Genomic DNA, 56045 nt, shown 5'->3' on the forward strand with positions numbered 1-56045 from the left:
CACGGCTCCCACGGACACCGTCCCGATGGCCCCGGCCTGCACCGCCGATCCGGTCTCCTTGAGCACCAGCAGCGGAAGGGCGAGGGCACTCATCTGCCCGCCCAGGACCGCGAAGAGGCCGCTCAGCCAGAGCAGCCGGAAATCCCTGTTGCCGCGCAGCGGCGTGGTCATCGTGAACTCCCGGGGACGGTCTGGGTCATGACGAGGGGTGCGGGCCCGTCCGGGCCGCGGAAGCGACGGCGGGGCGGCTCCGTCATGACGGAACCGCCCCACATCACCGGCCGGCCGGGCGCCACGGCGGGAGGTCCTGCCCCGTCCTCCGTGGCGCCGCCCCGGTGTACCCGGTCAGTCCGCGAGGACGACGCTGATCACGCTGACGCAGCTGCCGCCCGGGGCCTCGATCTCCTTGTTGGCCGTCTCCTGGAGGTCCAGTACGGAGTGCGCCTCGACCTCGGGGGTCTCCTCGTTGTTGTCGTCGGCGGCGGGCTTGGTGTTCTCGGCCATGATGGTCTCCGTCCACTCGTGACTGCACTGGTTCCGGGGGCCCTGAGGTGCCGGGTTCCGGTGCGGCGGGCCGTTGCCTGCCGTTGCCGAGAAAGTTAGGAGGGGCCGCCTGGCGAACGCTTCGGCAGCGGTATGGCTCCGGTATCGGCCCAGTTCAGGACGGCTTCCCGTGCCGTCCCCGGGCCGTGCGGCGCGTGCGGGACCCCTCCTGAGCTGCGCCCATACCGCTCCTGAAGCATCCGTGGAGCGTCGTCGAACCGCGGGCCCGCACCCTGGGTGCACTTCCGCGCACGCCGGTGGGTCCACGGGAAACGGTCCCCCGGTGCGCGCGCTCCGGCCCCGCGAAGGAGGCGGCCCCGCATGGAACTCGGCGAACTCGTCGGACGGCGGCCCTTCCCCGCCGCCGGCCTGCTGCTCGGCCTCACCCGGCGCTGCCCGCTGAGCTGCGCCCACTGCTCGACCGGATCGTCCCTGACCGCGCGGGAGGAACCGGACGCGGGCGCCTTGGTGCGCTTCGTCGGCTCGTTCACCCGGGAGAACCGTCCCGACGTGGTGATGCTGACCGGTGGCGAACCGCTGCTGGTGCCGGCGCTCGTCGAGGAGCTGAGCGCGCGGGCCCGCGCGGCGGGATCGCGTACGGCGCTGCTCAGCGGCATGTTCTTCGCCCGCTCCCGGGAGATCCCGCCGCCGGTCCTGCGCGCGGTCAGGGGCGTGGACCACTTCTCCGCCAGCCTGGACGCCCACCACGAGCGGGAGATCCCCCGGGCCGACGTGTTCCGCGCGGTGCACCGCATCCGGGAGACGGGTGTGGCCGTGAGCTTCCACCTGACCGGTACGGGGGCGGACGACCCCTACCTCGCGGACGTCACCCGCGCCATCGACACGGAGTTCGGCGGCCAGGTCCCCTCACTGGTCAACGAGGTGCGTCCGTTCGGCCGGGCGGCCTCCTGGGCCGCGCCCGCCCGTACCGCCCCCGAGCCCGGCACGGTGTCCCCGTGCGCCATGGCCGCCTGGCCGGTGGTGGCCTTCGACGGGGCGGTCCTCGCCTGCTGCAACCAGGACACCGTGGACCTGCGGCCCGCACCGGCCCATCTGTACCTCGGGCACATCGGCACCGACGACTGGACGGCCGTGCGCGGCCGGGCCCTGGAGTCACCGGTGCTGCGGATGATCCGCACGGTCGGCCCCGCCCATCTGGCGGCGCGTGCGGGGGTGTCGCGGGAGGGCGCCTCGTACTGTGACGGCTGCCGGGCCCTGGGCTCCGGGGACGGGGTCGCGGACGAGGCCCGTTCGGTGGCGTCGGGGGCCGCCGGGGCGCTGCTGGACCTGGTCGCGGCGCGGCGGGGGGCGGCGGAGGGCGCGGTGGGTGTCGTACGGCACCACGGCTGCGCCGCGTACGCGCCCCTGGTCCTGGCCCGCGTATCCGCCGGGGACGGTGCCGGATGAGCACGCACGGGCCGAGCTCCTCGGCGCGGCTGCGGATCATGCTGCGGCTGCTGGACGCGGAACTGCTGGGCGCGATGGAGCACATGTGGCGCGCGGAGGAGCTGCTGCCGCGCTACCGGCGCTATCTGTGCGCCATGCACGCCGTGGTGCGGGCCTCCGTCCCGCTGATGGAACGCGCCCTGGAGCGGGCCACGCTGCTGGACATGAGGGGTGACCCGCTGGGCGGCCCGCTCGCGGCGTACCTGCGCGAGCACATCCAGGAGGAGAAGGACCACGACGCCTGGCTGCTGGAGGACGCCGAGGCGGCGGGCTCCCCGCCCGGGGACGCGCTCGGCCCGATGCCGTCGCCCGCCGTCGCCGCGCTCGCGGGCTCCCAGTACTACTGGGTCGAGCACCACCACCCGGTGGCGCTGCTGGGCTACATAGCGGTGCTGGAGGGGTACGCGCCCGCCCCGGACCTGACCTCGCGCATCGCGCGCGCGACCGGTCTGCCGGACGCGGCCCTGCGGACCGTACGGGAACACGCGGCGCTGGACACGGGTCACCTGGACGAGCTGTACGCGCTGCTGGACCGGCTGCCGCTGACCCGTGGCCAGGAGTCGGACGTCACGGTCAGCGCCATGCACTCCCTCGACGCCCTCACCACGCTGTTCGTCCGGCTCGGGCGCTCCGCGGCGGCACCGCCGCCCCGGGGGGCCGGACCTTCCTCACCGACGGGAGTCACCCCATGACCCGACCATCCGAAGGCGACGGCACCCCGAGGGCGCCCGGGGACGGTGAACAGCCTTCGCTGCCCGCCGCGTTGTACGAGGCGGGGCTGCCGGTCGACCTGCTCACCGACGAACAGCGCCTCGTGCTCAGCGAGCTCACGGAGGAGGAGCTCGCCGTGCTGCTCGACATCAAGAGCCGGCTGGACGCGGTGGAACCCGAGGTCCAGGCACACGGCGAGATCGCCGGCGGCGCCCTGTTCTGAGCGGTTCCCGGGCGGGGGCGGTGCCGGAGCGCCGGCCGCGCCCCCGCCCGGCGGCGCGGCCCCTGCCCGGCGGCGCGGCCCCATCCCCGGAGAGAAGGGAACGTCATGACCTGCACCACGTGCCGCCAGGACCTGCCGGAGAACGCCAGGTTCTGCTCGTCCTGCGGGACTCCCTGCGCCGCCGCCGCCACGCCCGGGGAGGACGAACGCAAGCCGGTGACGGTGCTGTTCTGCGATCTCGTCGGTTCCACCGCCCTGTCGGGCGTGCTCGACCCGGAGACCCTGCGCACGGTCACCCTGCGGTACTTCGAGGCGATGAGCGCGCAGATCGTGGCCCGGGGCGGCACTCCGGAGAAGTTCATCGGTGACGCCGTGATGGCCGTGTTCGGTGTGCCGGTGGTGCGGGAGGACGACGCCCGGCGGGCGCTGGCCGCCGCCCTCGGCATGCGGGAGGCGCTGGCCGCGCTCAACGAGGAGCTGGACGCCACCCTCGGCATCACGCTCGCCACCCGGGTCGGTGTCAACACCGGCCAGGTGGTGGCGGGCGGAGACGCGACGGCGCGTCAGGCGCTGGTGTCGGGCGAGACCGTGAACATCGCGGCGCGCCTGGAACAGCACGCCGGGGCCGGCGAGATCCTCATCGGCCCCGACACTCTGCTCGCGGCCGGGCCGACGGTCTCCGCCGAGCCCACCGGGCCGCTCCGGCTGAAGGGCAAGCAGGACACCGTGGAGGCCTACCGGCTGCTGGCCCTCGGGGCGGACGATCCGGAGCTGCTGCGCCGCTTCGACGTGCCGTTCGTCGGACGCCACGCCGAGCAGGCCGCCCTGGACGCGGCCCTGTCGGACGCCGTGCGCGGGGGGCGGGCGGGACTGCTGCGCGTCCTCGGCGAGCCGGGCATCGGCAAGACCCGGCTCGTACGGGAATGGCTGACCCGGCGGTCCGCATCCGGAGAGCTCTCCTACGGCGCCGGCCGGTGCCGCGGGCACGGCGGGCAGGGCACGCTCACCCCTCTCGCCGACGCCCTGCGCGCACTGCCGGCCCTCTCCGCAACCCAGGAGGTTCCGCCTTCGTCCGGCCCGGCGGACGACGACGCGATGACCCTGCTGTCCGCCGGTCTGCTGCGCGACGGCACGCCGAACGCCCCGTTCGAGGACATGTGCACCGCGCTGGCGACGGTGCTGGGCCGGGCGGCCCGGAAGCGGCCCCTGGTGCTCGTACTGGACGACACGCATGAGGCCGCGCCCCTGTTGCAGCGCACCCTGGAACGGCTCGCGGACGGTTCGGGGCCCGCGGGTGTACTGATCGTCTGTGTGGGCCGCCCGGACGGCACGGCCGACTCCGCGGACTGTCTCCAGGTCGCGGGGCTCACCCGCGAGGAGAGTGTGCGGCTGGGGGGCCTGCTGGCCCGGCTGGACGGTGGCGCGGGAGCGGTGGACGAGCGGCTCCTCACCCGCGCGGAGGGCAATCCTCTCTACCTGGAACAGCTCCTGGTCGGCGGCCGGATGGAGGGTTCCGGACTGCCACCCACCCTCCAGGCCCTGCTGGGCGCCAGGATCGGGGCGCTCGCCAGGGCCGAGCGGACCATGGTCGGCTTCGCCGCCGTGATCGGCCGCGAGTTCACGTCGTCCGAACTCCTGCTGCTGGAGACGTCGGCGCGGCTGGCCGAACTGCGGGGACCGGCGGCGGTGGACTTCCCCTCGCCGGACCGGGCGCACGCGCTGAGGCGCATCGAGGAGGTGCTGGTCGCCCTGACCGGGCGGCGGCTGGTGGAGGCGGGGCCGGGTCAGGTGCCGTCCGCCTACCGCTTCAGCAGCGGACTGGTGCACGAGGTGACGTACGCGTCGTTGTCCAAGCGCGCCAAGGCGGACCGGCACGCCTGGGCGGCCGAGCTGCCCGGGGTGCTGCGGGCCGGCGACGGCGCCGTGGGCGGCCACCTCGAACGGGCCTGCCGCTACCGGACGGAGCTCGGGCTGCTCGACGACCTGACCGCGCGGCTGCGCGGCCGTGCCGCCGCCGCGCTGGGCCGGGCCGGGGCCCTGGCGGCTGCACGGTCCGACCTGGCCCGGTCGGGCGACCTGCTGGAGCGGGCCGTCGAGCTGGACCCGGACGACGCGGGCTCGGTCCGCAGGCTCGGCGAGGTCCGGGTGGCGCTCGGGCAGACCGAGAGCGGGGCCAGGCTCCTGCGCCAGGTACGCGAACTGGACTCGGCTTCCGTGGAGTCCGCGCATGCCAGGCTGGCGCTCGCGGTGCTGGACCCTTCGGGCCCAGGCCCCGGGGTGACGGCGACGGCGCGTGCGGTGCTGCCGGTCTTCGAGGCCGCGGGCGACGCGGTCGGCCGGGCCAGGTCCCATCTGCGGCTCGCCCAGCACCTCCAGCGGGCCGGCCGGCACGAGGAGGCGGAACGCGACCAGGCGCGGGCCCTGGAACAGGCCGTCCTGGCCGAGGCCGAGCCGGAACGGGCCGGAGCTCTCGGCGCCATCGGCATCTCCCTGTGGCGAGGGCCTGTGCCCGCGCCCGAGGCGGTCGCCCGCTGCCGCGCCCTGCTGGCGGCGCACGGGGAGGGCCGGCCCACGGTCAGGCTCACCCTCAACTGCCCTCTGGCGGTGCTGTACGCGCTCCAGGACCGGCCCCGCGAGGCGTACGCCTGCCTCTCCGAGGCCCAGCGGCTGGCCGGGAAGCTGCGGTTCGCCGAGGCCGAGGTGTTCCTGCCCGTCTTCCGGGCCTCCGTGGAGGCGCTGCTCGGCAACGGCGGCGCGGCCCTGGAGCTGCTGGCCACGGCGGACGAGGCCGCCCGGCGCGCCGACGCGGCGGGGCTGCGGACGGCCGTGGCGCTGGACGCGGCCCGGATCGAGCTCGACGAGGGCCGGCCCGGGCGGGCGGCGTCCTGGATCGCGGGCATCGGGGAGCCCTCCGAGCTGAGCCCCGCCGACGCCGTCGACCTCGACGGGCTCCGGGGCCGGCTGGCCGCCGCGGACGGGCGTCCGGCGGAGGCGGCCGGCCACGCGGACCGGGCCGTGCGGGCGTCGCTGCTCACGGACTCCCCGCTGGTCCGGGCGACGGCCGAACTGGACCGGGCCCGCACGCTGTTCGCGCTGGGGCGGCCCGCTCCTGCGCTGGCCTCGGCGCGCATGGCGCGGGAGCACTTCGTGAGCAAGGGGCATCTGCCGGGGGCCCGCCGGGCCGCCGGCTGTGTGCCGGACGAGGCCATGGTCACCACGACGGAGAGGAGCTGACCGATGGGAACCGTCGGAACAGGCACGGTACCGGGGCAGGGACTCACCTGGAGTCTGCGCGGGCGGGGCCCCGAGGACGTCCCGGTCCCCGCCGACGAGGGGCCGCCCGGTGGACGGCCCGCGCGGCAGGCGACCGGGCGCGGGGTGCGGGTGTGCGTGGTGGACTCCGGTGTGGAGCTCGACCATCCGCTGGTCGGTCCGGTGGAGAGTTCGTGGGTGGCGGTCAAGGATCCCGGGAGCGGGGCGATCACGGTCGAGCCGACCACCACCGGCGACACCTGCGGACACGGCACGGCGTGCGCCGGGATCATCCGCCGCACGGCACCCGACTGCGAGATCCACAGCGTCCGGGTCCTGGGCGAGCGGTTCTCCGGCACCGGTGAGGTCCTGATGGCAGGGCTCCGCTGGGCCGTGGACCAGCGCTTCGACGTGGTGAACCTCAGCCTCTCGACCACCCGCACCCGCTTCGCCCAGGAGCTGCACGGCCTCGCCGACCGTGCCTACTTCGGCCGTACGGTGATCGTCGCCTCGGCGCACAACACACCGGTGGAGAGCTTCCCGTGGCGGTTCGCCTCGGTGATCTCCGTGGGCAGCCACCAGGAGGACGACGAGCTGCACCTCTACAACCCGGAGCCCCCGGTGGAGTTCTTCGGACCGGGCCAGAACGTGTCCGTGCCGTGGCTGGGCGGCCGGACGATCCGCACCACCGGGAACAGCTTCGCCACCCCGTACGTCGCGGGGCTCTGCGCCCGCGTCCTGTCCGGGCATCCCAGGATGACGGCTTTCCAGCTCAAGAACGCCCTCTACCTCTCCGCGGCCAACGTGCACGCGGACCCGCGTCCTTCCACAGCGGCAGGAGACACCCGTGACGACTCCGAGAACTGACGCCATGCTTCCCTCCCCGTCCTTCCGCGCCCCGGGCGACGCCGCCCGGCACGAGCTGCTCCAGTCGGTCGTCGACGTGGCGCGGGCGATCTTCGGGGCGGCGGCCAGCTCCGTCTGCCTGCTGGACGAGGAGGCGGACGAGCTGGTCTTCCAGGCGGTCTCCGGCGAGGGGGAGGCGTTCCTGGTGGGGCGCAGGTTCCCCGCGGGACGCGGCATCGCCGGCTGGGTGGCGACCTCGGGTGAGCCGATGGTGGTGGACGACCTGAGCCTGAACACCTCGTTCGACCGCTCACTGGCGGAGTCCACCGAGTACGTCCCGGACGCCCTGATGGCCGCCCCGCTGATCAGCGAGGCCCGGGTCCTCGGAGTGCTGGAGGTGCTGGACCCGTCCCCGCAGGCCCGGTCGGGCGTCCGCGAACTGGACCTGCTGGCGATGTTCGCCCGGCAGGCCGCGGCGGCGCTCCGGGTGCTCGCCCCGCATGCGCCGGAGCCGGGCGGGTGGGCGCTGGAGGGCGAACGCCGGGAGGACGCGCTCCAGTTGCTCGGCAGCCTGGAGCGGCTGCTGCGGGGCACGGGCTGACAGGGCCGTACGCTGGGCGCCGCGCGGGAGTGACGGCCGGTTCCGCAGGGCAGGAGCCGGGTGAGCGCCGGGGCCGGTCCCGCGCCGGCCCCCAGTGGAAGGACACAGATCGTGAAGCTCGCTTTCTCGACCCTCGGAGTGCCGGGGATGCCCGTCGCGGACGTGGTGCGGCTCGCCGCCGGGCACGGTTACCAGGGGGTCGAACTGCGCGCCCACCCGGAGGAGCCGGTGCACCCCGGCCTCGGACCGCTGGAACGGGCCGCCGTGGTGGAGGAGTTCAAGCGGGGCGGGGTCGAGATCCTCACCGTCGCCGGGTACGTGAAGGTCGCCGCCGCGGGCGAGGACGAGCCGGTGCTGGCGGAGCTCGCCGGGCTGGTGGAGCTGGCCCGCGACCTGGGCGCCCGGTACGTCCGGGTGTTCCCCGGGGGCGGCGACCAGGACCCGGCGGAGGCCGACGCGATCGCCGCGCGCCGTCTGGGGGCCGCCGCTCCGCACGCGGCGGACCTGGGCGTACGGATCCTCCTGGAGACCCATGACTCGCACCGGGCCGGGGCCGACGTCGCGCGGGTGGTGGGCACCGTCGGGCACGGGCAGATCGGCGCGATCTGGGACGTCATGCACACCTGGCTGGCCGGCGAGGAAACCGCTGCCACCCACGCGGTGCTGGCGCCGCACCTCGGATACGTACAGGTGAAGGACATCGCCTCCGCCGAGGACACCACACCGCTGGCGCTCGGCGCGGGGGTGCTGCCGCTGAAGGCGTGCCTGGACACGCTGGACCAGGACGGCTGGGTGTGCTGGGAGTACGAGAAGCGGTGGTATCCGCAGGCCGCCGGACTCCCGGAGCTGCTGGCGGCGGGCCGGGAGCACATCCTGCGGCTGGGCGCGCCGAAGCAGTAGGTCAGGCCCGCGCCTCCTGGACCTCCGGCAGCGGCGCGACGGCCGCGCGGGGCCTGGCCAGGGAGGTCAGCGCCACCCCGCCGACCAGCAGCGCCGCCGCGCACCAGCGCAGGGGGCTGATCGGCTCGCCGAGGAAGAGCGCCGCCGAGGACATCCCGAAGACGGGCACGAGCAGGGTGAACGGCGCGACGGACGAGGCGGGGTGGTTGCGGAGGAGGAAGCCCCAGGCCCCGAAGCCGAAGACCGTGGTGATCCACGCCACGTAGACGATGATGCCCACCCCGCTCCAGTCCAGCGCCGCCAGGGCCTCCGCGTCACGGTCCCAGCCCTCGAGGAGCAGGGACAGGCCGAGGAGCGGGAGTACGGGCACCGTCGACACCCAGACCATGAAGTTCAGGGAGTCGCGTGGCGCGGCCCTGCGCGTGAGGACGTTCGACACCCCCCAGCAGGCCGCCGCCGCGACGACGAGGACGAACGCGAGCACGGGCCCGCCCGCCCCCTCGTCGACGGCGGCGACACCGATGCCGGCGAGGGCGACGCCCATCCCCAGCACCCGCGTCCGGCCCGGCCGTTCGCCGAGTGCGGCCGCCGCGAACAGCGCCGTGAAGACGGCCTGGACCTGGAGGACGAGGGAGGAGAGCCCGGCGGGCATCCCCCGGTCCATCCCGATGAAGAGCAGCCCGAACTTGGCGACCCCCAGGACCAGGCCCACCGCGATGATCCACTTCCACGCGACGGCGGGCCGCCCCACGAGGAACACTGCGGGGAGCGCGGCGACGAGGAAGCGCAGGGCGGAGAAGAGGAGCGGCGGGAAGTGGGCGAGACCGAGCTCGATGACGACGAAGTTCACGCCCCAGACGGCGGCGACCAGCGCGGCCAGGGCGATGTGGAGGGGACGCATGTCCCGAGCATCCGACGACGGGACCATGTAGCACCAGCGCGGATTTCTTCATGGTTGGATTGAGCGTTGCTAATCCTTCCCCTCCCCCCGCGCCCCGCCCTTCGTCCACCGGCTCACCGCCGCCGTCCGCCGTCCGCCATCCGTCCGGAGGTCCCCGGTGCTCGACCTGTCCCGGCTGCGCGCCCTGCACGCCGTCTCCGTCCACGGCTCCGTCGCGGGGGCCGCCTCCGCACTCGGCTACACGGCCTCGGCCGTCTCCCAGCAGATCACCAAGCTGGAGCGCGAGACCCGTACGACGCTTCTCGAACGGCGTGGGCGCGGGGTCGCGCTCACCGAGGAGGCCCTGCACCTCGCGGCGACCGCGCAGCAGCTGCTGGCGATCGTGGAGCAGGCCGAGACGACGCTCGAACAGCGCCGGGGAGTGCCGACGGGCCGGCTGTCGATCGCCGCGTTCGCCTCGGCGGCGCGCGGGCTGCTGCCGGGGGTGCTGGCGGAACTGGGGCGGGAGTACCCGACGCTGGACGCACGGCTGACGGAGGTCGATCCGCACCTCTCGGTCGATCTGGTGGCGAAGGGTGTGGTCGATCTCGCGGTCGCCCACGACTGGGACATCTCGCCGCTGCCCGCGCCGGAGGGTGTGTCCCAGGCGGTGCTCGGCGACGATCTCTGCGATCTGCTGGTGGCGGAGGGACACCCGCTCGCCGGCCGGGACGCGGTGCGGCGGGAGGAGCTGGCCAAGGAGCGATGGGTGTGCCAGCCGCCCGGCACGGTGTGCCACGACTGGCTCGTACGGACCCTGCGGGCGGCGGGATACGAGCCGGACATCCGGCACCAGGCCGAGGAGAACCACACCCAGCTGGCCCTGGTCGCCGCCGGTCTCGGCGTGGCCATGATTCCCCGGCTGGGCCGGGGGCCGCTGCCGCCCGGGGTGGTCGCGGTGCACCTGGATCCCGTACCGGTGCGACGGCTGTACGCCCTGTGGCGCGAGGAGGCGGCGCGGCGGCCCGCGATCATCGCGGCGGTGTCCGTACTGCGCGGACGGGGCACGGCGGCGGGCCTCTCCTGAGCCGGCCGCCTCGCGCGGGTGCGGGTACCTGCGGGCGCGCGTGAGTTCGGGCGCGTGTGCGTGCCTGCGTGCGTGGACCGCGCGTGAGTTCGGTCGTGTGTGCGTGCCTGCGCGTGGACGGATGCCACCCGCCGGCCGTGCGTGTCACGCGATTCTCGTACCATCCTCTTGACTGGTAGTTACTTTCCATATATCCGTACCTTCTTGGAAGTTTCTTTCAGCACCGGAAGGGGCTCACGTGCACCACCGCACCTCCAGACGCACCCTCCTCACCGCCACCGCAGCGACCGCCGCAGCCGCGGCGACCGGCGCCGTCGCCCTTCCCGGGGCCGCACGGGCAGCGGAGTCCAGCACCTCCTCCGACAGCGGTCTCAAGCGGCTCATCGCCCGGATGAGCCTGGAGGAGAAGGTCGGCCAGCTCTTCGTGATGCGGGTGTACGGCCACTCCGCCACCGCGCCCGACCAGGCGGACATCGACGCCAACCTGGCCGAGATCGGGGTCCGTGACGCCGCAGAACTGATCTCCACGTACCACGTCGGCGGCATCATCTACTTCGCCTGGGCGCACAACACCCGGGACCCGCACCAGATCGCCGACCTCTCCAACGGCATCCAGCGGGCCGGGCTCGCCGGGCCCACCCCGCTGCCGCTCATCATCTCCACGGACCAGGAGCACGGGATCGTGTGCCGCGTCGGGGAGCCGGCGACCCTGCTGCCGGGCGCGATGGCGCTGGGCGCGGGCGGATCCCGCTCCGACGCGCGCACGGCGGGCCGGATCGCCGGGGCGGAGCTGGCGGCCCTCGGGATCAGGCAGAACTACGCGCCGGACGCGGACGTCAACGTCAACCCGGCCAACCCGGTCATCGGCGTACGCTCCTTCGGCTCCGACCCGGAGTCCGTGGCCGGTCTGGTCGCCGCGCAGGTGAAGGGCTATCAGAGCTCCGGGGTCGCCGCCACGGCCAAGCACTTCCCCGGCCACGGCGACACCAGCACCGACAGCCACACCGGCCTGCCCGTCATCCACCACACCCGGGAACAGTGGTCCGAGCTGGACGCACCGCCGTTCCGGGCGGCCGTCGCCGCCGGCATCGACTCGATCATGACGGCGCACATCGTGGTACCGGCCCTGGACCCGGCCGAGGACCCGGCCACCCTGTCCCACCCGATCCTCACCGGCATCCTGCGCGAGCAGCTCGGCTACGACGGTGTCGTGGTCACCGACTCACTGGGCATGGAGGGCGTCCGCACGAAGTACGGCGACGACCGCGTCCCCGTCCTCGCGCTGCTGGCCGGCGTGGACCAGTTGCTGAACCCACCGGATCTGAAGGTCGCCTGGACCGCCGTGCTGAACGCGGTGAAGAGCGGCGAGCTCAGTGAGGCCCGCATCGAGGAATCGATCCTGCGCATCCTGCGCCTGAAGGCGAAGCTCGGCCTGTTCCGCGATCCGTACGTCACCCACCGGGGTGTCGACCGCACCGTCGGCATCGCGGCGCACCTCGCCGCCGCCGACCGGATCGCCGAGCGGACGACCACCCTGCTCGCCAACACCGGTTCCCTGTTGCCCCTCTCCCGCCGTTCCCACCGCGACCTCCTGGTGGTCGGCGCCGATCCGGCCTCGCCCTCCGGCACGACCGGGCCCCCGACGAGCACGCTCGCCGGGGCGTTCGAGGAGCTCGGATACACCGCGACCGCCCTGTCCACCGGCACGGCCCCCTCCCAGGCGAAGATCGCCGAGGCGGTGGCGGCGGCACAGGGCAAGGACGCGGTGGTCGTGGGCACGTACAACGTCTCGGCGACCAGCACCCAGCGCACGCTGGTCAGCGCGCTCGTGGCGACCGGCGTACCGGTGATCACGCTCGCGATCCGCAACCCGTACGACATCGCCCAGCTGGCCGGAACCGGCTACGCGGCCGCTCTCGCCGCGTACTCCTGGACGGACGTCGAACTCCGGGCGGCCGCACGGGTGATCGCGGGACGGGCCGAACCGGAGGGCAGGCTGCCGGTGCCGGTGCAGCGGGCGGACGCTCCCGCACAGGCGCTGTACCCCGTCGGATACGGGCTGTCGTACCGGAGGCAGGCCTCACCCGCCCGATGACCACCCGATGAGCTGAAAACCCCCCGTTCGCCTGGCGTGTGCCCGCTCCGGCGGGTCACGCTGGGCGCACGTCCGCAGGGACGCACAGGGGGGTTCGTCCATGGAGAAGCGCCGTGCCGCGCGGGTGTGGCGCGCCCTGCTGCCCGTCGTGGCGGCGCTGTCGCTGGCCGCCTGCCGGCCCTCGGTGGGCACCCCGGCGAGCGGGCCCGGCGGCAGTCCCGCGCCCTCCGGTCACGGGACGCAGTTCCTTGGGCCCGCCGACTGCAGTACGCGCGGTGAAATGTTCCGTGAGGTCTCGTGCGGGAGCGAGAAGGCGGCGGCGCGGGTGCTCGCCCGCCACACCGGCGCTCCGCCGGACGGCCCGGCGTGCCCGTCCACGACCGACTTCGTCCTGCACATCTCCGGGGGTGGCCCTGCCGCTCCCCGGGGATACGCCTGCATGCGCAACCTGGAGCCCCCGCACCCGGGCGATCCGGGGCAGGGCGGCGGTCCGCTGACGGTCGTCGGGGACTGCGTCCACGGCTTCCGCGAGGGCGAGGTCAGGGAGACCGCCTGCGACGGATCGGGAGAAGGGCCGGCGGAGTTCGAGATCGGTTCGGCGGTGGCACGGCGCGCGCTCTGTCCCGGCACGACGGATCTGTATGTGCGCCTCGGCGGGGACAGACCGGTGGGCTGTGCCCACCGGATGTGAACACCCGGCGGACCCAGCCCACTTCGGTACGTGCGGTGAAGGACTACGGCCGCAGTGTGCCCTGGTCCCGCTGGAGTTCGGCGTCACGCTTGTCCAGCCGCGCGTCGAACTTCGCGAGCGGCTTCGCCTGCGAGGGATCGGCGACGACGGCCGCGGGCGCGACCCCGGCCCAGCGCAGGATGGCCGCCGTGGCGGTGGCCTTCTCGTCGGCGACGAGTCCGGCGACCTTGGAACCGTGGTTGCCGCCCGGCACGGTGTAGACGTAGCTGTCACGCGCGCCCCGGCCGAGGCGGAAGGGCTCGGCGCCCCACGGGTCGTTCTCGCCGTAGACGTACAGCATGCGTGTGGCGTTGTGCCTGACCCAGTTGTCCACGTCCCGCATCGCCGACGGCTGGAACTTCATCGGGATGGAGCGCGGCACGAAGGTGCGCGGCGGCTGGTAGCCGTAGCGGCTCAGGTCGCCGAGCCAGGGCTGCTCGATGTCGGGCGATCCGAGCTGGGTGCCGGCCTGGTAGTAGTACGGCGTGTAGGTCCCCAGGCCCTGGTCGGCGTAGGCGGAGAAGCCCGAGATGCCGTCGACGGAGTCCCAGATCTCCTGGTCGGTGGCGTTCGGGGCGTCGGCCGGGATCGAGTCGCAGTCGGCGAGCAGGCTGTACTGCCAGTACGCCCAGACGTAGTCCATGACGACGGCTTCGTACGCCTTGTCCAGTGTGCCGACCGTGTTGAAGGTGAGGCCGTTCTCGGCGGCGTACGCCTCGTACTTCTTCTCCAGCGGTTCCCGGCGGACGAGGGCCTCGCGCTGGACGCCGTTCAGCCGGTCGCGGCACTCCTTCGTCCCGACGTTCTCGAAGAACCGGTCGTACGCCGAGTCCTCGTTGTTGTTGACGTCGTTGGGCGCGACATAGGCGACGACGCCGTCCATGTCCTTCGGGTAGAAGCGCTCGAAGTAGGTGGCCGTCATGCCGCCCTTGGAGCCGCCGGTGCTGAGCCAGTTCTCGGTGTAGATCTTCTTCAGCGCGGTGAAGACGCGGTGCTGGTCGCTCGCGGCCTGCCAGATGTCCAGCTTCGACCAGTCGGCGGGAGCCGGGCGGGACGGGGTGAAGAAACGGTACTCCAGGGAGACCTGGTTGCCGTCGACGATCTGGGTCGGCTCGCTGCGGCTGGGGTTGGTGGAGACGTTGTAGCCGCTGGTGAAGAAGACCGTCGGCCGGGTCGTGTCCTTGTGCAGCAGGGTGATGCGCTGCTGGAAGGTGCCCTTGGACGGGTGCCGGTGATCCACCGGCTGTGTGTAGTTGAGGACGAAGTAGCGGTAGCCGGGGTACGGCTTCTCCTCGATCAGACTCATCCCCGGGATGGCCAGGATGCGGTCCTTGATGTCCTCGCTGCTGCTCTCACTGCTGCCGGCAGAGCCGCTGTTCTGCTTCGCGGCCGGTTCTGCGGCGGTGGCCGCTCCGGCCGAGGCTCCGGTCGCACTCACTGTGCCGATGAGCACCGCGAGCGACAGAATGCCCCTGAGCGCCTTGCGCATGCACCCTCCCCTTGATTCACGACAGACGCCGTGAACCTAGCGGGGGTAACACCTGCCACGCCAGACCCGGTTGCACCTCAGCACAGGATCCACCCCGTGGAGGCGGAGGAGCCGGCGACGGAACCGGAGGCGCGGACACAGCGGTTGAGCGCGTGCACCTTCACGGGGCCCGCCAGCTTGGTGAACTTGCCGCTGTCGACGACCGCCCGGCCTCCTCGCGGCTGGAGCGACACCCTCATCGAACGGCGCGCGCCCGGCTTCTTGGCGACCGCGACGGCGCACGCGTAGGAGCGTGTCTCGTAGACGCGCAGCGTGCCGGTGGCGAACTTCACCGTCTTGGCGAGCCGCCCGGAGCAGCCGGACGCGGCCTGGGCGGGGGCTGCCCCGGTGGGCCCCAGGACGAGACCGAGAGACCCCAGCAGCGGCAGGACGAGGAGCGTCACCGCCACACGCCGTCCGGCTCCCCGGAATGCCGGCCGATCCGGCCGCTCCGGCCGTCCCGATGACCTCATCGGTCTCGCCACCTCGTCCACCCCACCCGTCCCATCGAACGTTCTGACCCCCGACCGACACATGTACGCATGGGTGTACGACGCGCGAAGGGGGCCATCAGGTTGCGGACGGACTCATACTCCTGCCGGAGCGTTCCCTATGCCCTCGTCCATGTCCTCCCCTATGAAGGTCCGCCACAGCCGCGCGTACGCGCCTCCCCTGGCCAGCAGCTCGTCGTGGGTGCCGTCCTCGGCCACCCTCCCCCGGTCCATCACCACGACCCGGTCCGCGCGGGCCGCCGTCGTGAGCCGGTGGGCGACCACGAGCGTGGTGCGCCGCCCCGCGAGACGGTCGGTGGCCTGGTTGACCTGGGCCTCGCTGGCCAGGTCGAGCGAGGCGGTCGCCTCGTCGAGCAGCAGGACGTCCGGGTCGACCAGCTCCGCGCGGGCGAGCGCGATCAGCTGGCGCTGGCCGGCCGAGAGGTTGCGGCCCCGCTCGGCGACCTCGTGCAGATAACCGCCCTCCAGCGTGGCGATCATGTCGTGCGCACCGACCGCCCTCGCCGCCGCCTCCACCTGGGCGTCGGTGGCGTCAGGAAGTCCGTACGCGATGGCGTCACGCACCGTCCCCTCGAAGAGGTAGGCCTCCTGGGGCACGACACCGAGCCGGTGGCGGTAGGCGGTCCTGTCGAGGCGGCGCAGATCGGTGCCGTCCGCCGTGACCCGGCCGCTCGTCGGGTCGTAGAAGCGGGCGACGAGCTTGACCAGCGTGGACTTGCCGGCTCCGGTCTCGCCGACGAAGGCCACCGTCTGGCCCGCCGGGATCCGCAGATCGATGCCGGTGAGGGCCTCGTCCTCGCCGGAGTAGGCGAAGGACACGTCCTCGAAGGCGATCTCGCCGCGCAGCGAGGTCACCTCCAGCGGCTCGTCGTGATCGGCCGTGGAGGTCGGCTCCCGCAGCAGTTCCTGGATGCGGCCGAGCGAGACGCTGGCCTGCTGGTAGCCGTCGAAGACCTGGGAGAGCTGCTGCACGGGCGCGAAGAACAGGTCGATGTAGAGGAGGTAGGCGACGAGTGCGCCCGTGGTCAGCGTGCCGTTGTCGACGCGGCCCGCGCCGACGATCAGCACGGCGGCGGCCGCGACCGAGGCGAGCAGCTGCACGAAGGGGAAGTAGACGGAGATCAGCCACTGCCCGCGCACCCTGGCCTGGCGGTAGTGGTCGCTGCGCTCCGCGAAGCGCTCGGCGCCGTCGTGCTCGCGGCGGAAGGCCTGCACGATCCGCAGCCCGGCGACGGACTCCTGGAGGTCGGCGTTGACGACACTGATGCGCTCACGGGCGAGCTCGTACGCCTTGACGCTCTTGCGGCGGAAGAAGAAGGTGCCGACGATCAGCAGCGGCAGCGTCGCGAAGACGACCAGGGCCAGCTGGATGTCGAGGACGAGCAGTACGACGGTGATGCCGAAGAAGGTGACGAGGGAGACGAAGGCCGTCACGAGACCGGTCTGAAGGAACGTCGAGAGGGCGTCGACGTCCGTCGTCATCCTCGTCATGATCCGGCCGGTCAGCTCGCGCTCGTAGTAGTCGAGGCCGAGCCGCTGGAGCTGCGCGAAGATCTTGAGGCGCAGGGAGTACAGCACGCGTTCGCCGGTGCGGCCCGTCATCCGGGTCTCGCCGATCTGGGCCGCCCACTGCACGAGGACGGCGAGCAGGCCGAGGCCGGCCGCCGCCCAGACCGCGCCGAGCGCCATCTTCGTGACGCCGTCGTCGATGCCGTGCCGGATCAGCACGGGCAGCAGCAGGCCCATGCCCGCGTCGACGGCGACCAGCCCGAGGCTCACCATCAGCGCGGCCCCGAAGCCGTGCAGCAGCCTGCGCAGGCCGTAGGACTGTTCCGGGCGTACGGCGCTCGCCTCGTCGATGCCGGGGGTGTCGGTGGCGGGCGGCAGCGCGTCCACCTGGGCGAGGAGCTCGGGGGTGGCGGGCATCCCCGCGGCGGCCGTGTCGCGCTGCTCCTCCTTGCGGATCCACAGCCCGGGGGTGACCCCGCGCTCGGCGTCGAACTCCGCGTCGAGCTCCTCCAGGAGCGCGCGGTCGTCCTCCGGCTCCGCCGCGGCTGTCTGCGGCCGGTGGCCGGGAGAGGTGCCCCGCATCTCGTCCGGGTCGGTGAGCAGCCTGCGGTAGAGCGCCGAGCGGCGCTCCAGCTCGGCGTGGGTGCCGATGTCGGCGAGCCGCCCCTGGTCGAGGACGGCGATGCGGTCGGCGAGGCCGAGGGTGGAGCGGCGGTGCGCTATCAGCAGGGTGGTGCGGCCCTCCATGACCTGCGCCAGCACCTCGTGGATCTCGTGCTCGACCCGGGCGTCCACGGCGGAGGTCGCGTCGTCCAGGAGCAGCAGGCGGGGGTCGGTGAGGATGGCCCGGGCGAGCGCGACGCGCTGGCGCTGGCCACCGGAGAGGGTGAGGCCGTGCTCGCCGACCTTGGTGTCGTAGCCCTCGGGCAGCTCGGAGATGAAGCCGTGGGCCTGGGCGGCGCGCGCGGCGCGCTCGATCTGCTCCTGGGTGGCGCCGGGGTACCCGTACGCGATGTTGGCGCCGACGGACTCGGAGAAGAGGAAGCTGTCCTCGGGCACGAGCCCGATGGCGGCCCGCAGCGACTCCTGGGTCAGCTCGCGGACGTCGTGGTCGCCGACCAGGACGGCTCCGTGCGAGACGTCGTAGAAGCGGGGCAGCAGGAGCGAGACCGTGGACTTGCCGCTGCCGGAGGCACCGACCACGGCGACGGTCTCACCCGGTTCGATGGTGAGGGAGAAGCCGTCGAGGACCGGGCGCTCGTCCTCGTAGCCGAACCGTACGTCGTCGAACTCGACGCGCGCGGGGGCGTCGGCGGGCAGCTCCTTCGTGCCGTCCTTCATGGACGGCTCGGTGTCGATGAGCTCCAGGACGCGCTCCACACCGGCGCGGGCCTGCTGGCCGACGGTGAGGACCATGGCGAGCATCCGGACCGGGCCGACGAGCTGGGCGAGATAGGTGGAGAAGGCGACGAACGTACCGAGGGTGATCTCGCCCCGGGTGGCGAGCCAGCCGCCGAGGGCCAGCATCGCGACCTGGCCGAGCGCGGGCACGGCCTGGAGCGCCGGGGTGTAACGGGAGTTCAGCCGGATCGTGCGCAGCCGGCCCGCGAAGAGCTTGCGGCTGACCTCGCGGAGCTTGCCGGTCTCCTGCTCCTCCTGTCCGAAGCCCTTGACGACCCGGACGCCGGAGACGGCCCCGTCGACGACTCCGGCGACGGCGGCGGCCTGGCTCTGGGCGTACCAGGTGGCGGGGAAGAGCCGGGCCTTGGAGCGGCGGGCGATGAACCAGAGCGCGGGGGCCACGGCGAGGGCGACGAGCGTCAGGGGCAGCGAGAGCCACGCCATGATCACCAGGGAGATGAGGAAGAGCAGGATGTTCCCGATGGTCATCGGGAGCATGAACAGGAGCCCCTGGATCAGCTGGAGGTCGCTGGTGGCACGGCCGACGACCTGACCGGTGGAGAGCTCGTCCTGCCGCTTCCCGTCGAGCCGGGTGAGGGTGCCGTACATCTCGGTCCGGAGATCGTGCTGTACGTCGAGAGCGAGCCGGCCGCCGTAGTAGCGGCGGACGAACGTGGCGGCGTAGACGAGGACGGCCGCCCCGATGAGCAGGCCCGTCCACACGCCCAGGGAGCGGGTGTGGCTGCCGACGACGTCGTCGATGATCACCTTGGTGATGAGCGGGACGAGGGCCATCACGGCCATGCCGGCCAGCGACGAGCCGAGGGCGAGCACGACGTTGCGCCGGTAGCGCCACGCGTACCCGGTCAGCCTCCGGCCCCACCCCGGCTGCTCCGCGCCCCGCTGCCCCGCGCCGCCGTCCTTCGCGGTGGCTCCGTGCTCGGCGGGACCCTGCTCGGCCGGGCCGTGTTCCGCCACGCCCTGTTTCTCCGCGCCCGCCACCCGTGCCTCCTGAATTTCGCCCCGTTGCCCCACCTGACCTACCGCATGTCCCCAACGCGGCCGGCAGCGGATTTCATCCTTCCGCAACAATTCTCGGCCGATGGGCCCAGGGGTGCCCGGGGTGGTCCTAGGACCAGCGGGGTATGGATGTCCGCGCTCACAGGGCTCACAGGAACGGGGAAGGCGATGACGAACGACCCGAAGGCGGAGGCGTACCTCTGCGGTCGGCTGTACGCGGCACTGGCGGAACTGGAGAGACTCGGCGAGGGCGATCACCATTCGCTCGGCCGGGCGGACGTCGTGCGGAAACTGGCCCTGGAGCCGTCCAAGCACCTGACCAAGCACCTCCACGCGGCCGGGAAGTACCTGCTGGCGGCCAGGAACAGAGGGCAGGCGAGGCCGGCGGCCGTGGTGTTCAGGTCCCTGCCCGATCTGCTGCCCTCCGGGAGGGGCCTGCCCGGCTCCCTGCGTGACAGCGCCCTCCAGGAGCGCTTCCACGAGGGCCGCGCCGCGCAGGAGGCGGCGATCGGTAAAGCCGTGTGAGCGGATCGGCGGCCGGTCCCCGGGGCTGCTCCGTCCCGGGGACCGGCCGCCCTCCCCCTGAACGCGCGCCGGCGTGAGGGTGCCTCGGCCTGGAGGTGCCTCGGCCCGGAGGTGCCTCGGCCCGGAGGTGCCTCGGCCTAGAGGTGCCTCGGCCTGGAGGTGCCTCGGCCTAGAGGTGCGTCGGCTCGAACATCTTCAGCAGTGCGGGGAGCACCACGACCGACGGGCCAGGCGCGGCGAGGGCCTTGCCGAGGTCGGCGGCCAGGGTCTCCGGGCTGGTGAGGACCGCGGGCACGCCGAAGGACTCGGCCAGGGCGACGAAGTCCGGGCGGGAGAGCTCGGTGGCCGTGGCCTCGCCGAAGGCACCCGTCATGTACTCGCGCAGGATGCCGTAGCCCCCGTCGTCGACGATCAGCCAGGTGACGGGCAGGTCGTACTGCCGCACGGTGGCGAGTTCGGCGATGGAGTACATCGCGCCGCCGTCACCGGAGACCGCGAGCACCGGCTTCGTCGGATCGGCGGCGGCCGCGCCGATGGCGGCCGGGAAGCCGTAGCCGAGACCGCCCGCGCCCTGCGCCGAGTGCATCGTGTTCGGGTGGCGGGCGTCGAAGGCGGACCAGGCCCAGTAGGCGAGGATCGTCATGTCCCAGAAGCTGGGCGAGCTGTCGGGCAACGCCTCACGTACGGAGGCGAGCACCTGCTGCTCCAGCGTGAGGTCCTGGGCCGAGATCCGCTCGTGGACCCGGTCCAGCAGCGACCGTACGCGCTCGGCGGCGGTGTCGTCCTCGCGGGGCTCCACCGCCTCCAGGAGGTCGGCCAGGGCCTCGCGGGCGTCGGAGTGGATACCGAGGGCGGGGTGGTTGGACTCCAGCTTCCCGGCGTCGGCCTCGATCTGGATGACCCGGCCTCGCGGCGCGAAGGTGTGGTAGTTCGAGGAGAGCTCGCCGAGCCCCGACCCGACGACCAGCAGCACGTCCGCCGACTCCAGGAAGTCGGTGGTGTACCGGTCCTCCAGCCAGGACCTGAGCGAGAGCGGGTGCTCCCAGGGGAAGGCGCCCTTGCCGCCGAAGGTCGTGACGACCGGGGCGTCGATCTTCTCCGCGAGCGCGCGCAGCTTGCCGGCGGCGTCGGAGCGTACGACCCCGCCGCCCGCGATGATCACCGGACGCTCGGCGTTCGACAGCAGGTGGGCCGCCGCGAGGGTCAGCTCCGGTCGCGGGTACAGCTCGCGCGGGGTGGCGTCGAGCGCGCTGACCACGGGCAGGACCGTCCCGGCGAGCAGCACGTCCTGCGGGATCTCCACCCAGACCGGCCCGTGCGGGGCCGTGAGCGCGGACTCCCAGGCGGCGGCGATCGCGGAGGGGATCTGTGACGCCGTGCGGACGGTGTGCACGGACTTCACGATGTCCCGGAAGGACGCCTTCTGGTCGCGGAGCTCGTGCAGATAGCCGTGGCGCCCACCGCCGAGTCCTGCGGTGGGGATCTGGCTGGAGATCGCGAGCACGGGCGCGGACGCGGCTGCCGCCTCCTGGAGCGCGGCCAGGGAGGTGAGCGCGCCCGGGCCGGTGGAGAGCAGCAGGGGGGCCACCTCACCGGTGATGCGCCCGTAGGCGTCGGCGGCGAAGCCCGCGTTGTTCTCGACGCGCAGCCCGATGTACGAGAGCGAGGAGCGGCGCAGCGCGTCGAACATGCCGAGCGCGTGCTGTCCGGGCAGCCCGAAGACGGTGGTCGCGCCGAGACCCTGGAGGGTCTCGACGACGAGGTCGCCGCCGTTGCGGCCGGACGGGGGGTTCAGTGCCGCTTCGGCCTGGGCGGCGGTGAGCTGCGGGCGGTCGTCGTGGTCGTGGCTCACTGGGTGCGGCCCTCCGCGATCTGGCGGGACATGATCGTCGTCAGCTCGTACGCCGTGTGCGAGGCGGCGACGGACGTGATCTCCGCGTGATCGTACGCCGGGGCGACCTCGACCAGGTCCGCCGAGACGAGGTGGCAGGAGGAGAGCCCGCGCACGATCTCCAGGAGCTCGCGCGAGGTGAGGCCGCCTGCCTCGGGGGTACCGGTGCCGGGTGCGTGCGCCGGGTCGAGCACGTCGATGTCGATGGAGATGTAGAGCGGGCGGTCACCGATGCGCTGCCGCAGCTGGTCGGTGATCTCGTCCACGCCACGGCGCATGACGTCGGCGGACGTGACGATGCCGAAGCCCAGCTTGGCGTCGTCGGTGAGGTCCTGCTTGCCGTAGAGCGGGCCGCGGGTGCCGACGTGGGACAGCGCCTCGGTGTCGAGGATGCCCTCCTCGACGGCGCGGCGGAACGGGGTGCCGTGGGTGTACTCGGCGCCGAAGTAGGTGTCCCAGGTGTCCAGGTGGGCGTCGAAGTGGAGCAGGGCGACGGGGCCGTGCTTCTTGGCGACGGAACGCAGCAGGGGCAGCGCGATGGTGTGGTCGCCACCGAGCGTCATCAGCCGGGCGCCGGTGCCGAGGAGGTCGTCGGCGGCGGCCTCGATGGTCTCGACGGCCTCGTTGATGTTGAAGGGGTTCGCGGCGATGTCCCCGGCGTCGGCGACCTGGGCGAGTGCGAACGGGGAGGCGTCCTGCGCCGGGTTGTACGGGCGCAGGAGCCGGGAGGCCTCGCGGATGGCGTTGCCGCCGAAGCGGGCGCCGGGGCGGTAGGAGACACCGGTGTCGAAGGGCACGCCGACGACGGCGACATCGGCGGAGCCGACCTCGTCGAGCCGCGGCAGCCGGGCGAACGTCGCGGGTCCGGCGTACCGCGGGACGCGGGAGGAGTCGACGGGTCCGCGCGGCGTTTCGTTGCTGCTCATGAGTGCGGGTGCCTTTCGTTCAACGATGCACGCCTTGTGGGCGTTGATCCGGTATTCAGTCTTTCAGGGGGCGGACACGGGCTGCCCTCTGAGGTGGGGGCCGGCCCTGAGGTGAGGGCCGGTCCTGAGGTGGGGGCCGGTCCTGAGGTGGGAGCAGGCCCTGAGGTGGGAGCAGGCCCTGAGGTGGGAGCCGGTCCACCCCCTGCGACGGAGAAGGGCTCCGCGGTGCGGGAGGGCCCGTCTCCGGCACGGTGGGTCAGACGGTGACCGCGTCCGGGGTGGCCGGGCCCTCGGCACCGTCCTCGGCACCCCGCCCGGCCAGCCGCTCGCGCCATGCGGCCAGCACGGCGGCGTCGGTCGGCTTCGTCGCCAGCGAGACGACGACGTACACGGCGAGCGAGGCGAGCAGCCCGTAGTAGACCGGCTCGTTCGCGAGGATCCCGTACCCGGCCATCAGCCCGATCACCGCGACGCCGCCGACGACGACGGCGGCCAGCGCGCCCGCCGCCGTGCCCCGGCGCCACAGCAGACCGCCCAGGATCGGGACGAGCAGCCCGCCGACCAGCAGGTTGTAGGCGACGGTCAGGGCCTCGACGACGTCGTTGAGCGCGATGGCGATCACGATCACGGCGACGCCCATGATGAGGATGAACGCCCGGTTCCCCTTCACCTCGTCCCGTTCCTCGCCGCCGCCCCCGGCGACCACGCCCCGCAGCCGCGACCAGATGTCGTTGTTGGCCACGGTGGCGCAGGCGATCAGCGCGCCGGAGGAGGTGGACATCACCGCGGCGAGCGCGGCGGCCAGCACGAGCCCGCGCACGCCGACCGGCAGCTCGTCCTTCACGATGGTCGCGAAGGCCGCGTCCGCGCTGGCCAGCTTCGGGTACATCACCTTGGCGGCCGTGCCGATGACGGCTCCGGCGATCGCGTACACCAGGCAGTAGGTGCCGGCGACGGTGCCGCCCCAGCGTGCCGTGCTGTCGCTGCGCGCGGTGAACACGCGCTGCCAGATGTCCTGGCCGATCAGCATGCCGAAGGTGTAGATCAGGACGTACGTGAAGATCGTCTCGCCGCCGATGCCCAGCGGGTCGAAGTACTCCGTGGGCAGCTGCGCCTTCATCTCGCTGAAGCCGCCGGCCTTGATCACGGCGATCGGCAGGAGGAGGAGCAGAACGCCGATGGTCTTGACGACGAACTGCACCATGTCGGTGATCGTGATCGACCACATGCCGCCGAGCGTCGAGTACGCGACGACGATGGCGCCGCCGAGGACGATCGCGACGGTCCGGTCGATGTCGAACAGGACGTCGAAGATCGTGGCGTAGGCGATGGTCGACGTCACCGCGAGCATCAGCGTGTATGCCCACATGACGACGCCCGAGATGATCCCGGCCCGGCCGCCGTAGCGCAGGTCGAGCATCTCGGAGACGGTGTAGACCTTCAGCCGGGCGATGCGGGCGGAGAAGAACACGGACAGGGCCAGCAGCCCGAGGCCGATCGTGAAGACCATCCAGGCGCCGGAGAGCCCGTACTGGTAGCCGAGGCCGACGCCGCCGATGGTCGAGGCACCGCCGAGGACGATCGCGGCCATGGTGCCGGAGTACATCCAGGGGCCGAGCCGGCGCCCGGCGACCAGGAACTCACTCTTGGACTTGGCGCGGCGCATGCCCCACCAGCCCATGGCGAGCATGCCGGCCAGATAGACGACGATCACCGCGTAGTCGACAGCCATGGGCTTACCTCCGTCTCGTTTCCGTTCGAGGTCACGTGTCGTCAAGACGGTAGGTGGCTGGAAGCCGACGCTGAAGTGTACGTTTCCTCCATCCTCACCTCGCCGACCAGATGGATCATCCATGCCGGACTCCCCCGCCGGACCTCCTTCCCCGCCCATCCCGCTGGCCGGACTGCTGGCCCGGGAGGAGCTCGGACTGCACCGGATCGCCGGTCCGGACCACGCGGATCTGCTGTGGGTGCACACCTCGGAGATGGCCGACCCGTATCCGTATCTGCTCGGCGGCGAACTGGTGCTGACCGCGGGGGTCCAGCTCGCCGACGCCGACACCTATGTGGCCCGGCTGGTCCAGGCGGGGGCGGCGGCGCTCGGCTTCGGGGTGGCGCCGGTGCACGACACGGTGCCGGAGGCCCTGGTGGAGGCGTGCGAGCGGCACGGGCTGCCGCTGCTGGAGGTGCCGCCCGAGACGCGCTTCGCCGCGATCGCCCGGGCGGTGTGGCGGCTCATGGCGGAGGCCCGCCACCGTGAGCTGCGCCGGGTGACCCGGGCCCAGCAGGCCCTGGCGACGGCCGCGGCCCGGCCCGACCCGGTGCCAGCGGTGCTGCGGCAGCTGGCCGTGCAGCTGGAGGGCAGGGTCGCGCTGCTCACGGCGGACGGCGAGGTGCTGCACGCGGCGGGAGGACGTACGGCACCGGATGTGCGGGCGGCACTGGCGCGACTGGCCCGGGTGGTGACCCCCGCACCACCCGCCTCCCCCACCACATCCGCTTCCTCCGTCTCCTCCACGTCACCCGTGTCGTCGGTCTCCCCCACCTCACCCGCATCGTCCGGCTTGCCCGCCTCATCCGCCTCATCCGCCTCATCCGCCTCACCCGCACCGCCCGGCTCGCCCGCCCGGAAGCCGAGCCCCTCCTCGGCGACCGACACACGCGGCGGAAGCCAGCTCTCCGCGTACGCGCTCGGCGGTGCGCAGGGCCTCTCCCTGGTCCTGGCCACGCCCCGGCGTGAGTCCGGCGACCACACCGTCGCCGGTATCGCCGTCGTACTCCTTTCGCTGCTCACCGCCCCGCACCAGGGCGCGGACGCGGCGGGCCGCTCGGCCGCGCTCGTACGCCTGCTGCTGGGCGCGACCCCGCAGGAGGTGGCCCCGCTGCTGGGCGACGGCGACTCCTGGACGGTGGTCCACGCCCGGCGCACCGACGGCGCACCGGCCGACGCCCTGACCGCCGGCGCGCTCGCCGCCGCGCTGGGCTCCGCCCTGTCCGACGTGGACCGGGAGACGGTACGGGTCCTGCTGCCCGGCGTCGCCGAGGTGGCCCCGCAGCCCGGCTGGACGCTCGGCGCCTCCGAACCCACCCCCGCCTCGGCACTGCCCGCGGCCGATGCCCAGGCGGCCCGCGCACTGGGTCACGCGGAGGCCACCCACGCCGCCCTCACCAGACACCGCCCCGGCATCGGAGGTCTGGCCGACCTCATCCCCCCGGACCGCGCCGAGGCCCACTCCCGCGCCCTCCTGGCCCCGTTGACCGAACCCCTGGCCGAGACCCTGCGCTGCTGGCTGAGCCTCCACGGCAGCTGGGACCGCACGGCGGTGGCCCTGCGCATCCACCGCAACACGGTGCGCCAGCGCATCGCCCGGTGCGCTGCGCTGCTGGACGCGGACCTGGACGACATGGACGTACGGACGGAGCTGTGGTTCGCGCTGCGATGACCCGGCCCCGGACGCGCCGCAGCGCCGTCCATCCGTGCGTCCGTGCGTCCGTGCGTCCGCAGGGCGTTCACCCGGAGGGCTCGAGGCCCATCCTCACCAGCGCGCCCGCCTCGCTGATCAGCAGTTCCGGCACGTGATCCTCGTAGAAGCGGATCTGTCCGATGACGCCCTCGGTGCGCGAGTGCCGCGCCAACTGCTCCAGGAGCGGCTCCAGGTCCGGCAGGGACTCCGCGTGCACCTCCTGCCGCACGGTCAGCGACCAGCCCTTCTCGCCACGGGTCAGCTCGCCCACCAGCAACCCACCGGTACGGGCGGCCGGACCGCGGTCGGCCAGGAGGGGGCAGGCGTCGGCAGGTCGGCCTGCGGGGGCACCCTTCGCGTCCTCGTGTCCGCCCGCGTCGGTACCGAGGTGCCACCTCAGTCCGTCCACGAACTCGCCCGGCGTGGCAGCACCCAGGTCCAACGCGAGGTCCACCACGAACAGATCACCCATGCCGGGAATGTACAGCGGTCACCGCACGGCCGGCCGACGCCACCGGACCGCTCCTCCTCCGGCCGCCGGGCAGGCCGCCGTTCACCATTCCCGCGTGGCGATCAGTTCCTCCGCGTCCGCCCCCGCGAAGCCGTACGCGGTCGCGATGCGCCAGAAGTCCTCGCCTATCTCCTCGCGCGCGGTGGTCTCGATCTCGCTTCCCGCCGCCTCGAACTCGGTTTCCAGATCGTTGAATTCCTCCGTCGCCGCGTGAGTCAGCGCATAGAGCGCCGGCAGGCCGTCGGGCCGCTCGGCCTCGATCCGCTCGCAGAGCCGCACCAGGACGGCCTTCCCCTTGTCCACGACGTGGTCCGGGAAGTACTCGTCCGCGTACATCCCGCCCAGGAACGCGTGCCCCGCCATCTGCCGGTTCGTGATCGTCACGACCGTCCCCCCGTCACATCCTTGCTCCGTCCACTCGATGGTGCACCACACCACTGACAGAGCCCGGCCGGACGGGGAGCAGACAGCGGACAGCGCCTGCGCGCCGGTGCGCACAGGCGCGCTCCGACGCGTCGAACAGGCCTCGCGCGCCCCCCTTTCAGGGCCTGTCCGGGCAGGTCAACGGGGTGGCACGCTGCCGTTGATCACGGGCATCGCCCGGCACGCAACAGCGAAAGGTCTCTCCGTGAAGCGCATCACCGCACTCGCCACCACCGCGATCGTCCTGGCCTTCGGACTGGGCACAGGCCCCGTCTCGGCCACGGACACGACCAGGCCGACAGCCACCGGGGCCTCCGCTCCGAGCGCCGCGTTCACGCGCTGCACCCACGGTTACTTCTGCGCCTTCGACGGGTGGAACGGCGAGGGGACACGCTGTCAGTGGTCGGCCGCCGAGATGCGGAACACCGCCGACAACTGCTCCTTCATCCGCGCCGGGAAGAACGTCCGCTCCGTGTGGAACAAGACCGAGCACCGCGTGCAGTACTACACGCAGACCAACTTCAACTCGCGTGTCGGCTCCACGCTCGCCGGTCAGGGCGGCAACCTCCAGGGGAACTACCAGATCCGTTCCTTCCGGCCCCAGTAGGCCGCGCCCGGCCCGCCCCGTGGGGCGGGTGCCGTGACCGGTGCCGACCGGGCGGGGTCGCTCACCGCACGCGGGAGCGGTCCTCGCCCTCGTCCTCGTCGTCGTCCCCCGGGATGTGGACGTCGAAGACGTTGATGTTGATCTCGACGACCTCCAGTCCCGTCATCGACTCCACCGCGTCGGTCACATTGCCCCTGACCTTGTCCGCGAGTTCGTGGATCGCCACGCCGTACTCGACCTCGATGTCGACATCCACTGCGGCCTGCTTCTCGCCGACCTCCACCTTCACGCCACGTCCGCCACCGGAGGACCCGCCCACGCGCCCCGCAACGGCGCCTATCGCCTTCGACGCGCCCCGGCCCACCGAGTGCACGCCCTCGGTCTCGCGGATGGCTATACCGGCGATGGTGGCCACCACTCCGTCGGCGATGGTGGTCCTGCCACGCGTCTTCTCACCCGAATTCCCGCCCGGGGTTCCGAATTCAGCCATGACTGCCTCACAGGGAGTTGATGCGGCGAGGCTGCTCGCGTCCTCACCGGCTCTCATTTCACTGTGCGCCTGACCGCCCTCCCCCGCCATCGAGGCATACGCAGCGCTCCGTCCGGCCACGCTCCGCCACCGGTCCGCCCGGGCGCCCCGCGGTGTGCCCGCGCGTGCTGCGCATCACCCTGGACAGCCACCGTGACCGCCGGGTAACTTTTGAACCGGGACTGAGCAAGCGCTTAGCCACCGCGACCGAAGCTGAAGCTGACACCAGGAGGCATCCCGTGCGCCGTACGGTTTACAACGAGGACCACGAGGCGTTCCGGGAGACCATCCGCGCCTTCATCGAGTCCGAGGTCGTCCCCGTCTACGACGAGTGGTTCGCGGCGGGCCAGGCGCCCCGCGACTTCTACTACAAGCTCGCCGAGCTGGGCATCTTCGGCATCGAGGTGCCCGAGGAGTACGGCGGCGCGGGCGTGGAGTCCTTCAAGTTCGAGGCCATCCTGTACGAGGAGACCGCCCGCGCGGGCATCTCCTTCGGCGGCTCCGGTGTGCACGTCCTGCTCTGTCTGCCGTACCTCAAGGCGTACGCCACCGAGGAGCAGAAGAAGCGCTGGCTGCCGGACTTCGTCTCCGGCAAGTCGATGTACGCGATAGCCATGACCGAGCCGGGCACCGGTTCGGACCTGGCCGGCATGAAGACGACGGCCAAGCTCTCCGAGGACGGCACGCACTACGTCCTCAACGGCGCCAAGACCTTCATCACCGGTGGTGTGCACGCCGACAAGGTCATCGTCTGTGCCCGCACGGACGCCCCCAAGGCCGACGACCGCCGCCACGGCATCTCGCTCCTGGTGGTCGACACCAAGTCCGAGGGCTACTCGGTCGGACGCAAGCTCGACAAGCTGGGCCTGAAGGTCTCCGACACCGCCGAGCTGGCCTTCGTCGACGTCAAGGTTCCCGTCGAGGACCTCCTGGGCGAGGAGAACAAGGGCTTCTCCTACCTCGGCCAGAACCTCCCGCAGGAGCGCCTCGGCATCGCCGTCGGCGCGTACGCGCAGGCGAAGGCCGCCGTGCGGTTCGCCCAGCAGTACACCCAGGACCGCACCGTCTTCGGCAAGACGGTCGCGTCCTTCCAGAACACCAAGTTCGAGCTGGCCGCCTGCAAGGCCGAGGTCGACGCGGCCGAGGCCGTCTGCGACCGCGCGATCGAGGCTCTGGACGCGGGTGAGCTCACCCCCGCCGAGGCCGCTTCGGCGAAGCTGTTCTGCACCGAGGTCGCGCACCGCGTGATCGACCGCTGCCTCCAGCTGCACGGTGGCTACGGCTTCATGAACGAGTACCCGATCGCCCGGCTCTACACGGACAACCGCGTCAACCGCATCTACGGCGGCACCAGCGAGGTCATGAAGTCGATCATCGCCAAGTCCATGGGTCTCTGAGAGCGGCTACGTTCTCATCCATGAGCGCAGCACTCGACTCCCTGCTCGATCTGCTCGACCTCGAGCAGATCGAGCAGGACATCTTCCGGGGCACGAGCCGTTCGGCCGTGGTGCCCCGCGTCTTCGGCGGCCAGGTCGCGGCCCAGGCCCTGGTCGCCGCCGGGCGCACGGTCCCCGACGACCGGGGTGCCCACTCCCTGCACGCGTACTTCCTGCGCCCGGGTGACCCCGGCGCGTCCATCGTCTACAGCGTCGACCGGATCCGCGACGGGCGGTCCTTCACCACCCGCCGGGTCGTCGCCGTGCAGCACGGCAAGCCGATCTTCCACCTCTCGGCGTCCTTCCAGGTGCACGAGGAGGGCTTGGACCACCAGGCCGTCATGCCCTCGGCGCCGGACCCGGAGACCCTGCCGACGACGGCGGAGATGCTGCCGCGCCACGCGCACCGCTTCACCGACCCGAGCATGGTGGACCGGCTGCTGGAGGCCCGGGCGGCCGTGGACCTGAGGTACGTCGACGCGCCTCCGTTCGCCACCGCCGGCGAACCGCGCGAGCCCCGCTCCCAGGTCTGGTTCCGGACCCACGGCAAGCTGGCGGACGATCCCCTGCTGCACGTCTGCCTGGCGACGTACGTCTCCGACATGACGCTGCTCGACTCCGTGCTGCTCGCCCACGGGCGCGGCGGCTGGTCGGTCGGTGACGTGGTGGGTGCCAGTCTCGATCACGCGATGTGGTTCCACCGCCCGTTCCGCGCCGACGAGTGGCTGCTGTACGACCAGGAGTCGCCCTCGGCCTCCGGCGGACGGGGTCTCGGGCAGGCGAGGATCTGGACGGCGGACGGGAAGCTGGCCATCACGGTCATCCAGGAAGGGCTCGTCCGCGTCCCGAGGGACTGACACCGCGTCCCGAGGGACTGCCACCGCGTCCCGAGGAACTGGAGCGCGCCCCGAGGAACCGACGTCGCGTCCCGAGGGACCGGAACCGGGTTCGCACTTCACGCCGCGTCCCGAGGGACCGAACCCGCACATTCGGACATACTGCCCACCATGGGTGACGAGCAGACCGAGGGCGGCGAGTCCACGTTCACCGTCGTCGTCGCGGCGGCGGCCAATCTCGGGATCGCCGTGGCGAAGCTGGCGGCGGGACTGATCAGCGGTTCGAGCGCGATGCTCTCGGAGGCCGCGCACTCCGTCGCCGACACCGTCACCGAGGTCATGCTGCTCACCGCGCTCAAGCGCAGCGAGAAGCCGCCCGACGAGGCCCATCCCCTGGGCTACGGCCCCGAGCGGTACATCTGGGCGATGCTCGCCGCCGTCGCGACGTTCGTCGGCGGCGCGGTGTTCTCCCTGTACGACGGGATCCACACCCTGCTCAAGGGCGAGGAGCTGGGCGATCCGCTCGTCTCGTACATCGTGCTCGCGGTGGCCTTCCTGCTGGAGGGCTTCTCGCTGCGCACGGGTGTCCGGCAGGTGCGCGGCGAGGCCGCCCGGCTGCGGATGCCCGCGCCGCGCTATCTGCGCCGGACCCCCGACACGGCGGTCAAGGCGGTCGTGATGGAGGACTCGGCGGCCCTGGCCGGACTGCTGCTGGCGGCAGGCGGTCTGCTCGGCGGGCAGCTGACCGGTTCCGGGGTCTGGGACGGCATCGCCTCGGTCCTGATCGGCTTCCTGCTGGTGTACGTGGCCTGGGTGCTCTGCCGGTCCAACGCCCAGCTGCTGATCGGCCGTCCGCTGCCGGCGGAGATGCGGGCCGGGGTGCGCGAGGAACTGCTGTCGGTGCCGCACATCGTCGAGGTGCTGGAGCTGACCACGCTGATCCAGGGCCCCTCGGAGCTGCTGGTCGCCGCCAAGGTCGACTTCCGGGACGCGTCGACGGCCCGGCAGATCGAGTGGGCGTGCGAGGAGGCGGAACAGCAGTTGCGGGAGCGCTACCCGGCCGTCCAGCGGGTGTACCTGGACCCGACTCCGGGGCGCAGGCAGCGGCCGGAGGCGCGCGCCGGCAGCTGAGACGGGCGCCGGTGGACCGGGCGTGAGCCGGTCGCACAACGGACGGGCGGAGTGCTGCGAAAGGCCGGGGTCCGGGCTCCGCGCGAGGGGTAGGACCCGGCCGTCCGCTTCGCCGAGCGAGGAGTACCCGGCCATGACGCACCACCCGCCGCCCTTCGTCCTGGACCCCGCCGCCCGCGACGCGGAGGCGGAACACGCACTCCTGCGCGCCCAGGGGTCCGCCGCCCGTATCGACATCCTCGGGGTGGAGGCCTGGTCGGTGACCGATCCGGTCCTGCTGAAGGAGTTACTGACCAGCCCGGACGTGTCCAAGGACGCGCGCCGGCACTGGCCCGGCTTCGAGGACGCCGTGCAGACCTGGCCGCTGGCCCTGTGGGTGGCCGCGACGAACATGTTCACCGCGTACGGCGGGGACCACCGGCGTCTGCGCCGCATCGTCGCCCCGGCGTTCAGCGCACGGCGCATCGCCGCGCTGCAGCCGACCGTCGAGGGCATCGTGGAGCGGCTGCTGGACGGACTGGAGGCCACGCCCCCGGGCGAGGTCGCCGACGTACGGGAGCTGTTCGCCTATCCGCTGCCCATCGCGGTCATCGGCACGCTGCTGGGTGTCCCCGAGGACCGGGCCACCGAGTTCCGCGGCCTCGTCAACGACGTGTTCGCCACCACCCTGACCCCCGAGGAGGCCGCCGCCAACGCGGAGCAGCTGTACGCGATGCTCGACGCCCTCATCGCCGCCAAGCGGGCCGATCCGGGTGAGGACATGGCGTCCGTGCTGATCGCGCTGGGTGAGGAGGGCGCCGACGGGCAGACCCTGGCCGAGGAGGAGCTGCGCGACACGCTGCTCCTGATGATCAACGCCGGTTACGAGACCACCGTCAACCTGATCGACCAGGCCGTCACGGCCCTGCTCACCCATCCCGAGCAGCTCACCCACGTCCGGGAGGGCCGCGCGACGTGGCCGGACGTCGTGGAGGAGGCCCTGCGCCACTCAGCGCCGGTCAAGCACCTTCCCCTGCGGTACGCCCTCGCCGACATCCCGTTGCCCGACGGGCGGACCATCGCGGAGGGGGAGGCGATACTCGCGTCCTACGCGGCGGCCAACCGCCACCCCGGCTGGCACGCCGATCCGGACGCCTTCGACGTCACCAGGATCACCAAGGAACACCTCGCCTTCGGGCACGGCATCCACTTCTGCCTCGGCGCGGCGCTGGCCCGCATGGAGGGGGAGATCGCGCTGGGAGCGTTCTTCGAGCGCTTCCCCGACGCCGAACTCGCCCCTGCCGACGGAGACATGCGGCCGGTGGCCTCCCTGATCAGCAACGGCCACCGGTCGCTTCCCGTGCGCCTGCGCCCGCGCCGGAGCTGACCCGGCGGGGGTGAGCCGGCTCAGCCGAGATCCGCGAAGAACTCGCGTACGTCCGCGACGAGGAGTTCGGGCTGCTCCAGGGAGAGGAAGTTGCCGCCGCGGTCGAACTCGGTCCAGCGGACCACGTTGTGGTCGCGCTCGGCGAAGCGGCGGATCGCGACGTCGGACGGCAGGGCGACGGCCACCGCGGTGGGCACGGTGCCGCGTTCCCTGGGCGCCCAGGCGCTCGGGTCGTGGGCCATCTCGTAGTAGAGGTGGGCCGAGGATCCCGCCGTGGCGTTGAACCAGTACGGCCTGACGTTGGACTACCGGGATCACTCGGGAGCCTCGGCGCGCCGCCTGGTCGAGCCCCAGCGCGTCGTGAACTGGGGCCGTCGCTGGTACCTCGTGGCGTGGGACGTGGACCGCGAGGACTGGCGCGTCTTCCGCGTGGACCGGCTCACGCCGCGGCTGCCGGCCGGCCCGCGCTTCGCCCCCCGGGAGGACCCGGAGGGGAACGCGGCCACGTACGTCGCGGGAAAGGTCTCGGCCGCGGCCTGGCGCCATCACGCCCGGGTGACGGTCCACGCCCCCGCGGCGGCGGTCCTGGAGCGGATCAACCCCGCCGTGGGGTCGGTGGAGACGGTCGACGCGGAGACCTGCGTCCTGGACACCGGAGCCGACTCCCTGGACTCCCTCGCCGTCCATCTGGGCATGCTGGGCTTCGACTTCACGGTGACCGAGCCACCCGAACTCGTGGCGCACCTGAGGGAGCTCGCCGCGCGTTACGCACGCTCCACGGAGGGGAGCAGCCCGGCCGCGTCCAGCAGGTAGTCGGTCATCGGGTCGTAGAACCGGGGGTCGGTGACGTGGTCGTCCAGGGGCACGGTGACCTGGAGGGTGCCTTCCGCCTCGCCCAGGAACAGCGCGGGGTCGTTGCAGTCCGCGTAGCCGATCGAGTCGATGCCGCGCTGCCCGGCGCACCCGGCCCAGCCGTGGTCGGCGACCACCAGGTCGGGCTGCGGGCGGCCCTCACGCTCGAGGGCGTCCAGGATCGTGGCCATCGGTACCGGGGAGTGGGTGTGCCACAGGGTGGCTCCGCGCTCCAGCACCGCGACGTCGGCGAACTGGAAGACCATGCCCTCGTCCGCCATCAGGCCGCCGGGGATCCGTACGATCTCGCATCCGGCGGCGCGCAGGGCGTCCGCGGTCTGCCGGTGCACGTCCAGCAGCCCGCCCGGGTGCCCGGTCGCGAAGAGCACCCGCTCCCCGTCGGCCGCCGCCTTCCGCAGCCGGGCCGCCATACGGTCGAGGGCGTCGACCGTCAGCTCCGGGTCGATGGTGTCCTGCCCCTGCCGGTGCTCCGGGTCGTCGCTGACACCGCATCTCTCGGCCATGACGGCCAGCACGTCCTGCTCGTCGCTCCACCGGTTCCCGAGCTCCAGGCCCAGCCAGAAATGGCGGTTGCCGTTCGCGAGCTGGCGGTAGTGGGAGAGGTTGTTGTCACGAGGGGTGGCGACGTCGCCCGCGATGCGCGTGCGGACGAGGTGCTCGACGAGGGCGGCGCGGCTGGGTATCGGCATGCACCCATTGTGCCGTCGGGGGCGCGCTGTGTGCCCGGTGTCTCGTACGGCGAAATCCCCCGTCAGCGCGGCGCCGGTTCCGCCCCGCGTCCGTTCGCCCGCACGACTCCCGCGCGCGGCCCGGGGGCGTGCGGGCGGCGCCCGGCCGGGAGGGCCCGCGCTCCGCCCCGGCCCGCCAGCCGGCAGCCGAGGCAGCCGGGGTGGCCCAGGCGGGCGCCGGTGTCACGGGTCCGCCAGCCCTGGAGGGCCGGGGGGCGCGGCCCGGTGGCCTTGCCCCATCCCGCCAGATGCAGGATCCAGCAGGTCAGGGCCGCGAGGACCACGATCGCCACGCCGAGCCACAGGACCGCGGCGGACGCGGTGACGACCGCGGCGCCCAGCACCGTGCTGCCCAGGGCGCCGATCGACGTACCGGTCCATCCGGCCACGGTGTGGCCCAGGTCGTGGTCACCGTGCGCGCTCACGTCGGCTCCTCGGGGTGTGATAGTTCAGCGACCGGCTCTGCACCGGACGCCAATAGCTTACGAACTAAGTAACTTAGAGACTAAGGGGATTTCGGGTGGACGGCAAGAAGCGTCCGGAGGCGACGGCCGGCCAGGCGCTGCAGGCGATGGACCGGATGATCGCGCTCGCGCAGTTCGGGCAGCACGACATCGCCGGGCGGCTCGGCCTGAACACCACCGACCTGACCTGCCTCGGCTTCGTGATGGAGGCAGCACTGGCGGGCGGCGCGCTCACCGCGGGCGATCTCGCCGAGCGGGCGCGGCTGACCACCGGTGCGGTGACCGGTGTGCTCAATCGACTGGAGAAGGCGGGCTACGCCCGGCGCCGGCCCGTCGAAGGCGACAGGCGCCGGGTGCACGTGGTGATGGAGGAGTCGGCCCAGGCACGCGTCCTGGCGGTGTACGGCCCGTTCTACGACCGCCTGGGCACGCTGTTCGCCGACTACGGGCCGGAGGAGATCGCCGTGCTGACCGACTGGTTCACCCGCGCCCGGGCGGCCATGCAGGAATCACTGGAGGAGATCAGGGGCGGTACCGAGGGCGGCAGCTGAGCGGCGCGGACGGCGGCCACCGGCCCCGGGGCCTACGCGGCCGCCGCGGCGAACGCCCCGCGCGCCAGCCGGTGGAGCAGCGCCGCCGTGGCGGCACGGTCCGGGAGGGCTTCGGGGCGGGTCAGGTGGGGGGTGGAGTTCAGCAGGCCGAACACCGCGTGGACGGTGACCCGGGCCTCGCTCTCCGCGAGGGACGGATAGAGGGCGCGCACGACCTCGACCCAGACCTCGACGTACTGCCGCTGGAGCTGGCGTACGCGCTTGCGGTCGGTGTCGCGCAGGCGGTCCAGCTCGCGGTCGTGGAGGGTGATCAGGGGACGGTCGTCCAGCGCGAAGTCGATGTGACCCTCGATGAGGGCGTCGAGGAGCGCCTCGGGGGAATGACCGCCGGCGGCGTCGTCCTCGGTGACGCGCAGCCTGCCGCCGGCCAGCAGGCGCTCGCTGATGCCGACGAGCAGCTCGGCGAGCATCGCGTCCTTGCCGGGGAAGTGACGGTAGAGGCCGGGGCCGCTGATGCCGACCGCCGCCCCTATCTCGTCGACCCCCACACCGTGGAAGCCGCGCTCGGCGAAGAGGCGGGCGGCCTCCCTCAGGATCTGCTCGCGGCGGGTGGGGGCCGCGACACGGGCGGCGGCATGGGTGCTCATGAGGATTCATTCTAGACAGGCGGGTTAGCGCTCGTTAACCTGAGCGACATGCGTTAACGCTCGTTAAGGCCGGTCGGCACACGCGGGGGCGGCCGGCCCGACTCTCATCCCACCACCGCGGTACGGGCAAGGGGGCTCGACAGGATGCAGCAGGCACCGGTCCTGGTGAGCGCGGCCGATCCCGCCTCGGAGGCCTGGCAGGCCAACGAGGCGGCGCATCACGCGCTCGCCGACGAGCTGCGCAAGCGGCTCGCCACGGCACGGCTCGGCGGGGGTGAGAAGGCCCGCGCCCGGCACGTGGCGCGAGGGAAGCTGCTGCCCCGCGAACGCGTGGACGCCCTGCTCGATCCCGGCTCGCCCTTCCTGGAGCTCGCACCTCTCGCGGCCGAGGGGCTGTACGGGGGCGCGGCACCGGCGGCCGGGGTGATCGCCGGAATCGGGCGGGTCAGCGGCCGGGAGTGCGTGATCGTCGCCAACGACGCGACCGTCAAGGGCGGCACGTACTACCCGATGACGGTGAAGAAGCACCTGCGCGCCCAGGAGGTGGCCCTGGAGAACAGGCTGCCGTGCCTGTATCTCGTGGACTCGGGTGGCGCCTTCCTCCCGATGCAGGACGAGGTGTTCCCCGACCGGGACCATTTCGGGCGGATCTTCTACAACCAGGCCCGGATGTCCGGTGCGGGGATCCCCCAGATCGCTGCGGTCCTCGGCTCCTGCACGGCCGGCGGGGCGTACGTCCCGGCCATGAGCGACGAGGCCGTGATCGTCCGGAACCAGGGCACGATCTTCCTGGGCGGCCCGCCCCTGGTGAAGGCCGCCACGGGTGAGGTCGTGACGGCCGAGGAGCTGGGCGGCGGCGAGGTGCACTCGCGCACGTCCGGGGTCACCGACCATCTCGCCGAGGACGACGCGCACGCGCTGCGGATCGTGCGGAACATCGTCGCCACGCTCCCGGACCGGGCCCCGCTGCCCTGGTCCGTGGAGCCCGTCGAGGAGCCGAAGGCCGATCCGGCCGGACTGTACGGCGCGGTGCCCGTCGACTCGCGTACGCCCTACGACGTGCGGGAGGTCATCGCCCGGGTGGTGGACGGCTCGCGCTTCGCGGAGTTCAAGGCGGAGTACGGCCAGACGCTGATCACCGGCTTCGCGCGGATCCACGGCCACCCCGTCGGTATCGTCGCCAACAACGGGATCCTGTTCTCCGAGTCCGCCCAGAAGGGCGCGCACTTCATCGAGCTGTGCGACCAGCGCGGCATCCCGCTGGTGTTCCTCCAGAACATCTCCGGCTTCATGGTCGGCCGGGACTACGAGGCCGGGGGCATCGCCAAGCACGGCGCCAAGATGGTGACGGCCGTGGCGTGCACGAGGGTCCCGAAGCTGACGGTCGTGGTCGGCGGATCGTACGGCGCGGGGAACTACTCCATGTGCGGCCGGGCGTACGGCCCGCGGTTCCTGTGGATGTGGCCGAACGCCAAGATCTCCGTCATGGGCGGCGAGCAGGCCGCCTCGGTGCTGGCCACCGTCAAGCGCGACCAGATCGAGGGGCGCGGCGAGGAGTGGCCCGCCGAGGAGGAAGAGGCCTTCAAGGACCCGGTCCGCGCACAGTACGAGCAGCAGGGCAGCGCCTACTACGCCACCGCCCGGCTCTGGGACGACGGCGTGATCGACCCGACGGAGACCCGCCAGGTGCTGGGGCTCGCCCTGACCGCGTGTGCCAACGCCCCGCTGGGCGAGCCCAGCTTCGGCGTCTTCCGGATGTGATGTGAGGACTTCCATGTTCAGCACTGTTCTGGTCGCCAACCGCGGCGAGATCGCCGTCCGGGTCATCCGGACGCTGCGCGAGCTCGGCGTGCGGTCGGTCGCCGTCTTCAGCGACGCCGACGCGGACGCCCGGCACGTCCGGGAGGCGGACACCGCGGTACGGATCGGGCCCGCGCCCGCCGCGGAGAGCTATCTGTCGGTGGAGCGGCTGCTGGACGCCGCCCGCCGCACGGGCGCCGAGGCCGTCCATCCGGGATACGGCTTCCTCGCCGAGAACGCGGGCTTCGCCCAGGCGTGCGCGGAGGCGGGCCTGGTCTTCATCGGCCCGCCCGCCGCGGCGATCTCGCTGATGGGCGACAAGATCCGTGCCAAGGAGACCGTCGCGGCGGCCGGCGTGCCTGTGGTGCCCGGCTCCTCGGGGAGCGGGCTCACCGACGCGCGACTGGAGGCGGCGGCCCGGGAGATCGGGATGCCGGTCCTGCTGAAGCCGTCGGCGGGCGGCGGCGGCAAGGGCATGCGGCTGGTGCGCGAGGAGGCGCTGCTCGCCGACGAGATCGCGGCGGCCCGGCGTGAGGCGCGTGCCTCGTTCGGTGACGACACGTTGCTCGTGGAGCGGTGGATCGACCGGCCGCGCCACATCGAGATCCAGGTCCTGGCCGACGCGCACGGCAATGTGATCCACCTCGGCGAGCGCGAGTGCTCGCTCCAGCGCCGCCACCAGAAGATCATCGAGGAGGCCCCCTCGGTCCTGCTCGACGAGCGGACGCGGGCCGCGATGGGCGAGGCGGCCGTGCAGGCGGCCCGGTCCTGCGGCTATGTGGGGGCGGGGACGGTCGAGTTCATCGTCCCGGGCAACGACCCTTCCTCGTACTACTTCATGGAGATGAACACCCGTCTCCAGGTCGAGCACCCCGTCACCGAGCTGATCACCGGGCTCGACCTGGTGGAGTGGCAGCTCCGGGTGGCCTCCGGCGCCCGCCTGCCGTACGCACAGGCCGACATCACCCTCACCGGGCACGCCGTCGAGGCGCGGGTCTGCGCGGAGGATCCGGCGCGCGGTTTCCTGCCGTCCGGCGGCACCGTGCTCGCGCTCCACGAACCGCAGGGCGGCGGCGTGCGCACGGACTCGGGCCTCAGCGAGGGCGTCCCGGTCGGCAGCACGTACGACCCGATGCTCTCGAAGGTCATCGCGTACGGCCCCGACCGGGCCACGGCGCTGCGCCGTCTGCGGGCGGCGCTCGCGGACACGGTGGTGCTGGGCGTCCCGACGAACGCGGGCTTCCTCCGGCGGCTGCTGGCCCACCCCGCGGTGACGGCGGGCGAGCTGGACACCGGGCTCGTGGAGCGGGACGCGGACAGCCTGGTTCCGGACGGAGTGCCCCAGGAGGTGTACGCCGCCGCGGCCCTGCTGCGGCAGCCACCGCCCCGGCCGGCCGCCACCGGATGGGTGGATCCGTTCTCGGTGCCCAGCGGCTGGCGGCTGGGCGGAACACCTGCCGAAACCTTCCACCACTTCCGGGTGCCGGGCCACGACCCGGTGCGCGTGGGGCTGCGTACGGGCGCGGAGGGCACGGCGGCCCTGACGTTCGGCCACGCCGGGGACCGCGAGGAGCATGCCGACGCGTGCGGCCCCCTGCCCTCGCTGCCCGGCTCGGAGAGCTCCAGGCTCGTCGAGGTGTCCGGGCAGCGCGTCGTCGTCGAACTCGACGGCATGACCCACGCGTTCAGCAGGGCGTCCTCGTCCGAGGGGATCTGGCTCGGCAGGGACGGAGACAGCTGGCACGTACAGGACCACGACCCGGTGGAGGCCTCGCTCAGCGGCGCGGCCCGCTCGGGCGTGGACACCCTGGCCGCGCCCATGCCGGGGACCGTCACGGTGGTGAAGGTGGCGGTCGGGGACCAGGTCGTGGCCGGCCAGAGCCTGCTGGTCGTCGAGGCGATGAAGATGGAGCACGTCATCTCCGCCCCGCACGCCGGCACCGTCACCGGGCTGGACGTCACCGCCGGCGCCACGGTCGCGATGGACCAGATCCTGGCCGTGGTGACCCCCGAGGAGGAGTCGTGACCGGCATCGGACTGCCCATGAGGGTGCCCGCGGCAGATCTGCCGGCCCGGGTCCGTATCCACGAGGTCGGCGCGCGCGACGGTCTGCAGAACGAGAAGTCCGTCGTACCGACCGAGGTGAAGGCGGAGTTCATCCGCCGGCTCGCCGGGGCCGGGCTGTCCACGATCGAGGCCACCAGCTTCGTGCATCCGAAGTGGGTGCCCCAACTGGCCGACGCGGAGCAGCTGTTCCCGCTCGTCTCGGACGTCGCGGACGCCGGTGAGGTGGCGCTGCCCGTCCTCGTACCGAACGAGCGGGGCCTGGACCGGGCGCTCGCGCTCGGCGCCCGCCGGATCGCCGTGTTCGGTTCGGCGACCGAGACGTTCGCCGCCCGCAACCTCAACCGCACGGTCGACGAGTCGCTCGCGATGTTCGAGCCCGTCGTGGCCAGGGCCAGGGCGGCCGGGGTGCACGTGCGGGGCTACCTGTCGATGTGCTTCGGCGACCCGTGGGAGGGGGCCGTGCCCGTCGCCCAGGTCGTCCGGGTCGCGAAGGCGCTGATGGACCTCGGCTGCGACGAGCTGTCCCTCGGCGACACGATCGGCGTGGCCACCCCCGGCCATGTGCGGGAGCTGCTCTCCGGGCTGAACGAGGCGGGCGTGCCCACCGGCACCATCGGGGTGCACTTCCACGACACATACGGCCAGGCGCTCTCCAACACCCTGGCCGCGCTCCAGCACGGGGTGACGACGGTGGACGCCTCCGCGGGCGGCCTCGGCGGCTGCCCGTACGCGAAGAGCGCGACCGGAAATCTCGCCACCGAGGATCTCGTGTGGATGCTCGACGGCCTCGGTGTCGACACCGGGGTCGATCTCGGCGCACTCACCGCCACGAGCGTGTGGATGGCCGAACAACTGGGCCGCCCGAGCCCGTCCCGTACCGTCCGCGCGCTGTCCCACGAGGAGTGAAGCACCCATGTCCCTTGACCACCGGCTGACCGCCGAGCACGAGGAACTGCGGCGTACCGTCGAGGAGTTCGCCCACGACGTGATCGCCCCGAAGATCGGCGACTTCTACGAACGCCACGAGTTCCCCTACGAGATCGTGCGCGAGATGGGACGGATGGGCCTGTTCGGCCTGCCCTTCCCCGAGGAGTACGGCGGCATGGGCGGCGACTACCTCGCCCTCGGGATCGCCCTGGAGGAGCTGGCCCGGGTCGACTCCTCCGTGGCGATCACCCTGGAGGCCGGCGTCTCGCTCGGCGCCATGCCGGTCCACCGGTTCGGGACCGAGGAGCAGAAGCAGCGGTGGCTGCCGAGGCTCTGCTCGGGCGAGGCGCTCGGCGCGTTCGGGCTGACGGAGCCCGACGGCGGCTCGGACGCGGGCGGCACACGGACGACCGCGGTGCTGGACGAGGCGACGGACGAGTGGGTGATCAACGGCTCCAAGTGCTTCATCACCAACTCCGGTACGGACATCACGGAGCTGGTCACGGTCACGGCGGTGACCGGCCGCAAGGAGAACGGCGCCCCGCGCATCTCCGCGATCATCGTCCCGTCCGGCACCCCCGGCTTCACGGTCGCCGCCCCGTACTCCAAGGTCGGCTGGAACGCCTCCGACACCCGGGAGCTGTCCTTCTCCGACGTCCGCGTCCCGGCGGCCAACCTGCTGGGCGAGGAGGGGCGCGGATACGCGCAGTTCCTGCGGATCCTGGACGAGGGCAGGATCGCGATCTCGGCGCTGTCGACGGGCCTGGCGCAGGGCTGTGTGGACGAGTCGCTGAAGTACGCGAAGGAGCGGCACGCCTTCGGGAAGCCGATCGGCGCCAACCAGGCCATCCAGTTCAAGATCGCCGACATGGAGACGCGGGCGCACATGGCCCGGATCGGCTGGCGGGACGCGGCCTCCCGGCTCGTCGCGGGCGAGCCGTTCAAGAAGGAGGCGGCGATCGCGAAGCTGTACTCCTCCACGGTGGCGGTGGACAACGCCCGGGACGCGACGCAGATCCACGGCGGGTACGGCTTCATGAACGAGTACCCGGTGGCCCGCATGTGGCGCGACTCCAAGATCCTGGAGATCGGCGAGGGCACGAGCGAGGTGCAGCGGATGCTCATCGCCCGGGAGCTGGGGATGGACGCCTGAGACTCCGAGGGCCGAGGGATATCTACTCCACATCAGGTGTATATATCCCTCGGCCCTGGGAGGTCCGCCATGGCGAAGACCCGCGTGGATGTGGACGACCGGATGCTGGCCTTGGCCCAGCAGCAGCTCGGCACCTCGACCAAGCGGAGACGGTCAACCGAGCACTGACGATAGCTGCCGCGGTCAGTACGGACGACCGGGTCCGGGCCCTGCGCTGGCTGCAGGACAACGCGCACCAGTTCCTGGACTTCGGCGTCCTGGAAGAACGGGAGCGGTCAGGTCTGTGAGCTGTCTCGCCGGCACATCGGCCGTCTGGCGACTGCTCCGGCGCCATGTGGAAGAGCCGTGGCCGAGGCGCGTCGCCCGAGGCCTCGTGTCACTCTGCCCGCCCGTGGAGTCCGAACTCATGCCGACCCTGCGGGCGGACCGGGACCACGAGCCGTTCTTCACCATGCTCGGCCAGACTTTCGGATGGGTTCCCGCCCTCGAAGACCCCTGGCCGAGGATCATCGAAGTGCAGCGAGAGCTCGTGCGGATCGGCCACCACAGGGGCCCCTCGCCCATCGACATCCTCATCGCTCTCACAGCCCGGCAGCACCGGCTCACCGGGCTGCACGTGGACGACGACTTCAGCGCGATCGCGAAGGTGTGCCCGGACATCGACATGCTGCGCCTGCGGCCGCTCACCGGCTGAGCTCGGGCCTTCGCGACAGCCGCCTCCCCCGGCCGGGGGACGGCGGCTTTCCTCGGGGACGGCGGCTTTCCTCTGCGCGAGTAACGGAACGGTCGCTTCCCTTGCCCTGTCCGGTGGCGACATGTGAGGTTAGGCTAGCCTTCCTTCAGATCACCGACGGGCGCCCTGCGGCGCGTACGAAAGCAGACCCACTCATGGCCAACCTCCGGACCAGCCCACTCTCCCGCCGCGGCCTGCTGGCCGCCGGTGGCGCCGTAGGCCTCGGCGCCGTCCTCGCAGCCTGCGGTGACGGCGACGAGAACACCTCCGACTCGGGTAAGGCCTCGGAGAAATCCGGCCCCTGGTCCTTCAAGGACGACCGTGGCCAGACGGCCGAGGCGCAGTCCGTGCCGAAGAACATCGTCGCGTTCATCGGCGTCGCCGCCGCGCTCCACGACTACGGCATCGAGGTCAAGGGCGTCTTCGGCCCGACGAAGACCGCTGACGGCAAGCCCGACGTGCAGGCGGGCGACCTGGACATCAGCAAGGTCGAGGTGCTCGGCAACGTCTGGGGCGAGTTCAACGTCGAGAAGTACACCGGCCTCGCGCCGGAGCTCCTCGTCACCGCCATGTGGGAGAAGGACGCCCTCTGGTACGTGCCGGACCAGTCCAAGGACAAGATCCTGAAGCTGGCCCCGAGCGTCGCCCTGTGGGCCGCGCAGACCACGGTCCCCAAGGCGATCCAGCGCCACGAGGACCTCGCGGCCTCCCTCGGCGCCGACGTCAAGGCGAAGAAGGTCACCGACGCCAAGGCCGCGTTCGAGAAGGCCGCCGCCCGGCTGCGCGCCGCCGCCAAGTCCCAGCCGAACATCAAGGTGCTGGTGGGTTCGGCCAGCCAGGACCTGTTCTACGTCTCCCTCGCCAAGACGTCCGCCGACACCCTGTACTTCCAGGAGCTCGGTGTGCAGTTCGTCGAGCCGAAGGTCAACGAGGCCGGCTTCTTCGAGGAGCTGAGCTGGGAGAACGTCGACAAGTACGGTGCCGACATCATCATGATGGACAACCGTTCCTCGGCCCTGCAGCCGGACGCCCTGACGTCCAAGCCGACGTGGGCCCAGCTGCCCGCGGTCAAGGCCGGCCAGGTCATCCCGCGTACGACGGAGCCCATCTACTCCTACGACAAGTGCGCGCCGATCCTCGACGCCCTCGCCGAGGCCATCGAGAAGGCGAAGAAGGTCAGCTGACCTCCGGGCCCGGCCGGGATCCGCTCCCGGCCGGGCCTCCTCCGTCAGCTCCTGGGAGGAGCCCTCGCATGAGGACCGCTGCCGCGCCCACCGTCGCCCCCTTCCGGTTCTGCGGCCTGACGGTCCTGCGGGCCCGTCGGCTCAGCCCCTCCATGCAGCGGGTCACCTTCGGTTACTGGCGACGGGGAATGAGCGGGACGAGCTGAGGCAGGAGGCGACGGCAGCGTCCGCGTAGCCGGCTTCCACCCGCCGCGCACCGCGTACGACGACCGCCCTGTGGGCGGCGGCCGAACCAAGCTGTATCCGATTCAACCAAACCGTACAGTCGGTTACGTACGACGAGGGTGACGGCCTCCGCACGGTCCGCACAGCGGCGAAGCCCCCCTCCCCGCCCGCCGCCTCGCCCTGGGGACGGGCGCCGCGCCGGAGTGGCCCGCCGGCCGCCCGCCGGTCCGCGGCTCCGGCCGGGCTCCCCCGCGAGCGCCCGCCGACCCCGGCCCCGCACAGCCACGGCCGCTACAGCGTGTGGGGCGACCACGGGTCGGCCGAGCAGCCGCTTCGGCGCCCGCCGCTTCGCACTGGACCACCGTCAGGTCGACGCGGGGGCGATCACCCGCCACCGGCACGGCCCGGACCTTCCCCTGGAGGCGCCGGAATCCTTCGTCGGTCCGCGCCCCACCCTGGGCCTGTCGGCCGAGATCCTGTCGGTGTACCTGGCGGAGATCTTCCCCCCGCCCTGGCCGGAACCGCGTACGGACCGGCCGAGGAACCGACCACGGCCGCACAAGCCGCCGTGGCCGGTTTCCGAGCCACCGGGTCAGGCGTGACCGAGGGTCACCTCCCGCTCTTTCGCCAGCAACGGCGGGCTCGGCGCCGGGGTCGACGAGCGCCGCGCGTCCGAGCCCGGGGCGGCGGCCGGAATCCGGCCGGACCGGTCGGCCGCGCGGCGTGATCGCGCCACCTTCACGGCGGGCGCGGGGCTCGGCCACCGGCTGACACCCGTCCACCGCCGACAGCGGTGGAACAAGCCGGCCGCCTCCGGTGTCCGGCCCCGCCTTCTCGGCGTGCCTGGATGAGAACCTATGCGACATCTCCGGCATAAGCACTTCACTCCATGAGATTTCTGCCCGATTTCGGGCAGATTTCTTGCGAACCAGGCCCGCTCCACGCAATATCGACGAGTGCTCGAACGCCGCCCTACGCATGACGACCTCATCGACCACCTCGTACGCTCCACCGCGCTCCAGCGCGGTGAGGCCGCCAGGGTGATCCTCGACGTGCTGGCGTACTTCGACGAGACGACCGAGGACTTCGTCCGGCGCCGCCACCGCGAACTGCAGGCGGGCGGCCTGGTGAACGCGGAGATCTTCGAGCGGATCGCGGCCGAGCTGCCGCACCGCGCGGTGGCACCGCAGGAGCTCTCGCTCCGCCAGCTGCGACGCATCGTCTACGGCTGAACCGCACGGGCGGGCCGGGCACCGAACTTTTGTACGTCGATGGAGGGGCAGAAGAAGCATGTGCGGAATCGTCGGTTACATCGGGAAGCGTGACGTGGCTCCGCTGCTGCTGGAAGGCCTGCAGCGGCTGGAGTACCGGGGCTACGACTCCGCGGGAATCGTCATCACGGGCAAGGCCGCGGCGGGCAAGCCCGGCACCCTGAAGACGGTCAAGGCCAAGGGGCGGGTCCGCGACCTGGAGGCCCGCGTACCCAAGCGCTTCGCCGGCACCACCGGGATCGCCCACACCCGCTGGGCCACCCACGGCGCCCCGAGCGACGAGAACGCCCACCCGCACCTGGACGCGGAGAACAAGGTCGCCGTGGTCCACAACGGCATCATCGACAACGCCTCCGAGCTCCGCGCGAAGCTGGTCGCCGACGGCATCGAGTTCCTCTCGGAGACCGACACCGAGGTGCTCGTCCACCTGATCGCCCGGGCGCAGGCCGCCACGCTGGAGGAGAAGGTCCGTGAGGCGCTGAAGCTGGTCGAGGGCACGTACGGCATCGCCGTCCTGCACGCCGACTTCAACGACCGCATCGTCGTCGCCCGCAACGGCTCCCCGGTCGTGCTCGGCATCGGCGAGAAGGAGATGTTCGTCGCCTCCGACGTGGCCGCCCTGGTCGCGCACACCCGCCAGATCGTCACCCTGGACGACGGCGAGATGGCCACCCTCAAGGCCGACGACTTCCGTACGTACACCACGGAGGGCTCGACCACGACGGCCACGCCGACCACCGTGGAGTGGGAGGCCGAGTCGTACGACATGGGCGGCCACGACACCTACATGCACAAGGAGATCTCCGAGCAGGCCGACGCCGTGGACCGCGTGCTGCGCGGACGCATCGACGACCGCTTCTCCACCGTGCACCTGGGCGGCCTGAACCTGGACGCCCGCGAGGCCCGCGGGGTCCGCCGGATCAAGATCCTGGGCTGCGGCACCTCGTACCACGCGGGCCTGATCGGCGCCGGCCTCATCGAGGAGCTGGCCCGCATCCCCGCGGACGCAGAGCCGGCCTCCGAGTTCCGCTACCGCAACCCGGTCGTGGACCCAGACACCCTCTACGTGGCCGTCTCGCAGTCCGGTGAGACCTACGACGTCCTCGCCGCCGTGCAGGAGCTCAAGCGCAAGGGCGCGCGGGTCCTGGGCGTCGTGAACGTGGTCGGCTCGGCGATCGCCCGCGAGGCCGACGGAGGCATGTACGTCCACGCGGGCCCCGAGGTCTGCGTGGTCTCCACCAAGTGCTTCACCAACACCGTCGTGGCCTTCGCGCTGCTCGCCCTGCACCTGGGCCGCATCCGCGACCTGTCGGTCGCCGACGGCAAGCGGATCATCGAGGGCCTGCGCAAGCTGCCGGAGCAGATCGGCCAGATCCTCGAGTCGGAGGAGGAGATCAAGAAGCTGGCGGAGGAGTACGCGGGCGCGCAGTCGATGATGTTCATCGGCCGCGTCCGGGGCTACCCCGTCGCACTGGAGGCCTCCCTCAAGCTCAAGGAGATCTCCTACATCCACGCCGAGGCCTACCCCGCCTCGGAGCTCAAGCACGGCCCGCTCGCGCTCATCGAGCCGGCGCTCCCCACGGTCGCCATCGTCCCGGACGACGACCTGCTGGAGAAGAACCGTGCGGCGCTGGAGGAGATCAAGGCCCGCAGCGGCCGCATCCTGGCCGTCGCCCACCGTGAGCAGGAGAAGGCCGACCACACGATCGTCGTCCCGAAGAACGAGAACGAGCTGGACCCGATCCTGATGGGCATCCCGCTCCAGCTGCTCGCCTACCACACGGCGCTGGCCATGGGCCGTGACATCGACAAGCCGCGCAACCTGGCGAAGTCCGTCACCGTCGAGTAGCCGACGCCCGCCGCTCCGCCCGGAGCGGGCACGCGGAAGGCCCCTGACGCCTCGTCAGGGGCCTTTCGTGGTCTCAGGGGATGACGATGACGGGCCGCTGTGCCCGGCGCGCCAGGCGGCCGGCGACGGACCCGAAGATCCGGCCCACGATGCCGTGCGTGGAACCGACGACGATCGCGTCGGCCGAGTACTCGCGGCCGACCTCCTCCAGCTCGTGGCAGATGTCCCCGCCGCGCTCCACGAGCACCCAGGGCACCTCGGAGAGGTAGTCCGCGCAGGCCAGCTCCAGGCCGAGGACCTCGGTGCGGTGATCGGGGACGTCGACGAAGACGGGGGGCTCACAACCCGCCCAGACCGTGGTCGGCAGGCGGTTGGCCACGTGGACGATGATCAGCCCGGAGCTGTGCCGGTTCGCCATGCCGATGGCGTACGCGAGGGCTCGCTCGCTGGACATGGAGCCGTCGAAGCCGACCACGACGCCGTGCCGGAAGGCGGGATCGCAGGACGGGCGCGACTCTACGACCGGCTGCGGTACCGACCCGGGGTCGGCTACCTGCTTGCGGTCTGCGGGTTCAGGGATTTCGTGACCGGCCATCGGTGTCTCGGCGAAGAGAGTCCTCGTGAGGAGGGAGCGGTTTGGAGGTGTACCTGCGAGCGGTGAAGCTGTGTCCGGGAAACATCTTCCCAACCCTTTACCCCCAAGGGTACGGCGCCACTCCTTCACTGCCCAGCCTTCGCACGGCGCGCGCGGCGATGGAGGGAGCATGCCGGAGACCGCTCCGTATGGCAATGCCGGTTGCGTCCTACATCCAGCTCCGCGCGCGGGATCCTGCCGGTTCCTGCGGCCCGGCCGGCCGCCGGATCACGGGGGCACCCCGCAAGACGGCCGAATACGCCACTCGCCCCCTCCCGCACCACGGCGGTCACCCCCCGCCATCGACCGATCGCGCATCGTTCATCCCCTGAGGCCGGACAGCCTCCAGGGGCGAAAGGGGCGCACAGAAGCTCATGAGGAATGGGGTCGTACGCCGGTCGCATGACTTGAATACGCGCACGCGACCATCGGTTTTCAGCCAACTTCTCCCCCACCCCCCGGTCTTGGCCAAACAGCAGCCCAACCCACGTGCCAGCAGGCAGGAATAGACCGCGCGGTACGCTTTGACCCTATGGGGACGGGCCATGATCGCGAGGCGCACTTCCCTGCGGGGCTCGCGAGTGGAACGCTTCGTGATCGAACGCTTCGCGCCACGTTGCCTTGTCGACATAGCGCCGGTGGGGGAACGTGTCACGGCGGCACCACGGAACGCAGTAGATTCGATCTTGAGTCGAGGACTGGGGACGTGTGCGAGACCAAGGGGAAACGTGCAGGAGCGACAGGCCCGTAGGGACCAGGAAGACGCGAACACCGAGGGGGGCTTAGCGTCATGAACCAGGACTCCGCCACCGCAACGGAGGCCGCACGGAAACTGACCGGGCGGCGACGCCGGGAAGTCGTAGCCGTACTGCTGTTCAGTGGGGGCCCTATCTTCGAGAGCTCCATTCCGCTCTCAGTTTTCGGAATCGACCGGCAGGACGCGGGAGTTCCGCGCTACCGGCTGCTGGTGTGCGGAGGTGAGGAGGGACCGCTGCGCACCACGGGCGGGCTCGAACTCAGCGCGCCGTACGGCCTGGAGGCGATCAGCAGGGCCGGCACCGTCGTGGTGCCCGCCTGGCGGTCCATCACCTCCCCGCCGCCCGCCGAGGCCCTGGACGCGCTGCGCCGCGCCCACGACGAGGGCGCCCGCATCGTCGGACTGTGCACGGGGGCCTTCGTCCTCGCGGCAGCCGGCCTGCTGGACGGCCGGCCGGCCACCACCCACTGGATGTACGCACCGACGCTGGCCAAGCGCTACCCGTCGGTGCACGTCGATCCGCGTGAGCTGTTCGTCGACGACGGCGACGTGCTCACCTCGGCCGGGACCGCGGCCGGAATCGATCTGTGCCTCCACATAGTCCGCACCGACCACGGCACCGAGGCGGCCGGGGCCCTGGCCCGCCGGCTCGTCGTGCCGCCGCGTCGCAGTGGCGGCCAGGAGCGCTACCTCGACAGGTCTTTACCCGAGGAGATCGGCTCCGACCCGCTCGCCGAGGTCGTGGCCTGGGCGCTGGAGCACCTCCACGAGCAGTTCGACGTGGAGACGCTGGCGGCGCGCGCCTACATGAGCAGGCGGACCTTCGACCGCAGGTTCCGTTCGCTCACCGGCAGCGCTCCGCTCCAGTGGCTCATCACCCAGCGCGTACTCCAGGCCCAGCGGCTGCTGGAGACCTCCGACTACTCCGTGGACGAGGTCGCGGGCCGCTGCGGCTTCCGCTCACCGGTCGCGCTGCGCGGGCACTTCCGCCGCCAGCTGGGGTCCTCCCCCGCGGCGTACCGGGCCGCCTACCGGGCCCGCCGCCCGCAGGGCGGAGGACTGGAGGGCGTCGGCGCGGTGCTGGAGGCGTCCGTGCCCGTCCAGGGCACGGCGGCGAACCGGCGGGCCGTCGCGGCGGCCACGTCCGGTCCGTCCCCGGTCACCGCGGCGGCGCCTCCGGGGGGCCTTCCGGAGCGCCTGGGACCGGGTCCGGAGGCGTACATCACCGGGCGCCCGGCCCTGCCGGGACAGCGGAGTGCCCCGTAGGGTGGGGCTCATGAACGACCGCATGGTGTGGATCGACTGCGAGATGACCGGGCTCTCGCTGACGGACGACGCACTCATCGAGGTGGCCGCCCTGGTCACCGACTCGGAACTGAACGTGCTCGGTGAAGGGGTGGACATCGTGATCCGCCCACCGGACGCGGCCCTGGAGACGATGCCCGAGGTGGTGCGGCAGATGCACACCGCCTCGGGCCTCCTCGACGAGCTGGCCGGGGGCACGACCCTGGCCGACGCGGAGGAGCGTGTCCTGGACTACATCCGCGAGCACGTGAAGGAGCCGGGCAAGGCCCCGCTCTGCGGAAACTCGGTCGGTACCGACCGCGGCTTCCTGGCGCGGGACATGCCGTCACTGGAGGGCTACCTCCACTACCGGATCGTCGATGTGTCCTCGGTCAAGGAACTGGCGCGCCGCTGGTACCCGAGGGCGTACTTCAACAGTCCGGAGAAGAACGGCAACCACCGGGCGCTGGCCGACATCCGCGACTCCATCACGGAGCTGCGTTACTACCGTGACGCGGTCTTCGTGCCCCAGCCCGGCCCGGACTCGGCCCGTGCCAAGGAGATCGCGGCACGCCACACGCCGGCGGCCGGACAGTAGCCACGAGACGCGCTGGTCACGGGCCCGCGAGGGCCTGTGACCCGGTCCCGGAGAAGTCGGGCGCGAGCACCCTCCAGGACCCTGTACACTTTTTCTCGGCCGGTCAGAAAAGCGACCGGGCAGCATGGTGGGTATAGCTCAGCTGGTAGAGCACCTGGTTGTGGTCCAGGATGTCGCGGGTTCAAGTCCCGTTACTCACCCTGAATGATCAAGGCCCGGTCCGGGACACACGGACCGGGCCTTCTTCATGCCCTCGCGCGCGCGCCCGGACCTTCCCGCGGCCCCCGTCCGAGCCCGTCCGAGCCCGCCTGAGCCCGCCTGAGCCCGCCTGAGCCCGCCTGAGCCCGCCTGAGCCGAGCGTGTCGGCCGTCACACCGATCCGTGCCGCATGGACCACCGATCGCCGGGCAGAGGACCGTACAGGCCCTGCCGCGCTATCCCCCGACGCGGCAGGGCCTCCCTCCTCCCCCGGCCCGGACCGGAGCCTGTGTCAGCGGCCGGCCTCGGCCCCGCCCGGAGCACGGCGGGCTCCCCGCGCTTCCAGCTGGGCGATGACCTGGGCGTGGAAGCGGTCCACCGCCTCGTCGACACTGCGGATGAAGCCCGACTCCGCGTTGCCGCGCCCGTTGCCCATGCCCTTGAACAGCGAGAGGCGGAAGCCGGTGATCTCCGCCCCGTCCTTCGGGAGGAGGTCCGCGGGCTCGGGGCGCAGCCGCTCCAGCGTCCCCCGCGGCCCGGCTCCGTCCCCCTCGACGAGCGTCTCGATGTGCAGGTCGGCCGGTGCGGCCGCGAGTTGGCGGATCAGCCGCTTCGCCCGGCTCAGCGGATAGCCCTGGTCGGGCGCCGGCACCTCGATCGACGTACGCAGCTTGCCCGTACGCAGGTCCGCGGCGATGGCCAGGATTCCCGGGGTCCCCTCCATGCGGAGCTCTGCGTCGAGCCGCCCCTGGGAGCACAGCCGGCCGGCGAGAGCGGCACGGCGGGCGCCGGGGTCGGACCCTCGCCGGGCGCGCTGGACGGGCAGCACCTTCTGGCCGATCTCACCCCCGAGGCGCAGGCACACCTGTCGGACGAGCCTCTCCCAGCTCTCGATGACCTCCGTGGCGCGCGGGTCGCCCGGGCAGAGGGTCTCGTCGTCGATCCCTCTGCGTACGGGCACCCAGGCGGCCCCCATGTTCTGGAAGCCGTGACAGCCCGAGTGCTCGTGCTGGAGGTAGTGCAGCAGCTCCTGGAGCAGCCAGGCGTGCGCGGCGTTGCCCACCCCCTCGTGGCGGATCAGCATCTGCGCCTGATGGGCCACCTCGGCCCAGGAGAGGTGCCAGAGCGCCACTTTGTGCTTGCGCCTGCCGTCGACGCGGACGTCCACGAGGGGGCTGCCTTCGAGCGCCACGTCGTTGGACAGGGTGATGACAGCCTCGTAGCCCCGCCTGGCGGCGATGTCCATGTACGCCTGCACCTGGTCCGGCTTGAGGGCGTTGCCGTTCGTCTTCGTCTCGACCAGCGCCGTCCACAGTTTGCCCGCCCGCTCGACGCGGATGACCCCGTCGGGGCGCCGAGGGGTGTCGCCGTGCGGCAGGGAGACCTCCGTGAAGGTCTCCATCCGTCCCGCGGGCGCGCCGAATCCGGCGGTGAGGCGGCGGCCGAACTCCGGCACCTGGGTCATCACCGACAGCAGGACCGAGGTGGCCCGGGTCTCGCGCTCGCGGTCGTTCTTGAGTGCGGAGAGAGGGAAGAGCCTGGCCGTGCGCCAGGAGTCGTTGTCGGCGAGCGACTTCCTCGCGGTCCTGGGGAGCGTGACCTTCTTCCGGGCCGTGCGCGGCCGGGACCGGGGCTTCGGTCCGGACCTCGCCGCCTCGGCGGGCGCAGGGCCCAGGGGCAGCGTCACCGGCGCGCGGGGCGAGGGGATGGCCGCCTCCGGCGCCGGGCCCGGCCGTCCCGGCGCCTGCGCGGCAGGCACCTGAGCGACGGGCACCTGAGCGGCTGCCTCGGCGGCCGTCTCCGCGCCTTCGTCCCCGGTGGCCGTTTCCGCGCCTTCCTCCTCGGCGTCGTCCTCGATGTCGACGCCGAAGTCCGTGGCCAGCCCGGCCAGCCCGGACGCGTAACCCTGGCCCACGGCCCGGAACTTCCACTCGCCGGTCCGCCGGTAGAGCTCTCCGAAGATGAAGGCGCTGACGGCACCCGCGTCCTCGATGGAGAACTGGACCAGGCTGTCGCCGGAGCTGTCCGCGAGCCGCAGCCGGAGGTCGTCCAGATCCCCGAAGCAGGATCCGCCGTAGCGGCTCGCCGCCACGACGATCTGTTCGACCTCCGGCGGTACGGCGTCGAGGTCGAAGCTGATGCGGTCCTCGTCACCGTCGGCCGTGGGGGTCTTCCCGAGCAGCTGGACGCTGCCGTTGCCCGCGACCGGGTTGTTGTAGAAACAGAAGTCGGCGTCGCTGCGCACCTTGCCGTCCGCGTCGAGAAGGAGCACGGAGACGTCCGCGTCGCCCTCCCCGGTCGGGCTGCTCCAGCCCAGGCTCATCACCACGGACCCGACGTCGTCGCTCAGCGCGGACAGGCCGATGTTCGCGCCCTTGACCATCTCCTGCATGCGGCCCCCAACTGCGCTGCCGGGCCGGAACGCACACGCGCGGCAGGTCGTTACGTGACGTTGTGTGGTGCGTCACACGTTCGCCGGACGTCGGGAACTGTAGCGGCCGAGCTGTGAGGTCATGGAGGAGTTGTGAAAAAAATGCTCACTACGTGTACGCCCCGCCACCCTCTCCGTACACCCGCGTCAGGACGACTCCCGTACGACCAGCTCCGTCGGCAGCACGATCCTCGGGCGCTCCTGCGCGTCGTCGCCGGACGAGTGGTTCGCGATCTCCTGGAGCAGGACGCGGGTCATGGTGCGGCCCATCTCCTCGATCGGCTGGCGCACGCTCGTCAGGGGCGGGTCCATGTGGCGGGCCACGGCCGAGTCGTCGAAGCCGATGAGGGCGACGTCGTCCGGGATGCGGCGGCCCGACTCGCGCAGCACCTGGCGGGCTCCGGCGGCCATGACGTCGGATGCGGCGAACACCGCGTCCACGTCGGGACGGCGCTCCAGCAGCTCGCGCATGGCGCGGGCGCCGCCCTCCTCGCTGAAGTCGGCCGGGGCGATCAGCCGCTCGTCGGGGTCGAGGCCGGCCGCGGCGACGGCCTTGCGGTACCCGTCGAGGCGGCGCTGCGCGCCGTAGACGTCCAGGCGGCCGGTGATCGTCGCGATGCTGCGGCGGCCTCGCGATATGAAGTGGTCGACGGCCGCCCGGGCGCCCTCGAAGTTGTCGGAGTCGACGGAGGCCAGGGTCTCCGCCGCATGCCTGCGACCGCTGATCACGGAGGGCATGCCCAGCTGTTCCAGGAGATCGGGGAGCGGATCGTCGGCGTGGACGGAGACCAGGAGCACCCCGTCGACCCGGTGAGCGGTGAGGTACTGCGCCAGCCGGCGGCGCTCGCGGTCGTTGCCCGCGAGGGTCAGCAGCAGCTGCATCTCGGTGTCGGCCAGAGCGGCTCCGACACCCCGGACGATGTCGGAGAAGTACGGTTCGGCGAAGAACCGGGTCTCGGACTCGGGCACGACGAGGGCGATGGCGTCCGTGCGGTTGCCCGCCAGCGCGCGGGCCGCGCGGTTGGGCACGTATCCCAGTTCGGCGACGGCCGCCTCGACGGCCTCCCTGGTCTGTGCGCTCACCCGGGGCGAGCCGTTGATGACGCGGGAGGCCGTGCCCCGCCCCACTCCGGCCCTGGCCGCTACCTCTTCGAGCGTGGGCCGCCCGCCACTCCGTACTCGCGCTGCCGCCATGGCTGCCTCCCGTTCGCGGTCAATTTCTCACAGCGCCCTGGCCAAACCAAGTCCCGCTGTCCGATCCCTTGACACTTACTCGGACCGAGCGGTCCCTCCGCAGCGCCACATCTCTTGGGAGCGCTCCCAAGCCTACGGGGTGAGTATGACGATTACGTAAGAGGACGCAGAAAAGCGGGACCCGGCTCCGTGCCGGGTCCCGCTGTCGAGGCTGGTCAGGGTCAGACGGTGCCGACCGGCGGCAGGGCGTGGCGGCGGATCACGTCGGAGTACCAGTGGGCGCTCGCCTTGGGGATGCGGCGCTGGGAGGCGTAGTCGACGTAGACCGCGCCGAAGCGCTTCGAATAGCCGTACGCCCACTCGAAGTTGTCCATCAGAGACCACAGGAAGTAGCCCCGGACGTCCGCGCCGTCGGCCACGGCCCGCTGCACGGCGTCGAGGTGGCCGTGCAGATAGGCGATCCGCTCCGGGTCCTCGACCTTGCCCTCGGGCGAGACGTAGTCGTCGAAGGCCGCGCCGTTCTCCGTGACCATCAGGGGCAGACCGGGGTGGTCGCGGCTGACGTCCATGAGCAGGTTGTAGAGCCCGTTGGGGTCGATCGACCAGTCCATGGCGGTGCGTTCCTTCCCCTCGGCGAGGTGGAAGGCGACGTGCTCGGAGCCCGGCCACGGGGAGTGGGAGCTGGCGCCGTGGGCGTCGCTGCGCGCGTAGACGGCGCCCTCGACCGGGCTGGAGACCAGGGTGGGCGTGTAGTAGTTGATGCCGAGCGCGTCGACGGGACGGGAAATGGTGGCGAGGTCGCCGTCCTTGACGAGTTTGGACCAGTCCACCAGGTGCGAGGTGTCCGTGATCAGGTCCTCGGGGTACTCCCCGCGCAGCATGGGGCCGGTGAAGACCCGGTTGCCGACGGCGTCGATGCGGCGCGCGGCGTCCGCGTCGGCCACGCTGTCGGTGAGCGGGCGGACCTGGTGGAGATTGAGGGTGACCGAGGTCTGCGCAGCAGCGGGGAGTTGGGCGCGCAGAACCTCGATCGCCCGGCCATGGGCGAGGTTGAGGTGATGGGCCGCCTGCAGCGCCGCTGCGGGCTCGGTGCGGCCGGGGGCGTGCACGCCCGAGCCGTAACCGAGGTAGGCCGAGCACCACGGCTCGTTGAGGGTGGTCCACATGCCGACACGGTCGCCGAGTGCGCCGGAGACGATCGCGGCGTAGTCGGCGAAGCGGTCGGCGGTCACGCGCTCGGGCCAGCCGCCCGCGTCCTCGAGCTCCTGGGGCAGGTCCCAGTGGTAGAGGGTGGCGACGGGCATGATGCCGGCGTCGAGCAGTTCGTCGACGAGCTTGCGGTAGAAGTCCAGACCGCGCTCGACGGCGGGGCCGCGGCCGGTGGGCTGGACCCGGGACCAGGAGACGGAGAAGCGGTAGGCCTTCAGCCCGAGCCGCTTCATGAGCGCGACGTCGTCACGGTAGCGGTGGTAGTGGTCGGCGGCGATGTCGCCGGTGTCACCGTTGCGGACCTTGCCGGGGGTACGGCTGAAGGTGTCCCAGATGGAC

Annotated in this window: 49 protein-coding genes, 1 tRNA gene and 1 pseudogene (2 of these 51 only partly in view); 31 read left to right on the forward strand and 20 right to left on the reverse strand. The window is 72.2% G+C overall.

The features are described from left to right. A protein-coding gene (locus tag ACFYQ6_RS04540; RefSeq protein ID WP_388760444.1) for an MFS transporter crosses the window boundary here: on the reverse strand, window positions 1-171 show its 5' end (the start). The gene continues 1149 nt to the left of window position 1, outside the view; the window shows 171 of its 1320 coding nt (coding positions 1-171); its start codon is at window positions 169-171; its stop codon lies beyond the left edge, outside the window. Between the two features lie 174 nt (window positions 172-345). Further along, window positions 346-504, reverse strand: a complete 159-nt coding sequence (locus tag ACFYQ6_RS04545) for a hypothetical protein (protein ID WP_329037437.1) — start codon at window positions 502-504, stop codon at window positions 346-348. 360 nt (window positions 505-864) lie between these two features. Here ACFYQ6_RS04545 and ACFYQ6_RS04550 point away from each other — a divergent pair, with 360 nt between their 5' ends. The 7 genes from ACFYQ6_RS04550 (at window position 865) to ACFYQ6_RS04580 (ending at window position 8522) form a co-directional block, all read left to right on the forward strand. Beyond that, window positions 865-1950, forward strand: a complete 1086-nt coding sequence (locus ACFYQ6_RS04550) for a radical SAM protein (protein WP_388760447.1) — start codon at window positions 865-867, stop codon at window positions 1948-1950. Beyond that, window positions 1947-2681: an iron-containing redox enzyme family protein gene (locus ACFYQ6_RS04555; protein ID WP_361571614.1), complete on the forward strand. Its 735-nt coding sequence runs from the start codon at window positions 1947-1949 to the stop codon at window positions 2679-2681. Before ACFYQ6_RS04550 ends, ACFYQ6_RS04555 begins: the two co-directional genes overlap by 4 nt. Further along, on the forward strand, window positions 2678-2923 hold the full coding sequence (locus tag ACFYQ6_RS04560; RefSeq protein ID WP_361571617.1) for an aroma-sacti cluster domain-containing protein: 246 nt from the start codon (window positions 2678-2680) through the stop codon (window positions 2921-2923). The genes ACFYQ6_RS04555 and ACFYQ6_RS04560 overlap by 4 nt, the downstream gene beginning before the upstream one ends. A gap of 105 nt (window positions 2924-3028) precedes the next feature. After that, window positions 3029-6157 (forward strand): adenylate/guanylate cyclase domain-containing protein, encoded by a 3129-nt coding sequence (locus ACFYQ6_RS04565; protein WP_388760451.1) that lies wholly within the window; start codon window positions 3029-3031, stop codon window positions 6155-6157. A gap of 3 nt (window positions 6158-6160) precedes the next feature. Beyond that, window positions 6161-7042 (forward strand): S8 family serine peptidase, encoded by an 882-nt coding sequence (locus ACFYQ6_RS04570; RefSeq protein ID WP_388760454.1) that lies wholly within the window; start codon window positions 6161-6163, stop codon window positions 7040-7042. 4 nt (window positions 7043-7046) lie between these two features. Further along, window positions 7047-7622 carry a GAF domain-containing protein gene (locus tag ACFYQ6_RS04575; RefSeq protein ID WP_361572399.1) on the forward strand — a complete coding sequence of 192 codons (576 nt, stop codon included), beginning with the start codon at window positions 7047-7049 and terminating at the stop codon, window positions 7620-7622. A 111-nt stretch (window positions 7623-7733) separates the two neighbouring features. Then, window positions 7734-8522 carry a sugar phosphate isomerase/epimerase family protein gene (locus ACFYQ6_RS04580; protein ID WP_361571626.1) on the forward strand — a complete coding sequence of 263 codons (789 nt, stop codon included), beginning with the start codon at window positions 7734-7736 and terminating at the stop codon, window positions 8520-8522. A 1-nt stretch (window position 8523) separates the two neighbouring features. Here the strand turns inward: ACFYQ6_RS04580 and ACFYQ6_RS04585 are convergent, their stop codons facing one another. Then, window positions 8524-9423, reverse strand: a complete 900-nt coding sequence (locus ACFYQ6_RS04585; RefSeq protein WP_361571629.1) for an EamA family transporter — start codon at window positions 9421-9423, stop codon at window positions 8524-8526. A gap of 157 nt (window positions 9424-9580) precedes the next feature. Between ACFYQ6_RS04585 and ACFYQ6_RS04590 the strand changes: the two genes are divergently transcribed. The 3 genes from ACFYQ6_RS04590 (at window position 9581) to ACFYQ6_RS04600 (ending at window position 13275) form a co-directional block, all read left to right on the forward strand. After that, the gene (locus ACFYQ6_RS04590) at window positions 9581-10489 is read left to right on the forward strand and encodes a LysR substrate-binding domain-containing protein (protein WP_361571631.1); all 909 of its coding nucleotides are present in this window, start codon (window positions 9581-9583) and stop codon (window positions 10487-10489) included. Between the two features lie 238 nt (window positions 10490-10727). Next, on the forward strand, window positions 10728-12584 hold the full coding sequence (locus ACFYQ6_RS04595; RefSeq protein ID WP_388760459.1) for a glycoside hydrolase family 3 protein: 1857 nt from the start codon (window positions 10728-10730) through the stop codon (window positions 12582-12584). Between the two features lie 100 nt (window positions 12585-12684). Continuing rightward, complete coding sequence (locus ACFYQ6_RS04600; protein WP_388760461.1) at window positions 12685-13275, forward strand: hypothetical protein; 591 nt, start codon at window positions 12685-12687, stop codon at window positions 13273-13275. Window positions 13276-13318: 43 nt separating this feature from the next. Here ACFYQ6_RS04600 and ACFYQ6_RS04605 read toward each other — a convergent pair whose 3' ends face one another. The 3 genes from ACFYQ6_RS04605 to ACFYQ6_RS04615 all read right to left on the reverse strand — a co-directional run bounded on the left by ACFYQ6_RS04605 (window position 13319) and on the right by ACFYQ6_RS04615 (window position 19134). Then, window positions 13319-14803: a S28 family serine protease gene (locus ACFYQ6_RS04605; RefSeq protein ID WP_388760464.1), complete on the reverse strand. Its 1485-nt coding sequence runs from the start codon at window positions 14801-14803 to the stop codon at window positions 13319-13321. Between the two features lie 77 nt (window positions 14804-14880). Continuing rightward, window positions 14881-15315 carry a hypothetical protein gene (locus ACFYQ6_RS04610; protein WP_388760467.1) on the reverse strand — a complete coding sequence of 145 codons (435 nt, stop codon included), beginning with the start codon at window positions 15313-15315 and terminating at the stop codon, window positions 14881-14883. A gap of 114 nt (window positions 15316-15429) precedes the next feature. Next, on the reverse strand, window positions 15430-19134 hold the full coding sequence (locus ACFYQ6_RS04615; protein WP_388760947.1) for an ABC transporter ATP-binding protein: 3705 nt from the start codon (window positions 19132-19134) through the stop codon (window positions 15430-15432). Between the two features lie 318 nt (window positions 19135-19452). On the opposite strand from ACFYQ6_RS04615, the gene ACFYQ6_RS04620 reads away from it, so the two are divergent. Continuing rightward, window positions 19453-19809, forward strand: coding sequence for a hypothetical protein (locus ACFYQ6_RS04620; protein ID WP_361571646.1), 357 nt, complete (start codon window positions 19453-19455; stop codon window positions 19807-19809). A gap of 169 nt (window positions 19810-19978) precedes the next feature. On the opposite strand, the gene ACFYQ6_RS04625 is transcribed toward ACFYQ6_RS04620, so the two are convergent. The 3 genes from ACFYQ6_RS04625 to ACFYQ6_RS04635 all read right to left on the reverse strand — a co-directional run bounded on the left by ACFYQ6_RS04625 (window position 19979) and on the right by ACFYQ6_RS04635 (window position 24358). Continuing rightward, a complete protein-coding gene (locus tag ACFYQ6_RS04625; RefSeq protein ID WP_388760470.1) occupies window positions 19979-21661 on the reverse strand; it encodes a thiamine pyrophosphate-binding protein in 1683 nt (560 codons plus the stop codon). After that, window positions 21658-22626: an agmatinase gene (gene speB / locus ACFYQ6_RS04630; protein WP_356734894.1), complete on the reverse strand. Its 969-nt coding sequence runs from the start codon at window positions 22624-22626 to the stop codon at window positions 21658-21660. The genes ACFYQ6_RS04625 and speB overlap by 4 nt, the downstream gene beginning before the upstream one ends. A gap of 256 nt (window positions 22627-22882) precedes the next feature. Continuing rightward, window positions 22883-24358 (reverse strand): sodium:solute symporter, encoded by a 1476-nt coding sequence (locus tag ACFYQ6_RS04635; protein ID WP_388760473.1) that lies wholly within the window; start codon window positions 24356-24358, stop codon window positions 22883-22885. 121 nt (window positions 24359-24479) lie between these two features. On the opposite strand from ACFYQ6_RS04635, the gene ACFYQ6_RS04640 reads away from it, so the two are divergent. Continuing rightward, a complete protein-coding gene (locus tag ACFYQ6_RS04640) occupies window positions 24480-26069 on the forward strand; it encodes a PucR family transcriptional regulator (protein WP_388760476.1) in 1590 nt (529 codons plus the stop codon). A 67-nt stretch (window positions 26070-26136) separates the two neighbouring features. Here the strand turns inward: ACFYQ6_RS04640 and ACFYQ6_RS04645 are convergent, their stop codons facing one another. Together ACFYQ6_RS04645 and ACFYQ6_RS04650 are read right to left on the reverse strand one after the other, a co-directional pair. Further along, window positions 26137-26562, reverse strand: a complete 426-nt coding sequence (locus ACFYQ6_RS04645; RefSeq protein ID WP_361571658.1) for a hypothetical protein — start codon at window positions 26560-26562, stop codon at window positions 26137-26139. An 81-nt stretch (window positions 26563-26643) separates the two neighbouring features. Continuing rightward, complete coding sequence (locus ACFYQ6_RS04650) at window positions 26644-26985, reverse strand: DUF5713 family protein (RefSeq protein ID WP_388760479.1); 342 nt, start codon at window positions 26983-26985, stop codon at window positions 26644-26646. A gap of 244 nt (window positions 26986-27229) precedes the next feature. Here ACFYQ6_RS04650 and ACFYQ6_RS04655 point away from each other — a divergent pair, with 244 nt between their 5' ends. Further along, window positions 27230-27631, forward strand: a complete 402-nt coding sequence (locus tag ACFYQ6_RS04655) for a peptidase inhibitor family I36 protein (protein ID WP_388760482.1) — start codon at window positions 27230-27232, stop codon at window positions 27629-27631. Between the two features lie 61 nt (window positions 27632-27692). On the opposite strand, the gene ACFYQ6_RS04660 is transcribed toward ACFYQ6_RS04655, so the two are convergent. After that, entirely contained in the window at window positions 27693-28121 is a 429-nt protein-coding gene (locus ACFYQ6_RS04660) for an Asp23/Gls24 family envelope stress response protein (RefSeq protein ID WP_361571666.1), read from the reverse strand. Between the two features lie 278 nt (window positions 28122-28399). Here ACFYQ6_RS04660 and ACFYQ6_RS04665 point away from each other — a divergent pair, with 278 nt between their 5' ends. The 4 genes from ACFYQ6_RS04665 (at window position 28400) to ACFYQ6_RS04680 (ending at window position 32929) form a co-directional block, all read left to right on the forward strand. Next, window positions 28400-29557: an acyl-CoA dehydrogenase family protein gene (locus ACFYQ6_RS04665; protein ID WP_361571669.1), complete on the forward strand. Its 1158-nt coding sequence runs from the start codon at window positions 28400-28402 to the stop codon at window positions 29555-29557. A gap of 20 nt (window positions 29558-29577) precedes the next feature. Further along, the gene (locus ACFYQ6_RS04670; RefSeq protein WP_361571672.1) at window positions 29578-30453 is read left to right on the forward strand and encodes an acyl-CoA thioesterase II; all 876 of its coding nucleotides are present in this window, start codon (window positions 29578-29580) and stop codon (window positions 30451-30453) included. A 150-nt stretch (window positions 30454-30603) separates the two neighbouring features. Beyond that, a complete protein-coding gene (locus ACFYQ6_RS04675) occupies window positions 30604-31563 on the forward strand; it encodes a cation diffusion facilitator family transporter (RefSeq protein ID WP_388760487.1) in 960 nt (319 codons plus the stop codon). A 133-nt stretch (window positions 31564-31696) separates the two neighbouring features. Continuing rightward, window positions 31697-32929 carry a cytochrome P450 gene (locus tag ACFYQ6_RS04680; RefSeq protein WP_388760491.1) on the forward strand — a complete coding sequence of 411 codons (1233 nt, stop codon included), beginning with the start codon at window positions 31697-31699 and terminating at the stop codon, window positions 32927-32929. Between the two features lie 20 nt (window positions 32930-32949). Here ACFYQ6_RS04680 and ACFYQ6_RS04685 read toward each other — a convergent pair whose 3' ends face one another. Then, window positions 32950-33171 (reverse strand): hypothetical protein, encoded by a 222-nt coding sequence (locus ACFYQ6_RS04685; protein WP_388760494.1) that lies wholly within the window; start codon window positions 33169-33171, stop codon window positions 32950-32952. 52 nt (window positions 33172-33223) lie between these two features. Between ACFYQ6_RS04685 and ACFYQ6_RS04690 the strand changes: the two are divergent. Further along, window positions 33224-33742 (forward strand): annotated as a pseudogene (locus ACFYQ6_RS04690) (helix-turn-helix transcriptional regulator); the annotation flags it as partial. Here ACFYQ6_RS04690 and ACFYQ6_RS04695 read toward each other — a convergent pair. Continuing rightward, window positions 33694-34491, reverse strand: coding sequence for a phosphatase (locus tag ACFYQ6_RS04695; protein WP_361571686.1), 798 nt, complete (start codon window positions 34489-34491; stop codon window positions 33694-33696). The pseudogene ACFYQ6_RS04690 and the gene ACFYQ6_RS04695 sit on opposite strands and share 49 nt — an antisense overlap. A 62-nt stretch (window positions 34492-34553) precedes the next feature. Then, on the reverse strand, window positions 34554-34955 hold the full coding sequence (locus ACFYQ6_RS04700; RefSeq protein WP_361571689.1) for an HGxxPAAW family protein: 402 nt from the start codon (window positions 34953-34955) through the stop codon (window positions 34554-34556). A gap of 95 nt (window positions 34956-35050) precedes the next feature. Between ACFYQ6_RS04700 and ACFYQ6_RS04705 the strand changes: the two genes are divergently transcribed. After that, on the forward strand, window positions 35051-35545 hold the full coding sequence (locus ACFYQ6_RS04705) for a MarR family transcriptional regulator (RefSeq protein WP_361571691.1): 495 nt from the start codon (window positions 35051-35053) through the stop codon (window positions 35543-35545). 32 nt (window positions 35546-35577) lie between these two features. Here the strand turns inward: ACFYQ6_RS04705 and ACFYQ6_RS04710 are convergent, their stop codons facing one another. Further along, window positions 35578-36192: a TetR/AcrR family transcriptional regulator gene (locus tag ACFYQ6_RS04710; protein WP_361571694.1), complete on the reverse strand. Its 615-nt coding sequence runs from the start codon at window positions 36190-36192 to the stop codon at window positions 35578-35580. A 144-nt stretch (window positions 36193-36336) separates the two neighbouring features. On the opposite strand from ACFYQ6_RS04710, the gene ACFYQ6_RS04715 reads away from it, so the two are divergent. From ACFYQ6_RS04715 to glmS, 9 genes are all read left to right on the forward strand, one after another. Continuing rightward, complete coding sequence (locus tag ACFYQ6_RS04715) at window positions 36337-37953, forward strand: carboxyl transferase domain-containing protein (RefSeq protein WP_361571696.1); 1617 nt, start codon at window positions 36337-36339, stop codon at window positions 37951-37953. 13 nt (window positions 37954-37966) lie between these two features. Next, complete coding sequence (locus tag ACFYQ6_RS04720) at window positions 37967-40018, forward strand: acetyl-CoA carboxylase biotin carboxylase subunit (RefSeq protein ID WP_361571699.1); 2052 nt, start codon at window positions 37967-37969, stop codon at window positions 40016-40018. A gap of 17 nt (window positions 40019-40035) precedes the next feature. Further along, window positions 40036-40965: a hydroxymethylglutaryl-CoA lyase gene (locus ACFYQ6_RS04725; RefSeq protein WP_361572405.1), complete on the forward strand. Its 930-nt coding sequence runs from the start codon at window positions 40036-40038 to the stop codon at window positions 40963-40965. Between the two features lie 7 nt (window positions 40966-40972). Continuing rightward, the gene (locus tag ACFYQ6_RS04730) at window positions 40973-42139 is read left to right on the forward strand and encodes an acyl-CoA dehydrogenase family protein (RefSeq protein ID WP_361571702.1); all 1167 of its coding nucleotides are present in this window, start codon (window positions 40973-40975) and stop codon (window positions 42137-42139) included. A 391-nt stretch (window positions 42140-42530) separates the two neighbouring features. Next, a complete protein-coding gene (locus tag ACFYQ6_RS04735; RefSeq protein ID WP_388760501.1) occupies window positions 42531-42833 on the forward strand; it encodes a VapC toxin family PIN domain ribonuclease in 303 nt (100 codons plus the stop codon). 194 nt (window positions 42834-43027) lie between these two features. Beyond that, entirely contained in the window at window positions 43028-44056 is a 1029-nt protein-coding gene (locus tag ACFYQ6_RS04740) for an ABC transporter substrate-binding protein (protein ID WP_361571708.1), read from the forward strand. 68 nt (window positions 44057-44124) lie between these two features. Further along, complete coding sequence (locus tag ACFYQ6_RS04745; RefSeq protein WP_388760504.1) at window positions 44125-44262, forward strand: hypothetical protein; 138 nt, start codon at window positions 44125-44127, stop codon at window positions 44260-44262. A gap of 975 nt (window positions 44263-45237) precedes the next feature. Further along, window positions 45238-45513: a hypothetical protein gene (locus ACFYQ6_RS04750; protein ID WP_325745847.1), complete on the forward strand. Its 276-nt coding sequence runs from the start codon at window positions 45238-45240 to the stop codon at window positions 45511-45513. Window positions 45514-45571: 58 nt separating this feature from the next. Beyond that, window positions 45572-47401, forward strand: coding sequence for a glutamine--fructose-6-phosphate transaminase (isomerizing) (gene glmS, locus ACFYQ6_RS04755; RefSeq protein WP_356734849.1), 1830 nt, complete (start codon window positions 45572-45574; stop codon window positions 47399-47401). Between the two features lie 73 nt (window positions 47402-47474). Here glmS and ACFYQ6_RS04760 read toward each other — a convergent pair whose 3' ends face one another. Beyond that, a complete protein-coding gene (locus ACFYQ6_RS04760) occupies window positions 47475-47996 on the reverse strand; it encodes a universal stress protein (RefSeq protein WP_361571716.1) in 522 nt (173 codons plus the stop codon). Between the two features lie 829 nt (window positions 47997-48825). Here ACFYQ6_RS04760 and ACFYQ6_RS04765 point away from each other — a divergent pair. From ACFYQ6_RS04765 to ACFYQ6_RS04775, 3 genes are all read left to right on the forward strand, one after another. Beyond that, window positions 48826-50058, forward strand: coding sequence for a helix-turn-helix domain-containing protein (locus ACFYQ6_RS04765; protein WP_361571719.1), 1233 nt, complete (start codon window positions 48826-48828; stop codon window positions 50056-50058). Between the two features lie 10 nt (window positions 50059-50068). Further along, on the forward strand, window positions 50069-50674 hold the full coding sequence (orn, locus tag ACFYQ6_RS04770) for an oligoribonuclease (RefSeq protein ID WP_361571721.1): 606 nt from the start codon (window positions 50069-50071) through the stop codon (window positions 50672-50674). A gap of 127 nt (window positions 50675-50801) precedes the next feature. Next, a tRNA-His gene (locus ACFYQ6_RS04775) sits at window positions 50802-50874 on the forward strand. Between the two features lie 290 nt (window positions 50875-51164). Here ACFYQ6_RS04775 and ACFYQ6_RS04780 read toward each other — a convergent pair. The 3 genes from ACFYQ6_RS04780 to ACFYQ6_RS04790 all read right to left on the reverse strand — a co-directional run. After that, a complete protein-coding gene (locus ACFYQ6_RS04780; RefSeq protein ID WP_361571724.1) occupies window positions 51165-53264 on the reverse strand; it encodes a TerD family protein in 2100 nt (699 codons plus the stop codon). Between the two features lie 186 nt (window positions 53265-53450). Beyond that, entirely contained in the window at window positions 53451-54497 is a 1047-nt protein-coding gene (locus tag ACFYQ6_RS04785; protein WP_361571726.1) for a LacI family DNA-binding transcriptional regulator, read from the reverse strand. 221 nt (window positions 54498-54718) lie between these two features. Further along, a protein-coding gene (locus ACFYQ6_RS04790) for a GH1 family beta-glucosidase (RefSeq protein WP_361571729.1) crosses the window boundary here: on the reverse strand, window positions 54719-56045 show its 3' portion. Its footprint extends 131 nt past the window's final position; only the last 1327 of its 1458 coding nucleotides appear in the window; the start codon falls outside the window, past its right edge — the gene reads right to left on this strand; it ends in the stop codon at window positions 54719-54721.

It is taken from the genome of Streptomyces sp. NPDC005494 (assembly GCF_042872025.1).
Taxonomy (GTDB): domain Bacteria; phylum Actinomycetota; class Actinomycetes; order Streptomycetales; family Streptomycetaceae; genus Streptomyces.

What these genes read in the sequence shown, in the direction of transcription:
- ACFYQ6_RS04780 (WP_361571724.1), bottom strand. Translation starts at nt 53,264, where the DNA reads ATGCAGGAGATGGTCAAGGGCGCGAACATCGGCCTGTCCGCGCTGAGC.
- ACFYQ6_RS04610 (WP_388760467.1), bottom strand. Translation starts at nt 15,315, where the DNA reads ATGAGGTCATCGGGACGGCCGGAGCGGCCGGATCGGCCGGCATTCCGG.
- ACFYQ6_RS04745 (WP_388760504.1), top strand. Translation starts at nt 44,125, where the DNA reads ATGAGGACCGCTGCCGCGCCCACCGTCGCCCCCTTCCGGTTCTGCGGC.
- ACFYQ6_RS04550 (WP_388760447.1), top strand. Translation starts at nt 865, where the DNA reads ATGGAACTCGGCGAACTCGTCGGACGGCGGCCCTTCCCCGCCGCCGGC.
- ACFYQ6_RS04675 (WP_388760487.1), top strand. Translation starts at nt 30,604, where the DNA reads ATGGGTGACGAGCAGACCGAGGGCGGCGAGTCCACGTTCACCGTCGTC.
- ACFYQ6_RS04570 (WP_388760454.1), top strand. Translation starts at nt 6,161, where the DNA reads ATGGGAACCGTCGGAACAGGCACGGTACCGGGGCAGGGACTCACCTGG.
- ACFYQ6_RS04725 (WP_361572405.1), top strand. Translation starts at nt 40,036, where the DNA reads ATGAGGGTGCCCGCGGCAGATCTGCCGGCCCGGGTCCGTATCCACGAG.
- ACFYQ6_RS04600 (WP_388760461.1), top strand. Translation starts at nt 12,685, where the DNA reads ATGGAGAAGCGCCGTGCCGCGCGGGTGTGGCGCGCCCTGCTGCCCGTC.
- ACFYQ6_RS04760 (WP_361571716.1), bottom strand. Translation starts at nt 47,996, where the DNA reads ATGGCCGGTCACGAAATCCCTGAACCCGCAGACCGCAAGCAGGTAGCC.
- ACFYQ6_RS04730 (WP_361571702.1), top strand. Translation starts at nt 40,973, where the DNA reads ATGTCCCTTGACCACCGGCTGACCGCCGAGCACGAGGAACTGCGGCGT.
- ACFYQ6_RS04585 (WP_361571629.1), bottom strand. Translation starts at nt 9,423, where the DNA reads ATGCGTCCCCTCCACATCGCCCTGGCCGCGCTGGTCGCCGCCGTCTGG.
- glmS (WP_356734849.1), top strand. Translation starts at nt 45,572, where the DNA reads ATGTGCGGAATCGTCGGTTACATCGGGAAGCGTGACGTGGCTCCGCTG.
- ACFYQ6_RS04720 (WP_361571699.1), top strand. Translation starts at nt 37,967, where the DNA reads ATGTTCAGCACTGTTCTGGTCGCCAACCGCGGCGAGATCGCCGTCCGG.
- ACFYQ6_RS04660 (WP_361571666.1), bottom strand. Translation starts at nt 28,121, where the DNA reads ATGGCTGAATTCGGAACCCCGGGCGGGAATTCGGGTGAGAAGACGCGT.
- ACFYQ6_RS04555 (WP_361571614.1), top strand. Translation starts at nt 1,947, where the DNA reads ATGAGCACGCACGGGCCGAGCTCCTCGGCGCGGCTGCGGATCATGCTG.
- ACFYQ6_RS04640 (WP_388760476.1), top strand. Translation starts at nt 24,480, where the DNA reads ATGCCGGACTCCCCCGCCGGACCTCCTTCCCCGCCCATCCCGCTGGCC.
- orn (WP_361571721.1), top strand. Translation starts at nt 50,069, where the DNA reads ATGAACGACCGCATGGTGTGGATCGACTGCGAGATGACCGGGCTCTCG.
- ACFYQ6_RS04605 (WP_388760464.1), bottom strand. Translation starts at nt 14,803, where the DNA reads ATGCGCAAGGCGCTCAGGGGCATTCTGTCGCTCGCGGTGCTCATCGGC.
- speB (WP_356734894.1), bottom strand. Translation starts at nt 22,626, where the DNA reads ATGAGCAGCAACGAAACGCCGCGCGGACCCGTCGACTCCTCCCGCGTC.
- ACFYQ6_RS04575 (WP_361572399.1), top strand. Translation starts at nt 7,047, where the DNA reads ATGCTTCCCTCCCCGTCCTTCCGCGCCCCGGGCGACGCCGCCCGGCAC.
- ACFYQ6_RS04710 (WP_361571694.1), bottom strand. Translation starts at nt 36,192, where the DNA reads ATGAGCACCCATGCCGCCGCCCGTGTCGCGGCCCCCACCCGCCGCGAG.
- ACFYQ6_RS04635 (WP_388760473.1), bottom strand. Translation starts at nt 24,358, where the DNA reads ATGGCTGTCGACTACGCGGTGATCGTCGTCTATCTGGCCGGCATGCTC.
- ACFYQ6_RS04565 (WP_388760451.1), top strand. Translation starts at nt 3,029, where the DNA reads ATGACCTGCACCACGTGCCGCCAGGACCTGCCGGAGAACGCCAGGTTC.
- ACFYQ6_RS04695 (WP_361571686.1), bottom strand. Translation starts at nt 34,491, where the DNA reads ATGCCGATACCCAGCCGCGCCGCCCTCGTCGAGCACCTCGTCCGCACG.
- ACFYQ6_RS04715 (WP_361571696.1), top strand. Translation starts at nt 36,337, where the DNA reads ATGCAGCAGGCACCGGTCCTGGTGAGCGCGGCCGATCCCGCCTCGGAG.
- ACFYQ6_RS04740 (WP_361571708.1), top strand. Translation starts at nt 43,028, where the DNA reads ATGGCCAACCTCCGGACCAGCCCACTCTCCCGCCGCGGCCTGCTGGCC.
- ACFYQ6_RS04620 (WP_361571646.1), top strand. Translation starts at nt 19,453, where the DNA reads ATGACGAACGACCCGAAGGCGGAGGCGTACCTCTGCGGTCGGCTGTAC.
- ACFYQ6_RS04680 (WP_388760491.1), top strand. Translation starts at nt 31,697, where the DNA reads ATGACGCACCACCCGCCGCCCTTCGTCCTGGACCCCGCCGCCCGCGAC.
- ACFYQ6_RS04765 (WP_361571719.1), top strand. Translation starts at nt 48,826, where the DNA reads ATGAACCAGGACTCCGCCACCGCAACGGAGGCCGCACGGAAACTGACC.
- ACFYQ6_RS04670 (WP_361571672.1), top strand. Translation starts at nt 29,578, where the DNA reads ATGAGCGCAGCACTCGACTCCCTGCTCGATCTGCTCGACCTCGAGCAG.
- ACFYQ6_RS04560 (WP_361571617.1), top strand. Translation starts at nt 2,678, where the DNA reads ATGACCCGACCATCCGAAGGCGACGGCACCCCGAGGGCGCCCGGGGAC.
- ACFYQ6_RS04685 (WP_388760494.1), bottom strand. Translation starts at nt 33,171, where the DNA reads ATGGCCCACGACCCGAGCGCCTGGGCGCCCAGGGAACGCGGCACCGTG.
- ACFYQ6_RS04545 (WP_329037437.1), bottom strand. Translation starts at nt 504, where the DNA reads ATGGCCGAGAACACCAAGCCCGCCGCCGACGACAACAACGAGGAGACC.
- ACFYQ6_RS04645 (WP_361571658.1), bottom strand. Translation starts at nt 26,562, where the DNA reads ATGGGTGATCTGTTCGTGGTGGACCTCGCGTTGGACCTGGGTGCTGCC.
- ACFYQ6_RS04785 (WP_361571726.1), bottom strand. Translation starts at nt 54,497, where the DNA reads ATGGCGGCAGCGCGAGTACGGAGTGGCGGGCGGCCCACGCTCGAAGAG.